40 protein-coding genes (2 of these 40 cut by a window edge) are annotated in these 57,671 nt (G+C 38.6%); 20 read left to right on the top strand and 20 right to left on the bottom strand.

The features are described from left to right. The 4 genes from AC4MRQ_RS00680 to AC4MRQ_RS00665 form a co-directional block, all read right to left on the bottom strand. On the bottom strand, positions 1 to 8,508 hold part of the coding region annotated (locus tag AC4MRQ_RS00680; protein ID WP_491195703.1) for a hypothetical protein (this coding region is incomplete at its 3' end). The annotated region extends 1,534 nt beyond the left edge of the window; 8,508 of 10,042 annotated nt are visible. A gap of 135 nt (positions 8,509 to 8,643) precedes the next feature. Beyond that, positions 8,644 to 9,753 (bottom strand): DNA-processing protein DprA, encoded by a 1,110-nt coding sequence (gene dprA / locus AC4MRQ_RS00675; protein ID WP_491195702.1) that lies wholly within the window; start codon positions 9,751 to 9,753, stop codon positions 8,644 to 8,646. Between the two features lie 264 nt (positions 9,754 to 10,017). Further along, positions 10,018 to 10,623, bottom strand: coding sequence for an outer membrane beta-barrel protein (locus AC4MRQ_RS00670; protein ID WP_491195701.1), 606 nt, complete (start codon positions 10,621 to 10,623; stop codon positions 10,018 to 10,020). Further along, entirely contained in the window at positions 10,623 to 11,099 is a 477-nt protein-coding gene (locus AC4MRQ_RS00665) for a hypothetical protein (protein ID WP_491195700.1), read from the bottom strand. Before AC4MRQ_RS00665 ends, AC4MRQ_RS00670 begins: the two co-directional genes overlap by 1 nt. A gap of 224 nt (positions 11,100 to 11,323) precedes the next feature. On the opposite strand from AC4MRQ_RS00665, the gene aroB reads away from it, so the two are divergent. Together aroB and aroA are read left to right on the top strand one after the other, a co-directional pair. Continuing rightward, positions 11,324 to 12,394: a 3-dehydroquinate synthase gene (gene aroB / locus AC4MRQ_RS00660; RefSeq protein WP_491195699.1), complete on the top strand. Its 1,071-nt coding sequence runs from the start codon at positions 11,324 to 11,326 to the stop codon at positions 12,392 to 12,394. A gap of 114 nt (positions 12,395 to 12,508) precedes the next feature. Further along, positions 12,509 to 13,744, top strand: a complete 1,236-nt coding sequence (gene aroA / locus AC4MRQ_RS00655; protein ID WP_491195698.1) for a 3-phosphoshikimate 1-carboxyvinyltransferase — start codon at positions 12,509 to 12,511, stop codon at positions 13,742 to 13,744. Positions 13,745 to 13,954: 210 nt separating this feature from the next. On the opposite strand, the gene AC4MRQ_RS00650 is transcribed toward aroA, so the two are convergent. After that, the gene (locus AC4MRQ_RS00650) at positions 13,955 to 15,859 is read right to left on the bottom strand and encodes a vWA domain-containing protein (protein WP_491195697.1); all 1,905 of its coding nucleotides are present in this window, start codon (positions 15,857 to 15,859) and stop codon (positions 13,955 to 13,957) included. A 105-nt stretch (positions 15,860 to 15,964) separates the two neighbouring features. On the opposite strand from AC4MRQ_RS00650, the gene AC4MRQ_RS00645 reads away from it, so the two are divergent. The 3 genes from AC4MRQ_RS00645 (at position 15,965) to AC4MRQ_RS00635 (ending at position 18,517) form a co-directional block, all read left to right on the top strand. Continuing rightward, entirely contained in the window at positions 15,965 to 16,552 is a 588-nt protein-coding gene (locus tag AC4MRQ_RS00645; RefSeq protein ID WP_491195696.1) for an RNA polymerase sigma factor, read from the top strand. Next, positions 16,545 to 17,834: an energy transducer TonB gene (locus AC4MRQ_RS00640; protein ID WP_491195695.1), complete on the top strand. Its 1,290-nt coding sequence runs from the start codon at positions 16,545 to 16,547 to the stop codon at positions 17,832 to 17,834. Before AC4MRQ_RS00645 ends, AC4MRQ_RS00640 begins: the two co-directional genes overlap by 8 nt. 233 nt (positions 17,835 to 18,067) lie before the next feature. Continuing rightward, positions 18,068 to 18,517 carry an META domain-containing protein gene (locus AC4MRQ_RS00635; RefSeq protein WP_491195694.1) on the top strand — a complete coding sequence of 150 codons (450 nt, stop codon included), beginning with the start codon at positions 18,068 to 18,070 and terminating at the stop codon, positions 18,515 to 18,517. Between the two features lie 95 nt (positions 18,518 to 18,612). Here AC4MRQ_RS00635 and AC4MRQ_RS00630 read toward each other — a convergent pair whose 3' ends face one another. After that, positions 18,613 to 19,191, bottom strand: a complete 579-nt coding sequence (locus AC4MRQ_RS00630) for a peroxiredoxin-like family protein (protein ID WP_491195693.1) — start codon at positions 19,189 to 19,191, stop codon at positions 18,613 to 18,615. Positions 19,192 to 19,429: 238 nt separating this feature from the next. Here AC4MRQ_RS00630 and AC4MRQ_RS00625 point away from each other — a divergent pair, with 238 nt between their 5' ends. After that, positions 19,430 to 20,020 carry a porin family protein gene (locus tag AC4MRQ_RS00625; RefSeq protein WP_491195692.1) on the top strand — a complete coding sequence of 197 codons (591 nt, stop codon included), beginning with the start codon at positions 19,430 to 19,432 and terminating at the stop codon, positions 20,018 to 20,020. A gap of 139 nt (positions 20,021 to 20,159) precedes the next feature. Here the strand turns inward: AC4MRQ_RS00625 and gdhA (AC4MRQ_RS00620) are convergent, their stop codons facing one another. Further along, complete coding sequence (gene gdhA, locus AC4MRQ_RS00620; protein ID WP_491195691.1) at positions 20,160 to 21,512, bottom strand: NADP-specific glutamate dehydrogenase; 1,353 nt, start codon at positions 21,510 to 21,512, stop codon at positions 20,160 to 20,162. 358 nt (positions 21,513 to 21,870) lie between these two features. Between gdhA (AC4MRQ_RS00620) and AC4MRQ_RS00615 the strand changes: the two genes are divergently transcribed. The 4 genes from AC4MRQ_RS00615 (at position 21,871) to gdhA (AC4MRQ_RS00600) (ending at position 31,123) form a co-directional block, all read left to right on the top strand. Further along, positions 21,871 to 26,088: a PEP/pyruvate-binding domain-containing protein gene (locus tag AC4MRQ_RS00615; RefSeq protein WP_491195690.1), complete on the top strand. Its 4,218-nt coding sequence runs from the start codon at positions 21,871 to 21,873 to the stop codon at positions 26,086 to 26,088. A gap of 37 nt (positions 26,089 to 26,125) precedes the next feature. Beyond that, positions 26,126 to 26,692: a transposase gene (locus AC4MRQ_RS00610; protein ID WP_491195689.1), complete on the top strand. Its 567-nt coding sequence runs from the start codon at positions 26,126 to 26,128 to the stop codon at positions 26,690 to 26,692. Between the two features lie 65 nt (positions 26,693 to 26,757). Beyond that, positions 26,758 to 29,769: a PEP/pyruvate-binding domain-containing protein gene (locus AC4MRQ_RS00605; RefSeq protein WP_491195688.1), complete on the top strand. Its 3,012-nt coding sequence runs from the start codon at positions 26,758 to 26,760 to the stop codon at positions 29,767 to 29,769. Positions 29,770 to 29,788: 19 nt separating this feature from the next. Beyond that, positions 29,789 to 31,123 carry an NADP-specific glutamate dehydrogenase gene (gene gdhA, locus AC4MRQ_RS00600; RefSeq protein WP_491195687.1) on the top strand — a complete coding sequence of 445 codons (1,335 nt, stop codon included), beginning with the start codon at positions 29,789 to 29,791 and terminating at the stop codon, positions 31,121 to 31,123. Between the two features lie 580 nt (positions 31,124 to 31,703). Here gdhA (AC4MRQ_RS00600) and AC4MRQ_RS00595 read toward each other — a convergent pair. Further along, positions 31,704 to 32,174 carry a hypothetical protein gene (locus AC4MRQ_RS00595; RefSeq protein ID WP_491195686.1) on the bottom strand — a complete coding sequence of 157 codons (471 nt, stop codon included), beginning with the start codon at positions 32,172 to 32,174 and terminating at the stop codon, positions 31,704 to 31,706. Between the two features lie 182 nt (positions 32,175 to 32,356). On the opposite strand from AC4MRQ_RS00595, the gene AC4MRQ_RS00590 reads away from it, so the two are divergent. The 3 genes from AC4MRQ_RS00590 (at position 32,357) to AC4MRQ_RS00580 (ending at position 34,464) form a co-directional block, all read left to right on the top strand. After that, complete coding sequence (locus AC4MRQ_RS00590) at positions 32,357 to 32,977, top strand: DUF4136 domain-containing protein (protein ID WP_491195685.1); 621 nt, start codon at positions 32,357 to 32,359, stop codon at positions 32,975 to 32,977. A 34-nt stretch (positions 32,978 to 33,011) separates the two neighbouring features. Beyond that, positions 33,012 to 33,605 carry an outer membrane beta-barrel protein gene (locus AC4MRQ_RS00585; protein WP_491195684.1) on the top strand — a complete coding sequence of 198 codons (594 nt, stop codon included), beginning with the start codon at positions 33,012 to 33,014 and terminating at the stop codon, positions 33,603 to 33,605. A gap of 418 nt (positions 33,606 to 34,023) precedes the next feature. Beyond that, entirely contained in the window at positions 34,024 to 34,464 is a 441-nt protein-coding gene (locus AC4MRQ_RS00580) for an Hsp20/alpha crystallin family protein (protein WP_491195683.1), read from the top strand. A 213-nt stretch (positions 34,465 to 34,677) separates the two neighbouring features. On the opposite strand, the gene AC4MRQ_RS00575 is transcribed toward AC4MRQ_RS00580, so the two are convergent. Beyond that, the gene (locus tag AC4MRQ_RS00575) at positions 34,678 to 35,733 is read right to left on the bottom strand and encodes a PorP/SprF family type IX secretion system membrane protein (protein ID WP_491195682.1); all 1,056 of its coding nucleotides are present in this window, start codon (positions 35,731 to 35,733) and stop codon (positions 34,678 to 34,680) included. Beyond that, positions 35,733 to 40,121 (bottom strand): PKD domain-containing protein, encoded by a 4,389-nt coding sequence (locus AC4MRQ_RS00570; RefSeq protein WP_491195681.1) that lies wholly within the window; start codon positions 40,119 to 40,121, stop codon positions 35,733 to 35,735. The genes AC4MRQ_RS00575 and AC4MRQ_RS00570 overlap by 1 nt, the downstream gene beginning before the upstream one ends. Positions 40,122 to 40,425: 304 nt before the next feature. Between AC4MRQ_RS00570 and AC4MRQ_RS00565 the strand changes: the two genes are divergently transcribed. Beyond that, entirely contained in the window at positions 40,426 to 41,337 is a 912-nt protein-coding gene (locus AC4MRQ_RS00565; protein WP_491195680.1) for a proline dehydrogenase family protein, read from the top strand. Positions 41,338 to 41,410: 73 nt separating this feature from the next. On the opposite strand, the gene AC4MRQ_RS00560 is transcribed toward AC4MRQ_RS00565, so the two are convergent. Then, on the bottom strand, positions 41,411 to 42,706 hold the full coding sequence (locus AC4MRQ_RS00560) for an MATE family efflux transporter (protein ID WP_491195679.1): 1,296 nt from the start codon (positions 42,704 to 42,706) through the stop codon (positions 41,411 to 41,413). Between the two features lie 206 nt (positions 42,707 to 42,912). Here AC4MRQ_RS00560 and AC4MRQ_RS00555 point away from each other — a divergent pair, with 206 nt between their 5' ends. The 5 genes from AC4MRQ_RS00555 (at position 42,913) to folE (ending at position 46,459) form a co-directional block, all read left to right on the top strand. Further along, positions 42,913 to 43,515, top strand: a complete 603-nt coding sequence (locus tag AC4MRQ_RS00555) for a superoxide dismutase (RefSeq protein ID WP_491195678.1) — start codon at positions 42,913 to 42,915, stop codon at positions 43,513 to 43,515. 128 nt (positions 43,516 to 43,643) lie between these two features. Next, complete coding sequence (locus tag AC4MRQ_RS00550) at positions 43,644 to 44,216, top strand: superoxide dismutase (protein ID WP_491195677.1); 573 nt, start codon at positions 43,644 to 43,646, stop codon at positions 44,214 to 44,216. Positions 44,217 to 44,315: 99 nt separating this feature from the next. Further along, entirely contained in the window at positions 44,316 to 44,879 is a 564-nt protein-coding gene (locus AC4MRQ_RS00545; protein WP_491195676.1) for a nitroreductase family protein, read from the top strand. A 131-nt stretch (positions 44,880 to 45,010) separates the two neighbouring features. Next, positions 45,011 to 45,730, top strand: coding sequence for a hypothetical protein (locus AC4MRQ_RS00540; protein ID WP_491195675.1), 720 nt, complete (start codon positions 45,011 to 45,013; stop codon positions 45,728 to 45,730). A 105-nt stretch (positions 45,731 to 45,835) separates the two neighbouring features. Beyond that, positions 45,836 to 46,459: a GTP cyclohydrolase I FolE gene (gene folE / locus AC4MRQ_RS00535; protein ID WP_491195674.1), complete on the top strand. Its 624-nt coding sequence runs from the start codon at positions 45,836 to 45,838 to the stop codon at positions 46,457 to 46,459. 72 nt (positions 46,460 to 46,531) lie between these two features. Here folE and AC4MRQ_RS00530 read toward each other — a convergent pair whose 3' ends face one another. Further along, positions 46,532 to 47,086, bottom strand: coding sequence for an outer membrane beta-barrel protein (locus AC4MRQ_RS00530; protein ID WP_491195673.1), 555 nt, complete (start codon positions 47,084 to 47,086; stop codon positions 46,532 to 46,534). A 146-nt stretch (positions 47,087 to 47,232) separates the two neighbouring features. Here AC4MRQ_RS00530 and AC4MRQ_RS00525 point away from each other — a divergent pair, with 146 nt between their 5' ends. Further along, positions 47,233 to 47,763, top strand: coding sequence for a hypothetical protein (locus tag AC4MRQ_RS00525; protein WP_491195672.1), 531 nt, complete (start codon positions 47,233 to 47,235; stop codon positions 47,761 to 47,763). A 90-nt stretch (positions 47,764 to 47,853) separates the two neighbouring features. On the opposite strand, the gene AC4MRQ_RS00520 is transcribed toward AC4MRQ_RS00525, so the two are convergent. The 8 genes from AC4MRQ_RS00520 to AC4MRQ_RS00485 all read right to left on the bottom strand — a co-directional run. Then, complete coding sequence (locus AC4MRQ_RS00520; RefSeq protein ID WP_491195671.1) at positions 47,854 to 49,209, bottom strand: TlpA family protein disulfide reductase; 1,356 nt, start codon at positions 49,207 to 49,209, stop codon at positions 47,854 to 47,856. 65 nt (positions 49,210 to 49,274) lie between these two features. Next, positions 49,275 to 50,180, bottom strand: coding sequence for a S1 family peptidase (locus AC4MRQ_RS00515; RefSeq protein WP_491195670.1), 906 nt, complete (start codon positions 50,178 to 50,180; stop codon positions 49,275 to 49,277). A gap of 130 nt (positions 50,181 to 50,310) precedes the next feature. Continuing rightward, complete coding sequence (locus tag AC4MRQ_RS00510; RefSeq protein WP_491195669.1) at positions 50,311 to 51,711, bottom strand: TlpA family protein disulfide reductase; 1,401 nt, start codon at positions 51,709 to 51,711, stop codon at positions 50,311 to 50,313. A gap of 146 nt (positions 51,712 to 51,857) precedes the next feature. Then, positions 51,858 to 53,249, bottom strand: a complete 1,392-nt coding sequence (locus tag AC4MRQ_RS00505; protein ID WP_491195668.1) for a TlpA family protein disulfide reductase — start codon at positions 53,247 to 53,249, stop codon at positions 51,858 to 51,860. Positions 53,250 to 53,335: 86 nt separating this feature from the next. Beyond that, positions 53,336 to 54,766, bottom strand: a complete 1,431-nt coding sequence (locus AC4MRQ_RS00500) for a PKD-like family lipoprotein (RefSeq protein WP_491195667.1) — start codon at positions 54,764 to 54,766, stop codon at positions 53,336 to 53,338. An 11-nt stretch (positions 54,767 to 54,777) separates the two neighbouring features. Beyond that, positions 54,778 to 55,536 carry a DUF4843 domain-containing protein gene (locus tag AC4MRQ_RS00495; RefSeq protein WP_491195666.1) on the bottom strand — a complete coding sequence of 253 codons (759 nt, stop codon included), beginning with the start codon at positions 55,534 to 55,536 and terminating at the stop codon, positions 54,778 to 54,780. A 7-nt stretch (positions 55,537 to 55,543) separates the two neighbouring features. Then, on the bottom strand, positions 55,544 to 57,001 hold the full coding sequence (locus tag AC4MRQ_RS00490) for a RagB/SusD family nutrient uptake outer membrane protein (RefSeq protein WP_491195665.1): 1,458 nt from the start codon (positions 56,999 to 57,001) through the stop codon (positions 55,544 to 55,546). 12 nt (positions 57,002 to 57,013) lie between these two features. Next, a protein-coding gene (locus tag AC4MRQ_RS00485) for a SusC/RagA family TonB-linked outer membrane protein (RefSeq protein ID WP_491195664.1) crosses the window boundary here: on the bottom strand, positions 57,014 to 57,671 show its 3' portion. It continues 2,609 nt past the right edge of the window; only the last 658 of its 3,267 coding nucleotides appear in the window; its start codon lies off the right edge, out of view; its stop codon occupies positions 57,014 to 57,016.

Genomic DNA, 57,671 nt, shown 5'->3' with positions numbered 1-57,671 from the left:
ATTAGTTGGTTCTGAAACAGTAATGTAGTCAGCTTGATAAGCTGCGCAACTCGTACCCTTACGACGTACCCATAGGTGATAAGTACCTGAAGATAAACCACTAAATATCGGACTATCCTGATAAATTGGCTGTCCTGAACCATTTAATTCAATGGCGTATTCAAACAAGGTTCCACCAACACCATCGCTGGCGGCTGCCTGGTAAACAGCATTACTTTCCCCAATACAGGTAATGTCACTTATCTTTGTTGGCCCTCCAATTATAATTTCTGGAGATTGATTAATCACAATGTTTTCAACTGCCGAAATACAACCATAATTGAGGTCACGTACCAAGGCTTGGTAAGTTTTGGAATCCGTTCCAACCGGATCGTCAGATGATAAACCTTCGAACACATTGGATGATTGCCAGTTAGTACCATTATCAATCGAATACACATAGTTACCACCTGCTGGTGAAGCAGTTAATTCAATACGTCCATCGCTTCCTCCGTAACAACTTACATCAGATTTTGAAAATGATGAAATCGTTAAAGTATGGCCATCGTTAACTGTAAATACTTTGATAACATCACACGGTCTGTCAGCATCCGTGAAAGTTAAGGTATAAACTCCGGCTGGTATATTGGTCTGGTTTAAAGCAGCATAGTCAAAACCAGGAACTGCTTTAGGCATCCAGTCAAAAGAGGTATTGGCCGAGGCACCTGTGATAGTTACATTTGAAATGGCCCCATCATTATTACCACCACTACATGTAACAGGTGTTACATCACCACTAATATAAATGTGACCTAAAGTTGTACTTTGTTCAAAAACCGGAATCGGGCAAGTCACATTTGTTCCTGCATTAGCGTTGGCATCCCACAGCTTAACAGTATAAGTAGCCGGTGCCAGCCCTGTTCCATTATTAAATGAGTATGGATAAGGATTTGCTTCTGTATCCCAGTCTACATCGATCACATCGCTATAACTAAAGCCATTATCACCCTCAATAATAAGGGCATAACTACTAATATTTCCTGGAGACTGAACGCCGCCCGTAATATTAAAAGAGATAATACCATCATTATTAGGATTACAATCAATGGCGCCGGTAAAGTTGTTAACAACAATTGGGTCAGGTGCATTAATGGTTTCATTTTCTGAAGGCAAACCACAGTTGTTCGCATCCTGCGCTGTAATGGTATAATTACCAGGTAATAAACCTGTAAATATAAAAGTAGAACTACTTAAAGTTTGTGATACAGGTGTTGTTCCATCAGTGACAGTTACTGTATATGGCATGGTGCCACCTTCGAGTTCAACTAACAATGAGCCAACATTATCGTTGGCACATGAGTTGACATGGTTGGGAGTCACCGACGTAATATCAAAAACATTTGGTTGAGTTACTTCTTGTAACGGAATGATAACAATACATGTTCCATCAAATGTTTCAACAGTTACCTCCCACTCACCGGTGTCAACATTTTCGGCATCACCCAAAGTATTTCGGTTACCAGTATTAATTGGAGCGGCTGCTGTTGTTGTATTTTGCCAAACATAATTAAAGACATGACCAGGCTCTCTTCCGGTTACATTGACTGCCAGGTAAGCATCAAGGCCTCCATTGCAGCTTATGTTTTTATGCCTGCTTAAATCTTCTGTAACAGAGATAGTTGGATCTTCAACCGTAAGTGTGTAGGTTTCGAAACAACTCTTTGTATCATGCTTAACTGTAAGGATGTAATCTCCTGGTATTGAGACATCCTCGGTAATAGCAAACGCATTATCTGCAGCTGTTCGAGCCACATCTGGTAAAGCAGGTGCGCCCGCCGGAACTGTCCACGAAGCTGTGTAATTCTCACCAAGGCCTGCCGGAACAACTGGGGTTACACTTAATTGGGTTTGACAATTAGCTATAAACGAAGCACTTCCTGTTATGGAAATACCTGCTTGTGGATTGATAGTAAAGTTTTCTTCGATGCTTCCACCATTGCTGTCTTCAACAATAACTATGTATGAACCGGATGCTCCAAAAATTTCTGTAAATGTATTGGCCGTTGTTATTGTAATTTGTGGATCGGCATTGCGTTTATACTTGATGGTGTAATTTGGAACACCACCCAAAACAGACACTTCAAATCGACCATCATCACCAGAACATTCCGGATGGAAGAAATCAATGTTCACGTTTAATGGTACGGTTGTATCACCAATTGTGAAATTACGGGTTTCAGTACAACCATCCGTAAGATCAGTAATAGTTACTGAATAATCTCCCGGATCTAAATTATTAATAGAAGTAGCATCTTCGGTTCCCGGAATTTCAGTTCCGGTTGAGTCGTACCACTTATAACCATAATTTTCAGAATTACTTCCGCCACTAACTGCTGCCAGGTTGGCGGTACCATCTCCCTGAATCACATTTGGCGTATCGTCCGCATTGGTGATTGTGTTTGGAGTAGTGTTAAGGGTAATATTCCAAGGTAGTGGTTCAGTAATAATTTGTTCAAAAGTTGTTGAACAACTATTATTATCTGTGACTGTTAAAATATAAGTTGCTCCTGGAATATCTTTATTGGCCGAGGCACCAGTATTATTCAAATCTTGAGCAGTTCCAAAATCTTCGTTGGTATCTTTGTTACGCCATTGGTAAGAATAATTTCCCCAACCACCAGTTACATCTACATTAATCTCACCATCACCATCGCCGATACATTCCAAATCTGATTTATCAACAAGAGTAACATTCAATACTCCATCAGTAGGTTCTGAAATTTGGATGGCTGTTGGGTGACTAACTTCACATGCATTGAATAAATCTTTAATCAGAATGTTATAAAAACCAGAACTCAATCCGGTAATTGGTGAAGTTTGCCATGTAACGCCAGCATCAATTGAATATTCGAAAGCACCTATAACCGTTGGATCTTCCACATAAGTAGTTACCAAAGTTATTTCACCATCGGCATCCCCCGAACATGTAACATGTTTTGGTGTTGCTACCGTTGTGAAACTTTGTGGTTGTGTAATATCAATATCTATCTCGGCTGATAAACATCCGCTTACATTGTCCTTCACTTGGAAAGTATAAGTTTTTGATAGATCAGCTTCCGAATCTAAAGTCAAGAATTCATTGGATGCTTGCCAAACCGGGCCTTGTGGAGCACCATTAACTCCAGTTATACTGTAAACATAATTAACATTGGCAGGATTAGCTGTAAGCACAACCTTACCATCTGCTCCTCCATTACAAGATACAGATGTAGCCACACCTGACAGTGTAATTGGTGTTGTTGGATCAATACCAAAGGATTTGGTTATTTCACAATTGTTGGCATCATACACAATAACTGTGTGAGCACCAGTTGCTAAACCTGTTAATTCGGGAAGTGGAGAAGGGACCGCTGCTCGAGCACTACCATCAAGGCGATACTCATATGGTCCAACACCACCTGATATTTGTAACTCAACTTTACCGTCATCAGCTCCTGCACATGTTTCAGCAGTTGTTACCAGGTTGAGATCCAATGCTGTAGCCGGTCCGCTAATGTTCACATTAACAGATGTTTTGCAATTTGGATGATTGGCATCACGAACCCAAATGGTGTGTGCTCCTGTTGATAAAACAGGTGTTGTATATGTGGCCGCGCCAGTCAACCAGTTTTCATCAGCATCTAATGAATATTCGTAAGTAGCTGAACCACCACTGGCAATCACCACAGCTTCAGCAATGTTATCGCCAAAACATAAATTAGCAGTTGGGTTAACAGCTGGTACAGCAGATAACACCAAATTTAGTGGTGCTTCGTTATTGATGATTACATCTATATTATCTGAGCAACCTAAAGCATCTGTTACCACAACATTGTAAGTGCCTGCTGGTAAATCAGATGCAACCAACTTATCAGCACTTAAGTTAGTAACCGATGCCGGCCAAACAATGTCGTAACCACTTGGATAAGTTGCTAAATCGGTAAATTTAGTTCCGCCAGAAATACTAATGGCACCAATTCCATCACATTGCGCCGGATCTGCTGCACAGTTACATCCAACTTTCTGAACTTCAGTTGGTGTAATGACTAATCCATTACCAGGTTCAAGAATTGTCACCTGAACATATCGAGCCGCATCTAATACACAAGGTGCATCAACATCCATATCAATTATACGGAAGTGGTAAGTTCCCGCTGTCAAATCAACAAACTCATTAGGAACAGTGTTGGTATTTAATGTCCAGGTTGCACCAGCATTATCCGATATGTAATATTCATATGCACCACTACCACCAGTACCTCTTAAATTAACAACACCATCATTACCTCCATTACAGGTAACATTCGTTACATTGTTGATTCCCAAATTTAAATCATAAGTATGAACATAAGCCGAACCAAGCATGATACGTTCACAAGTTCCTTGTTGAGCAACAATTGTATATGTACCCAAATCGGTAACAGTATTAAAGTCAATCTGACCACCACCAGCAGGACCGGTAATTGTTCTTGCAGGTGTCATTGGATTACCATCCAGATATAATTCATAAACCACACCTGCAGTTGAACCATCTAAACTAACAGTTACACCGGCCGGATCACCTAAGCAATAAGGACCACCACCTGTAACTGAGTATGTACCAACCGGTCCGTCAATAATGTCAAAGGATCGATCACGAGTATTCGTACAGTTTTTCAATAAGTTAACTCGCTCATAAGAATAGGTAATGGTATGGTTTCCAACAGAAAGCACTGCCGGATTCACCTCAGCCTTACCTCCTCCCAGGTCGGTTAAACCTGTTCCCCATAGTACACCATCAATATAAAATTCACCACCTGTTTCTGAGCCTTCAATTTCGAAGATCGCATCACTTTGGCAATATGTTGATTGTAACACACCACTAAAATCAACGGCTTCATTGCGATAAATGGTAACTGGTTTAGTTATCTCGCTTCGACAACCAGCTCCAAGACCTGAAGGAGTAAATGTATATGTAACGTAGTAAGTCCATGATAACAAAGATGGATCAACAGCCGGGTTAAAATTGGCAGTGGCATCATCTCCATCCCCATTAGGATATCTCAATGGATTTGGATTACCAGTAGACGGACTTGCTGTCGAGGTAAAACTATAAGTTCCTGCATCCCCAGCATTAGATGCAGAAATTAAAACAGAATCATCATCCGAACAATAGGCATCTGCCAAATCTATAATATCAATATTGGGTGTACCTACGACAGTAACATCCTGCGTATGAACAGAAGTACAACTACCTGATACTTCCACAGAACATGTAATCGTATGTGTGCCAATACCAGCTGCTTGTGGAGAGAATATTCCAATATTAGATACTATTCCATTACCTGTAAAAATAACTGTTGTATCGGCACCACCATAATAGCCATTAGGCTTAAGTGTCATGGCCGGTTCATTCAGACAAACATTTAATGGTAAGCCATCAAATGTTGCATCCACTGCACCGTCCACTCGGGTAGTCCAAGTTTGCTTTGTAACACAACCTGTTCCATCAACGATAGTATAACTCACTTCATAATCACCTGTTTGACCTGCATTAGCAAGAGCCGTTGGGTCAAAGGTAAATTGCTCTGTTCCTGCAGGGGCACCACCTAGTGTTGGTGGGCTGGTAACATTACCGCCAGGTTCTTTCACACTAAAGGTTCCTCCATCCGGCGTGGCCGTAATTGTTTGAGGTGGAACACCAGCACAATATGAAGAAGCCAGATCCAGGGTCATATTAATACCCACATCAATAGTCATTGTTGTGGAACTTGAACATCCATTATTGGTATAAGTAAATGTAACTGTATGTTGACCGGCCCCAGCAGTAACAGCATTAAATACAGCAGTTCCATCACCATTATCGGTTACTCCGGTTCCTGTAATTGTTGCTACACCTCCAACTGCTAATACTGTTGCACCTCCTACTAAACCTGTTAAATCATAATCGGTATTATCATCCGGACAAATCGGTCCGGTTATATTGGGATTAGAGGTCAAGGTTAATACACCAACACTAAAGTCAATTATTTCAGTAGTTTGTGACACCGTTACACTACATCCAAATCCATCCGTATATTCATATTCAACAGTGTAAGGGAAGCCTGAAGCACTTGTAGAAGGATCAATAATAATGTGATCACCATTATCTACATATGTTAATCCTGCGCCAATAATATTAAAACTTCCATTAGCTCCACCAGGTACTCCAAAAACTGTCTGAGGCCCTGCATCTGAGCAAATAGTTAATGGAAGGTTATTAATCTGGGGGGTTGGTAGCGGTTTTACATCCACATCTGGAATGTTGGCTGTATTTGTACAGCCATTAATGTCAGTTACCTCATAGTAAATGGTGTTATTATCTTGTAAAAATGCAGGATTGCCAGGATCGAATGATGTAACACCTAATCCGAGGGGATTACCATTTACATAATATGTACCTCCTGTCGGAGTAGCATCCATTGCAACAGGAGCATGATCTTCACAATAAAATGGATCCAATGCAGAAAATGTAATAACAGGCAATGCATTAACCGTTACATTATGAGTTGCTGTTGTTTGACATCCATTATTGGCAGTTGCTGTTACAGTATATATCTGGTCAGTACTTGGACTAACCGTTATTGCATTTGTCGTTGCTCCATTCCCCCATAATACACCAGTGATAGCTAAACCAGCTCCGGTAATATTTGGATTGGACGTTAATAAAAGGTTCTGACCTGCACAAACATCTGAGTTTCCAGTTATAGTTACTGTAGGAGATTCTTTAACGGTTATAGTTGCGGCGCCGGCACCTGTTCCAACACAGCCATTACCACCTATAACCTGTGTTACTGTATAGGTTGTTGTACTGTTCGGATCAATAAAGAAGCCAGTATATTTATCACTATTGGAAACTAAAGTCCAGGTGTTAGCAGGAGTTTTATCGTCAGATATAGTAAATGTAAATGGCGCAACTCCAGTAAAATCAATTACGGGGTTAAAGTTCCGGTTAGTACCATCACACTTTGAGTTGTCTGCAAGATCAATGGAAATCGTAGCTGTAGGTAAGGGTGTTTCAGTTATCACCACTAAACCCATTGTTTCAGGACAACCTTCAGGTGTTGTTACCAAAACTTCATAGGTTCCATGTGGCACATTTGTCCATTGCAATACTGCCCCAGTACCACTACCTTGAGCCGTTCCATAATCAGCAAAACCAGCGCCGATATCACGACGCAACTGATAAGAATTACCAGGCTCTGAGCCATCAAGCTCTAATGTTATTCCAGAGTTAGCTAATCCCTGACAATATGTAGTGACACCTCCCAGAGCTGTTAAGTTAAAATTGTCAGGATTGATAATTGTTAAAGAAGGTGTCAGAAATATCGAGCAATTACCCGATGAGGATTCCGCCTCAATCGTATAAATACCATCCGCTACTTGCGCTGGAAAGGTAATGGTTCCTCCATCACCAATTCGGGAAATACCAGTATAAGTGACTGTGCCCGAAACTCTATCTTCACGATATAAGTTGTAACGAACATTGTTTTCCGAATTATTAAAACTAACAACTCCGCTTAAACATTGAACACCAGAACTAATAAAAGTCTTATCTGCAGGTGTTTGCTCTAAAGAAAATGAACCATTCATTTTCATGTCTGCTCCACCACATGGGTTGACAGCATACACTTCATAGGTTCCAATTACATTATCGGTCCAATTGAGAGTACCTCCTCCTGCTTGGGTTCCTGTAACTTGCATTCCATCGCGTGCCAAGTAATAATCCACCCCAAACTCGGAGCCATTAAGAGTAATAAAAATATCGTCAGGAGTACACTCATTACTACCAGTAATATTCTTTGTAGTTGGAATTACTGCCGAAGTAAATGTGAAATCTCGACTTATTGGCAAGCCAGGAGCAGGGCAACCATTAGCATCTTCAATAAGAGTAAGCGTAAACGTTTTATCTATATTCGTATTCCCTAAACTAATGGTCGTATTAGATATAGGGTTCGTTAATGTTGCGTTGTAAGCAATATTGCCTAGTTCATCTTCGATAGTGACATTGTAATCACCAGTTCCTCCTGACACATCAAGCAACACCTGTGGAGTATAGGAAGCACCACAAGGGTTTGGATTTATAGCTGAGAATGTATGTACTGTAGGAGCATCGGATACAATAATGGATACATCATAAGTAGCACCGCTTGTATGCTCCCATTGCACATTATAGGTATTGCCAGCAACAAAACCAGAAATAATATCATCATCTGCTCTATTATTACCTCCGGGATCAATAATTGTTAATCCAGAGGTAATGGACCAACTACCATTATTTATATGACCATTGGCATTAGGGTCAGGAATTGCATTCTGAAGGACTTCTAAACCAGTTAGGCTTCCATTACCACAAGTACTAATACTTTGTCCTTTAACATTAACTCCTACCAACAAGCTAAGGATAAACATCAATGATGCAATCCTCCCACTTAATCTAAAACTGATTAACGTTCGGGTATTTACGCCCATGTCCCCTAACTTTAGTTTTTTACTCTACTATCCTAATGTCTTAAAAAAACTTTACGCAAAATAGCCAATTTTGTTTGCCTGATCACCGACTTTTTGCTTTTAATATTTAAAAATTCAGTATTTATTTCACTTGTTTTACCTAATTAGCTTAAACCCATTACCTGGCAAAGGTTTTACCAACCCTGCAAATTCCAACGATAACATGGAAGCACTTACTTTACTAACTGGCAAGCCACTTTTTAAGCAAAGTTCATTAGCTGTTAGTTCTCTATTTTCCTGCATTAAATTAAATAGCACTTCTTCCTCTTTACTGTTAAATGACTGAAAAAGACTTGACTGTACAGCCTTGGATTTCCCTTTGCTTTCCCATCCTAATGCATACTCCAGATCTTCCACATCTTCTATTAATGCCGCTATGTTTTTCTTTATTAAATAATTCCCGCCTTTAGCTAAATCTTTTGACGGATTGCCTGGAAATGCCAATACATCACGATTATATGACTCTGCAATACGTGAAGTGATAATGGCTCCTCCTTTAATGCTGGATTCAACCATAATCACTGCATCAACCAATCCCGCCACAATACGGTTACGGCGAACAAAGTTGGGTTTATCCGGCTTGGTTTCGGAGATAAACTCAGTCACCAAACCACCATAGTCAAGCATCTCTTTAGCAATATTGCGGTGTAAAGACGGATAAATTCGATCCAGTCCGTGCGCCATTACACCAAATGTTGGTAAATTATTTTTCAATGCCGATTTATGAGCACATACATCTATTCCATAGGCTAATCCACTCACAATGCCAGTTCCCGGATACCGCTCTGCAATTCCTTGAATCAGTTTTTCGCAGTTTACTTTTGCGTCATCTGACGCTTTACGCGTACCTACAACGGCAAGCATCTTCTTCCCTTCCAACTGTATATTTCCTTTGGTATAAAGAATAATTGGAGCATCCTCACAATAACTTAAACGTCTTGGATAATTATCACTAGTAAAGTATAAGATTTGGATATTGTGCTTTTGAATAAATTCCAACTCTTGTTCGGCTCGTGGCAACACTTCAGCAGATTTAATTGCAGTTGCAAGGTTATGACCGATACCCGGAATTTTTGATAATGACCTTACACTTTGAGAGAAAACAGCCTGTTCATCACCAACGTAAGCGATGAGATTGCGAGCTAACTTAGGCCCAATGCCTTTAATCAGGCTAATGGCAATTTGATATATTAGTCTATCAGACAAGTGAGGTTTGATTAATGACTATTAAAAGTAGAAAATAATTTGAATTTAGCACTAATTCATTGGTAAAAATTGACAAAACAATGATTAACCACTTACATTTTCTATATCGAAAAACAACTTATATTGCTCGTTGTGCAAACAGTTTACAAACAAAAGATTAACATCGTTTTAGAAGAATATTTTCGCACAATGTAAAGCGTCTTGATACTTCAGACTCGTACTTAGTATTTAATAAATAGTTCAAATTCTAACGATCTATGCACATCAATAGTCATGAGGAATTCTAAATGTTATACCAGTGGTCACCAATCCCAGATTACCATGTCCCACTTCAACCAGCATGGATATATTATCATTTAAGAAATAACGCACACCAACCAACGGTCTGAGTTTAACAGCAAATGATGATTCGCTTGAATCCTGAAACTCTTCTTGCTCTTCAATCCAAACATCGGTTTCTTCTGAATTACTCCATTTAAACAACAAGCCTGTACCGGCATATATATCCCAATCGCCCAGGAAAATCGAATAATTGCTCCACTTCTCAATCCAACCTGCAAAATGAATATTTGCTACTCCACCAATGGCAAAATCAGAATATTTATGAACATTGGTCGCTAAAGTATCATTAACGTACTTATCATTGTTAAACCCCATTAAAGCACCTACACTTAAATAATCGGTCACTCCCTTTTCAACAGATAAGGAAATTGGTGGTACTTTTCGAATGCTATAACCATTCCAATCATTTCGGTTACTATAATCGGCAAATGATATTTTTGGATTGATGTACCAGTCTTTATTATGAAACTGCCCCAATGCGACTTGATAAATACTAACTACAAACAAAAACAATATTAATCTTCGCATCACGACTTTTTATTAGTTGATATTTGATTGGCATATGATTTTAATAATTCAATGTCTTTTTTATTGCAAGCACTTAAACCAACGGTTGGAAACATAGCAATTCGCCCTTTGACTCTTCCGCATATAATTAAACCCGAACCTAAAACACCAATGCCTCTTCGTACTTTTACATATTTAATGCGCTCATGTGGTAGCACAATTCGTTTGTATTCGCGCCAAAATGGAAACAAATTATAATACTTCACATCCAGTAAACGCTCATTTCCTTCAACTTCAACATAACAGAAACCTCCCAAATAATAAAGCACGATAACCAGTATCAGAAACAGCCAGATCAACATTTCAATCATTTTATCAGAAGTCTCTAACCACAAATAATTGATCCCTATTGGTACGATTGCCAGTAATACCAAAATACGCAACACAGTACTGAGACGTTTAGCTTTTTCTTTATTATCAAATTTCAGTTTCATCATCGAAAAGTTATTACTTCAAAAACACAGTAATTGTAACAACATGACATTTATCATCAAGTTTTACTTACAAATTGTTGCTTTTTCTTAAAGACAAGTAAAAACATATTTTCAATCGCTAAAAATAACTATTTTTGCAAGCATCAAACAATCCGTATGGCGAGAATTGTTATTACCAACTCAATTTATAGAGTATAATTCGCTTGTTTTATCATTAATTATTAGTAATGTTTCCATTATTATCGAAAGAATCAAATGTTTTTATCGCTGAAAATTTAAAGAAAGATATTGAGCATTTTATCAGTAATTTTCCTCACGATAAAGTCTTTTTATTATCTGATGAAACAGCCTATCAGCTATGTTATCCAAAGATCAAGGATGTTGTTGGTATATCAAAAGAGCGTACGGTTATTATTGAGCCCGGTGATAACAATAAAGGCATTGAGGCTTTAGCTAAGGTGTGGCATCTTTTAAGTCATGGTGGAGCCGATCGAAAATCTTTATTAATTACTCTTGGTGGCGGTATGCCTTGCGATTTGGGTGGCTTTGCTGCTTCTACTTTTAAGCGAGGTATCCAGTTTATTAATATTCCAACAACTTTATTGGCACAGGTAGATGCATCAATAGGCGGAAAAACTGGTATTAATTTCGAAGGGTTTAAAAATGAAGTAGGTGTCTTCAATCAGGCAACAGCTGTGTTGATTGAAACCAGCTTTTTAGATACACTGGACAATGAAAATATTATCTCGGGCTTTGCCGAAATGATTAAGCATGCCTTTATCTATTCGGCTGAACGATGGGAACAACTAAAAGCTTTTGACATTCTGAATCCTGATTATGAAGCTCTAAAAGACCTGGTTGCAGATTCAATACGGATCAAAGATTATTTCGTACAAAACGATCCACTTGAAAATCATATTCGCAAAGCACTAAATTTTGGTCACACCTTTGGTCATGCTTTCGAGAGTTTGGCGATGCATGAAGGCAGAGGAATGCTGCATGGTTATGCCGTTGCTTATGGTATAATTTGCGAACTGTATCTGTCACATATCCGATTAGGCTTCCCAATGCCATTGGTAATGGAAATTGCCAATCAGTTAGAAGAAATATTTGGTCATTTTGATTTTACGCAGGATCATTTTGAGGAATTATACAGATTAATGACTCACGACAAAAAGAATGACTCTAACCGGATTAACTTCACCTTACTGGAAGAGATTGGTAAGATTCAGATTAACTGTCAGGCAAGTAAAGAAGAGGTTTTTGATGCCTTGCATTTTTACTGTAATATCAAGTAGGTTTAAGATTTTAGACATAAGACTCAAGACAAATTACAAGATGCTTAATAATCCTGACAAAATATAGGTTTAGCATAAACTCAATCCTTTTATCGATTCCAGAAGAATATGATGATGCAATATAAATTACAATACCAATCAACCAACGATAAAGTTCAGATACAACTTCCTTCATCAAAAAGCATTAGCAATCGATTGCTGTTATTAAATGCTTTGAGCTATAGTCCATATGAGATTAAGAATTTGTCGGACAGTGATGATACGCAGGCCATGCTGAAGGTATTACGGTCAAACAGCACCACTTTTGATATTGGTGCAGCTGGCACAACCATGCGTTTCTTAACTGCTTTTTTATCAAAGATTGTTGGTGAATGGGTGATCACCGGATCGAGCCGCATGAAGGAGCGCCCCATTAAAACATTGGTGGATGCACTTAACCAGCTTGGAGCCAAAATTGAATATGTGGAGAAAGAAGGTTATCCGCCTTTACGCATTTTTGGCAGTAACCTTGAAGGAGGTGAACTGGAGCTTCCGGGTAACGTTAGCAGCCAGTATATATCGGCCTTGCTGATGATTGCACCAACCATTGAAAATGGTTTACGATTAACGTTGACAGGCGATATTATTTCACGCCCTTATCTGGAAATGACCTTGGCCCTGATGAAAGATTTTGGTGTGGCCAGTCACTGGAAAGGAAATGTGATAACCGTTCCTGAAGGACAATACCAACCCAAAGTGGTAACAGCTGAATCGGACTGGAGTGCTGCCAGTTATTGGTACGAAATAGCAGCTCTGAATCCGCAAATGGAAGTGAACCTGAAAGGACTTAAAAAGATTAGTCTACAAGGTGATTCCAACGTGAAGCTGATGTTTGAAAAACTGGGGGTTAAAACAAAATTCTCTCAAAAAGGAACCACCCTTACCAACACAGAGACGAAACCTTCCAAGTTCAACTATAATTTTATTAATGAACCTGATTTAGCGCAAACATTGGCAGTCACTTGTTGTTTATTGAATGTGCCGTTTCGCTTTACCGGCTTACAAACATTAAAAATCAAAGAAACAGATCGCATAACTGCCCTGATTAATGAATTAAAGAAATTGGGCTATATACTTAACAGCAATAACATTGATGATTTATCGTGGGATGGTGAAACAACTGCTGTTGACAATAATGAACCAATTATTATCAACACCTATAAAGATCACCGCATGGCAATGGCCTTTGCTCCGGCCGCTATACAATTCCCTAATATTGTGGTTGATGATCCGAAGGTAATAACGAAGTCTTATCCAAAGTATTGGGAGGATATTGCTTTGGCAGGGATTGAGAATAAAACTGTTGGATAGGGGTATTTTTGTTAATTTGTTGAATCGTCGATTTGTCTATTTGTGTTGCATAAGGATCGCATCTTTAATACCCATAATGTAAATAAAGATACGATCCCTAGCTTAATTCTGCTTCAATTAGTTCAATTGTTATTGTAATCCCGACTATACTTCATCCAAAAACCTTTTCCAAAGTTTCAGAACTTTGGAAAAGATCAGATAATAATTAAGCTATTCATTCGTCGCATACTGCTGACTAAGACTCTCAGCAGTTTTTATCAGGCGAATCATCTCGGCTTTAAAACCTTGTTCATCAGCTCCCCTGGCTTGTTTTGCCATTCTTTTCAATACTTCAAATTCCACATCGCCTTTATAAGGTGAGTCTCTCAATACCATTCCAAATCCGGCTACCGATGCTGCAAACCGGAAGTCAGCACTGGCCTTTTCAAAACTTCTCACATTACCAGTCATCACCTCCTGAAGCAGGATACTTTTGTCTTTATCCGGTTGTTTGTAACGAAGTTTTAAGGTCAACCATTCATCCGAATGCTCCTTAGTTACCGCATATTTTTTTTCCTGGTACTTCAACTGATCTACGGACTTAATCCATTCTTTACTATCCTTAGCTCCCACTGGAATAATCTCGTATAAAGCAGTAACGGTGTGCCCCGCCCCTATTTCACCAGCATCTTTGGTGTCATCGTTAAAATCTTCGTCATTCAACAATCGATTTTCGTAGCCGATTAAACGATATGCCAACACTTTTGAAGGATTAAATTCAATCTGAAACTTCACATCTTTGGCAATGGTAAATAAAGTCCCTCCAAACTCACTGACTAAAGTCTTCTGTGCTTCCTGAAGGTTGTCAATATAGGCATAATTCCCATTTCCCTTGTCTGCTATTATCTCCATGCGGTCATCTTTATAGTTACCCATTCCAAAGCCTAATACTGTCATAAAAATGCCATTGTCTCGCTCTGCTTCCACCAACTCTTCCATGCCGGCATTGGAACTGACTCCTACGTTGAAATCGCCATCAGTTGCCAGAATAATCCGGTTATTGGCATGCTTCTGATAATTTTCTTTGGCCAGCTGATAAGCCAGTTTCAGACCTGCACCACCGGCTGTTGAGCCACCTGCTTCCAATCGATCCAAGGCATCGAGTATTTCTTTTTTATTCTTGCCCGATGTAGGTTTAAGTACCACGCCGGCAGCACCGGCATAAACCACAATCGACACATGATCTTCCGGTCTTAATTCATTCACTAATAACCGGAATGATGATTTTAATAATGGTAATTTATTGGAACTGTTCATCGAACCGCTTACATCCAATAAGAAAACCAGGTTAGAGGGCGGCAGATTCTCCTTTTCTATTTCTTTACCTTTCAGACCAACCTTTAGCAGGTAATGTTCTTCATTCCAGGGACACATGGCCATTTCGGAGTTAACCGAGAAAGGATGTTCTCCATCTGGCTGCTTATAATCGTAATCGAAATAGTTAATCATCTCTTCAATCCGTACTGCATCCTTTGGAGGCAATTGTCCGTTATTTAAAAAGCGACGGATATTGGTGTATGATGCGCGATCAACATCAACGGAAAAGGTTGACAGTGGTTGTTTGGTCACTTCTTTATAGCCATTTTCATTGATCGAGGCATAGTTTTCGGTATTAAATTCCTGTCGGAAAGTGGTAGGTGCAAAATAGGCAGCCTGGCCCATTAATGGTTTATTCCTATTTATTTTTCCAACACCTCTAACCATCGTCACACTACTCATAACAGATTGTTTCTTCTGGACACCATAACCAGCAACTATCACTTCATCCAACTCACAAGCATCCGGTTTTAATGTCACATTGATAGTCGTCTGATTTCCTACTTTAACTTCTTTGGTTTCATAACCAATAAATGCGAAACTAAGAATATCATTTTCGCTGTGTACTTTAATCTGGTAATAACCCTTTGCATCAGTGATGGTGCCATCTTTGGTTTGAAGGTTAACAATATTCACACCCGGCAACGCTGCACCGGTTCCGTCTGTCACATGACCGCTCACTGTTCTTAGTTGAGCCTGAGCACTGCCCATTAATATCATCATAGATGTCATCAGGAATAAAGCTATCTTTTTCATCATCATAAGGTTTTTAAATTAAACGTTTACCCTAGGATGCAGCTTCAAATCAAATTCCATAAAAGTTTTTGATATTTTTTCTACTTTTAAAAATTCCCAAAAGAAGGTATGGTGTTTAATTGGTTAAAAAACAAAGAGAAAAGCGACGATCAGCTTCTGAGCGAATTTAGAAAGAGCGGCGATATAGATCTGTTGGGATTATTATTCGAACGCTACATGCACCTTGTATATGGTGTATGCTTAAAATATTTAAAGAATAAAGAAAACGCACAGGATGCTGTAACCGATATATTTGAAAAGCTGGGTAAAGAATTACTAACCAAGTCGGTTGATAATTTTAAGCCTTGGTTATATGTGGTGACAAAAAACCATTGCCTGATGTTTCTGCGAAGTCAGCAAACTCAGCTTCGAAAAGAAAAAGAATTTGAGAAAAATGAAGCTGGTTTTATGGAATCCGATTTTGTTTTGCATCCTGATAATGACGAATGGGAACCCGAAGAGATGGATAAGCGACTGCAGGATTGCTTAAATCGCTTGCGTGAACATCAGCGGGCCTGCATTGAGCTATTCTTTTTTAAAGAATTGTGCTATCGCGAAATAAGTGATAATTTAAAGCTCGATATCAAGAAAGTAAAGAGCTATATTCAGAACGGAAAGCGTAATTTGAAAATTTGTATCGAATCGTATAGTGAGTAGCAAAAAGAGACATATCAAAACAAACGATGCAGATGCTTTTCAAAGGTATCTGAACAATGAAATGCCGCCCTCAGAAGCGCATCAATTTGAGCGTCAGCTTCTCAACGACGCCTTTGAACAGGATGCGCTGGAAGGACTCGCATCAATTGATTCCGGTTCGATTAACCATGACCTTGAGCATATCAAAGCTAAACTTGGCACCAAAACAAAACCATTATGGCGACGCCCGGCAATGTATGCAGCTGCATCTCTTGCATTAACCATTGGAATTGTGAGTACCTTATGGTGGATTGTACCTGATGAACCCGCCACTGTTTCTGAAAGTAGAATGGAACCGTCTGTTTCCGAACAGATTCCTAAACAAACTGAGTATAAACAGTCTGCCATTCCCGAAGTGGCAAAAGAAAAGAAATCCTTGGATGAGCTACCTCAACAAAAAAAGTTGGCACAAGCTCCAAGTCCATCGGTTAGTAAGGCAGAGGCAAATAAAGAAACCCCGATTCAGCAGGAGGCTAAACAAATACAAACAATTAATGATTTCACTCTGGCTGACGCTGAAAACGTTGAAGTGGAAACTCCCAAAAGAATGGGAAGAGAAGAGAAGGTGGAGAATGAAGCTTTTTCTGTGGATTTTGGTACTATTGAAGGCACCAAAATTGAAGGCTACACTAGTTCTTCAAAGGATAGCAACCTCAAAATTGTGAGAGGCAGAGTGATGGATCGAAATAATAAACCTTTGCCGGGTGCCAATATTCATATTAAAGGTACACAACTAGGTACCGTTGCTGATATGGATGGACACTATGAAATGACCATCCCGGCACAGGATTCATCAAAACCATTATTAGCCAACTTTATTGGCTTTGTACCCCAAGAATCAACCGGTAATGCTGACGATTCGATTAATTTCATGCTCGAAGAAGAATTAATTGCTTTAAGCGAAGTGGTTACAACTGGTTATTCTGAGGAGGAAAAGCGACGAATTACAGAGTTTATCGATGCTGAGCCGCAAGGCGGAATGGAGAAATATATTACAGATATTGAAAAGTCATTGCGCTATCCTAAGAGCGGCTCAGGTAAAAAAGAACAGGTAGTGGTTCTGGTAACCATCGACCTTAAAGGTGATATCAGCAATATTGATATTAAACGCAGCCCGGGCGAAGATTACTCAATCGAAGTGATTCGCGCCATTCGAAAAGGTGCCGACTGGATTCCGGCAAGCAATAAAGGATTTCCGGTTGACGACACTATTAAGCTTAAACTTCGTTTTATCCCAGACTAAAAAATTCTCATTATTGATGCAACCTTTAAACTGATCTATTGTCTATACCTACAAAACCTGATATAAAACGAACCTGTAAATTTTAATTGGAAAATTGTACACAGGTAGAAGTGTATGATCTAAAACTTAACCATATGAAACGAACATGAATTTTGCATTCTAATTTTCACACAAGAGAATGATTAAAATTCATCGAGAGTTCCATCTGACCGTTAAAGAATAAATTTAACCATATGAAAACCCAAATTACCCTTTTAAGCGTTGTTATAGTTTTGCTAACAGCATGCGATCCTGCCACATACGTCAGTAACAAACACTATTTCAAGGAAGATTATTCCATCTCATCGGTAAATGCTCCTTCCTACCCTTTTTCGGATGAGCCAAATGAAACACCAATTAATATTTCATTTCCCAAGCAGGGAGAATTTAGCTTACAACTATCTGCCAATACTTGTGGTGGTCAATACACCGCCTCAAAAGATGGTACCATTTCGTTCACTAACACCAATTGCACATTAAGCTGCTGCGAATCTGACTGGGACCATTATATTCTTACATTGTTGAGAAAATCTACAAGATACGAAGGTGGCGAAGATGGTCCACTCTATCTTTATATCGACAATAAAAATTACCTGACACTTGATATCAGGTTAGATGAAGGCTTCATTCCATCCGACAATTAAACAATTGGACAAGTTAAATTACATCTTTCTACCTGGTCTTTGACCTAGTTGATAATCTCTTTTAATTGTGCACTGTACACAGTTTATTCAACTACTTAAAGCGCTTCCAGAATTTCCTTAACCGTCATGCGATTCTTATAATCTTTATTAAAATGGCGAGTTGTAACAATACCATCCTTTGATACGATAAAAGTAGCCGGCACCGGTAACGCCCGGTCGTCATTTCCGCTTGCTTCATTAATATTGATACCATATGCTTTATAAGCCAGGTGTTTGCTCTTACTCATTGTAAAAGTAACATCATAGGCATCCATTATCTGATGGTTTTCATCATAAACGATTGAAAACTTAGCGTTCGATTTTTCTACAGTTTTTTTAATCTCCTCACTCTTTTCAGGTGTAATGGCAATCACTTTAGCACCTTTTTCATTAATCAGATGTAAAGAATCCTGCAAAGCCGACATATGGCGGTTACAGAATGGACACCATTGACCTCTGTAAAACACAATCACAACAGGGCTTTTTTTAAGCTCCATGGCCAAGTCAATTACATCCCCGTTTTGGTCATTGGCAACAAATAATGGTGCCTCCTCATTGACCTGAATTCCTTCCTGCGCATTTAACTTCAGCCCTGAGAAGACTGTTATGGCTAATAAAATGATTATTTTTTGCATTGTATAAGTATTTGATATTTTAAACTTTACCTGCTTAGTCGTTAATAATTGTAATTCCTTACTAAAAAAAGTAAGTGTATTTCAATATACATGTGTCTTACCAATGTGATATTCGGAAAACTATATAAACCTATTAATGTGCAATGGACAACGGATTTCATTGTGAAGTTGAGAAAATCTTCATAACAGAATCCAACTATTAATTTCAAATTGTCCATTGATAGTAAAACTTAACAACATGAAAAAAACTTTATTAGTACTATCTCTAGTAATCGCTGTAATAAGTACATCCGCACAAGATCGTGTAGCAATTGGATTGAAAACAGGTTTTAACTCAACTAAAATTAAATTAAGTGATATTCCTGATGAAACAGACATTAAAAATGAAGCTAGCAGTGGATTTTTAATTGGTGCCTATGGTAAAGTTCGACTGCTTGGCTCATTATCATTACAACCTGAAATTTACTATGCCAAGAAATCAACCGAAATGACAGTTGAAGATATAAGTAAGAATACTTTTCACACTTGGGATATTCCTATTTTGGCTAATTTACAGTTATTAGACCTAAAAGCCTTAAAGGTATATGGTGTAGCCGGACCTGTAGCCTCGTTCATTGCCAAAACAAAAACAGATATTCCAGAGTGGGATGAATTTAAAAGTACAAACTGGACTTTTCAAGCTGGTGGAGGTGTTGAAATTTGGAAATTAACTGCTGATGTGCGCTATGAGTGGGGTTTGTCTGATATTTCAGATCTTAAAACATTTAACATTGGTCAGAAAACCAATGTTGTAACATTCTCTATTGGTTATAAAATCTTCGGTATTTAATAAAAATATTACCCAAATCTAAATAAAGTCGGTTCCGCAATGGGCCGGCTTTTTTATTTCATTTACTCGCCGCCCGATTAATAGACATCTAATCGAACGACGAGTATTATATTGAAGTTTCTAACAGCAACACAAAGCATTATACCGCTCCTTGCGACATCATGGCATCGGCTACTTTAACAAAACCGCCAATATTTGCTCCATCTACATAATTAATAAAACCGTTGCCTTTGTTTCCGTATTCACAACAAGTTTGATGAATACTTTGCATAATGGTCTGAAGCCGTTGATCCACCTCTTCGCGTGTCCAGTTAAGCCGCATACTGTTTTGGGTCATTTCCAGTCCTGAAACAGCAACACCTCCAGCATTGGCTGCTTTGCCTGGTCCAAACAAGATGCCTTTGTCAATAAACACCTGTATAGCTTCAGGTGTCGATGGCATATTAGCACCTTCTGAAACGCAGAAACAACCATTACTGATCAAGGTGATCGCTTCCGTCTCGTTAATTTCATTTTGAGTAGCACTTGGCAATGCAATATCCGCCTTTTCACTCCACGGACGCTCTCCTTCTACATACTTAGCACCGTATTTGTCGGCATATTCTTTAATACGGCCACGCTTATTGTTTTTGAGATACATCACGTATTTCAATTTTTCAGAGTCAATGCCATCCGAATCGTAAATATATCCGCTCGAATCAGATAAAGTGACAACTTTACCACCAAGATCATTGACTTTCTCAACTGTAAACTGAGCGACATTACCCGATCCTGAAACCAAAACTGTTTTGCCACTAAAACTTTCTCCTCTTGTCTTAAGCATTTCCTGCGCAAAGTAAACATTACCATATCCGGTTGCTTCGGGTCGGATAAGACTTCCACCCCATTTAAGACCTTTACCAGTCAGTACACCGGTAAACTCGTTCACAATGCGCTTATACTGCCCATATAAAAAACCTATTTCACGACCACCAACACCTATATCACCAGCCGGAATATCTGTATTAGGGCCGATGTGCCGGTATAGCTCGGTCATAAAACTTTGGCAAAAACGCATCACCTCGTTATCCGATTTACCTTTCGGATCAAAATCACTACCTCCTTTTCCGCCGCCCATTGGCAGAGTCGTTAAACTGTTTTTAAATACTTGTTCAAAGGCCAGGAACTTCAGAATACCCAGGTTAACTGTCGGGTGAAATCGTAAGCCACCTTTGTAAGGTCCAATAGCGCTGTTCATCTCAATGCGATATCCACGATTAACGCACATCTCGCCCTTATCGTTCACCCAGGGAACCCGAAACATGATTATGCGCTCTGGTTCAACAATCCGTTCAAGGATACGAGCATGTTTGTACTTAGGATTTTCATCAAGAAAATGGTCGAGTGATTCAACCACTTCGTGTACCGCCTGGTGAAATTCAGGTTCGGCAGGATTCTTCGCCATCAACTCAGCCATAAAAGCCGAGGTGCTTAATGATGAAGTGTGTGACATAATAGTAGCATTTAAGGGGTTATTAATAGAATGATTAGATACATAATTTGAACATTTGCTCTCTGTTACTCCCTCCTACCCTTATTATGCATTTTGAAGTATTAATTGTGCATCCTTCGGGTTTAACCTACTTTCAGCCTAAATTCGGGTCTTGGTTTATCGTTTCTTTTCAATAGAAAAAAGTTAAGGAATTAATTTTCGAATTGCGATAGCTATTTGATTTAAAGTGAAATAATATTCAGAAAACATCATTCGCAAGTTTTTCCTTTTCTACAGATAGCAAGGTATCTTAAAGATTAATTATCCATCAGGCACTTGTTATCCTTTTTACGTAACTTATAGCTTTATCATTTTGATCATGACCAAGCTATCACATCAAATTTCTTTATCGGATAAGAGTTCACAGCGAGTGCTGCAAACCATGAATCTCTTACTTGATATTATTGAGTTGGAAAATCCCATTGACGAAACCATTGAAGAGATTGTTTATTCATTGGGGAAAGGATTTACTTACCAGGATATCAGTATTCGAATCCGATACAAATCAATAGAGTATCAAACCAATACCATGCCGGAGACCAGCGCTGTTTTGACCGAACGCTTTTCTACCATTGATGGAGGTAAAGGAGTTATTGATGCTTTTTATACAGAGGCACATCCCAACATGGATGAGGGGCCTTTTTCCAGAGATGAACGCTCATTACTTAATCAACTGGCACGATTGTTAACTGGTTTTATCAACCGGATTGTGGCCGAGCGAAATCATTCAGAATCGGTAGAGCGCCTGAAAGAATTATCGACCATTAATCGCACTACTCGTATTATTAATGAAGGAAAGTCAATTGATGATGTGCTTCAGCAGATCGTCTTTGTATTGCCTTTAGGCTGGCAATATGCCGAATACACTGTTGCACGCATCACCTTTGGGGATAAAACTTACCAAAGTGAGTACTTCAGCGAGACCGAATGGGTACAAACCCAACGTTTTCAGACTATTGACGGACAGCTTGGTTCCATTGATGTATTCTACACAAAGCGCTTCCCTTCACTGAATAATGATCCTTTTCTGGCAGAAGAACGGGATCTGCTCATTAATTTATCAAGACTCATAACTGATTTTTTAAACAGTCATTTGGCCGCTCTGGAAAAGCAGGAACGACAGGAACGGGTAAAAGAACTTCAAACAATTAATGAAACATCAAAGATTATTGCCTTAAAAATGCCGATTGACTATACTCTAAGCCATATTGTTGAGAAGATACCGGCAGGTATGCAACATCCTGAATATTCTGTGGCCCGAATAACCTTTGAAGGTCAGGAGTACCTTAGCCCCAGCTTTATAGAAAGTCCTTGGTTGTTACGTCATTCTTTTGAAACAATTGAGGGTAAGAAGGGAGCCATAGAAATATTTTACCAAACTGAGTTGGCAAAAACACAGGAAGAGCTGTTTCTAAATGAAGAAAATGACCTGATAAAAAACCTGTCACATTTGGTAGTCGGCTACCTCAATGGTGTTGAGGCACGCAGCTTGATGGAGCAGGTAAGAAGACCTATGTCTCCTCCTCCTGATCATCGTTTAACATCAGAGAAAACTGAACCTCAACAGACCAGTAAGCATCTATTGCAAAATTTTATGCACCGCAATAATGCTGCCCGTGATATTTACCACGATCTGATGCCCTTCAAAGTCAAAGAAATTCTTTTGGTTGCAACTCTTTACGATGCCTACGCTATTGAAAACGAAGGCCGCTTTACCGAACAGGTGATGGGTGGTTTTTATCATCTGCATCTAACCCAGGTGCCCAGGGTAACAGGTGTTACCACCTACAACGAAGCAATGGCGAAGCTGAATGAAAAACACTTCGACCTGATAATTGTAATGGTTGGCGTTGAAAAGAAGTCGCCAATGGCACTTAGCCAAATGGTAAAAAAAGAGTTTCCTTACATTCCGATTTTCATGCTATTAAATAACGATGGCGATATACCTTATTACCAGGCACGACAGCGCGAATTGGGAGTGCTGGATGAGATATTCGTCTGGAATGGTGATCCCAAGGTCTTCTCATCAATGGTTTTTCATTTAGAAGATAAAGTGAATGTAGAAAATGATACAGAAATTGGACTGGCAAGAGTGATTCTGTTAGTTGAAGACTCAGTGCGTTACTACTCCAAGTATTTACCCTTGTTATATGCCAGTGTGCTGGAACAAACCAAACGTTTGATTGATGATGTAAAAGAGGATGAGCTTTATGCTGTTCTTCGCTTAAAGGCACGTCCGAAGATTTTACTGGCTCGTACCTATGAAGAAGCCCTTGAAATATTTGAAAAATACCGAGACTATCTCTTGTGTTTGATTTCAGATGTTGAATTTTCCAGAAACGGACGATTGGATGCCAATGCCGGATTCGAACTGGTGAATTACGTTAAAACACAAATTAAAGACTTACCGGTTATATTGCAATCATCTAAAATAGAATACTCGCAGGATGCCTATGAACTAAAAACAGTCTTTATCAATAAATACTCCGAAAGCCTTATTCAGGATATCAAGACATTTATCAGCCACTACCTTGGCTTCGGTAATTTTGTCTACAAAGATGCACACGGACGAACCATTGCAGTTGCCCGTAATCTGAAGGAGTTTGAACGCACCATGCGTAAGGTTCCTGCCGAATCCATTGTTTATCATGCCCGAAAAAATCACTTCTCATTATGGTTGATGGCCAGGGGTGAGATTAAAATTGCCCGCAAAATTGCGCCTTACAGGATATCTGATTTTGATGATGCCGAACATATCAGAAGCTACCTGCAGGAAGTTATCACCAGGCATCGTGAAGAAAAAAACCAAGGCAAGGTGATTGATTTCGACGAAATTGATACCATTGATGACACCAATATTGTGCGCCTGTCTGGTGGTTCCCTAGGAGGAAAAGGTCGTGGTTTATCATTTATCAATACTCTTCTTTTTAATTTTGATTTTGGAACCTATGTTAAAGGCATCAACATTCGTACACCTAAAACCACAGTGATTGGAACCGATGAGTTTGAGATGTTCATGGATCGGAACAACTTTCGCGAACTCATCTTCCGTAACCTGAGTTATCATCAGATAAAAAAAATATTTCTTGACGGAGAATTGTCTTTAAGCCTGATTCAGCGCTTAAAACGCTTATTAACTATCTTTACCGAACCAATTGCGGTACGCTCATCAGGTCTATTGGAAGATAGTCAGAAGCAACCTTTTGCCGGTGTATTCGAAACTTATTTATTACCCAACAATGCTGAAAGTATTGAGGAACGACTGACCGAATTGTGTAATGCGGTCAGATTGGTATTTGCCTCTGTGTTCAGTGACAACGCCCGTGCATTCACCGAAGCTGTTGATTTTAAAATTGAGGAGGAAAAAATGGCTGTCGTCATCCAGGAAGCTGTAGGAAAAAAATATGATGATGTGTTTTATCCACATATCAGTGGTGTTGCTCAATCCTACAATTATTATTCCTTTGGTCATATGAATCCCGAAGATGGATTTGCCGTAATGGCACTGGGTTTCGGTAAATATGTGGTTGATGGAGAAAAGGCTCTGCGTTTCTGCCCAGTTTATCCTGATTTGGATAATAATTCGGCCAAGGATATGTTCAAGAATTCGCAAACTGAGTTTTATGCCATCGATCTCAAAAAGAAAAATCTGAACTTGCTGGAAGGCGAAACTGCCGGATTAACCCGATTGGATCTTTATGAAGCCGAGAAGCACAGAACCTTAAAGCATCTGGCATCTGTTTATAACCCGGATAACAATACCATTGAGACAGGACTGGCAAGTGATGGGCCACGTATCATTAATTTTGCCGATATTCTTAAATACAATTACATCCCATTACCCAAAGCCCTAGAAGTGATATTAGATGTGGTGAAGGAGGCTATGGGGGCACCTGTTGAAATCGAGTTTGCAGTTGATCTGACAAAAGATAAAGATGGCAATGCCAGTTTTTATTTATTGCAGATCAAACCATTATTAGGCGGGGCGCAAAACTATAGTATCAATATGGAGAGCGTCAATCAGGAAAAGGTGATTCTGCAATCAAGTCAAAGCATGGGTAATGGTAAAAACAAGACTATATTTGATCTGATATATGTAGATACAGCTACCTTCGATAAATCTAAAACCAGAGGTATGGTGGCAGAGATTGAAAGCCTGAACGCCAAAATGAAACAGACCAACCGTCAATACATTCTCATTGGTCCCGGGCGATGGGGAACGCGTGATCCCTGGATCGGCATTCCTGTTACCTGGACACAGATTTCACAGGCTAAAATGATTGTGGAAACTGATTTGGAGAATTTCCCGCTGGAAGCTTCAGGAGGATCACACTTCTTCCACAATGTAACTACCATGCAGGTTGGCTACTGCTCTGTTGTTGGTGGTGACGAGCAATCATTTATCAAATGGGATGAGTTAAGTAAGGCTGAATTGATTGAACAAACTAACTATTTCAGACATATTCGTTTTAAACAGCCTCTGATTTTACGGATGGATGGCAAAAAACGAAAAGCAATTGTTACCTTGGGTAGGTAGATTTTAGATGCTGATACATCATTATAGAATTACCTAAATGAATACGAATATAAACATACAGCCTGACCGCTATTATCATATTTTCAATAAAGCCCGGAATGGAGAAAATCTTTTTCGGGAGCCTGATAATTATCGTTACTTTCTGGCACTGTACAGTAAATATATTGATTCAATTGCCGACACCTATTCCTGGGTGCTAATGCCTAATCATTTTCACTTTTTAGTAAAAATTAATAGAGAAGTTGCATCCAAAAAGCCATTTCAATATTGGTCAAATTTGTTTAATGCATATACCAAAGCATTCAATAAAAAATATAATAGAATAGGGCCCTTGTTTGTAAGTCCATATAAGCGAATTGAAATAAGTTGCTTGAATCAGTTTAAGAATGTCATACACTATATTCATCGTAATCCAGTTCATCATGGATTTTGCGATCATATAATCGAGTATCCCTGGAGTTCATATCAAACAATTATCAGTGTTAAAGAAACAAAGCTAAAAAGAGATAATGTTGTTGGGTGTTTTGATGGAATTGATGGATTTATTTCGTATCATGACGACAATGTAGATTACCGAAGTATTGAAGATTTAATAAAAATATAGATCCTTAGACCTTAAGGTTTTAAAAACCTTAAGGTCTGCAATGGAGATCTGAAAGAAATAAAAGAATGACTAATTCTATAAATACACAACAAACATCTTATTTCTCCGATACGGCTTTTGGCCACCTGATGCAAAAAAGAATCCATAAAGTGCTGTTGATCTGCAGTGGATACGACGCCTTTATGCTTGATGAAGATGGCCGTATTGACGAGCAGATATTTAATGAATATGTGTCGCTTAACCTGCGTTATCCGCCGCAGTTTATCCATGTTGAAACCTCTGAGGAAGCATTAGCCATACTAGAAATCGAACAAATTGATTTGGTTATCACCATGTTGAGTATTGGTGGAATGGATCCGTTCTCGATGGCTAAAAAAGTAAAAGAAAGTTACGAGAGCATTCCCATTGTAGTTTTAACTCCATTCTCGCGCGAGGTGTCTGTGCGGATGAGTCGTGAAGATACAAGTGCCATCGACTATATTTTCTGCTGGCTGGGCAATGCAGATATTATGCTTGCCATTATAAAGCTGATTGAGGATGAGATGAATGTGGAGCATGATGTACAGGAAGTAGGTGTGCAAACCATCTTATTAGTCGAAGATTCTGTCCGGTTTTATTCAAGCTACCTGCCACTTATATACCGAATCATCTTAAAACAAGCCAAAAAATTTATGGATGAAGGCTTGAACGAACACCAAAAGATGATGCGGATGCGTGGACGCCCAAAAATCCTTTTGGCTCGTTCCTATGAAGAAGCTATTGAACTTTACGAAAAGTACGAAGAAAATATGCTGGGCATCATCTCCGATGTGTCATATAACAAAGGTGGCGTTAAAGATACAGAGGCGGGACTCAAGCTAGCCAAACACGTAAAGCAACGTAATAAATACATGCCATTTCTTTTGCAGTCATCCAACCGTAGTTTGGAGCAAAATGCCAAGGATTTAAAAGTTGCTTTCTTATTCAAACACTCTTCCTCTTTATTAAGGCGTCTGAAGCACTTTATTAATAAGTACCTGGCTTTTGGTGATTTTGTATTCGTCGATCCAAAAACCAGTGACGAAGTAGGTCGGGTAAGCAATTTGAAAGAATTGCAGGAACAATTGTTTCAAATTCCGGATGACTCGCTATTATATCATTTTCAACGCGACCATATTTCTAAATGGCTCAATGCAAGGGCTCTTTTTGCTGTTGCCGAGGTTATCAAATACCTTAAAGTTGAAGATTTCGCCAATCTGGAAGCGACGAAAAAGTTCCTGTTCGACACGATAGCCAACTTCCGTTACAGCAAGGCCCGCGGCATCATCGCTAAGTTTTACCGTGAAAAGTTCGACGAATATTTAACATTTACCCGAATTGGCGAAGGAACCATTGGCGGAAAAGCTCGTGGGCTGGCATTCCTCAACCTCCTGATAAAAAAATACAATGCTTTTCATGCCATTGACAATGTCATTGTCACAATACCAAGAACAGTCGTGCTTAGTACCGACGTGTTTGACGAGTTTATGGAAATCAATGAATTGTATCCGATTGCTCTTTCTGAAGTAAGCGATGAAGAAATACTGGATGCTTTTGTAAAAGCTAAACTGCCCGAACGAATACATGGTGATTTGCTAAAGTTTATTTCCATTGCACAGGGGCCGATAGCCGTCCGATCGTCAAGTGTATTGGAGGATAGCCATTATCAACCATTTGCCGGCATTTACTCCACGTATATGATTGCTAATCACGATAATGAAAATACAGTACTCGATCAGCTTTGCGATTCCATCAAATGTGTATATGCTTCAGCCTTCTATAATTCGAGCAAGCGGTATATGGAAGCCACTATGAATGTGATTGATGAGGAACGTATGGGTATCGTTTTACAGGAAGTGGTAGGTCAAAAACACGGTGATCTGTTTTATCCTACTATTTCCGGTGTTGGACGATCTGTTAACTTCTATCCGATAGAACCCGAAAAAGCTGAAGATGGAACTGTTAATGTGGCAATGGGACTTGGCAAACATATTGTTGAAGGAAGCGCCTCGTTGAGATTTTCTCCAAAGTATCCACAGAAGATACTACAACTGTCAAGCACCGATATGGCGGTAAGGGAAACACAAAAGAACTTTTTTGCCCTCGATTTAAAATCATCTAGCTTCCATCCCTCGGTAGATGATTCAATCAACATTGTAAAACTGGATTTGAAAACCGCCGAATCACATGGTACTTTAAGATGGCTAGGATCGGTATATGACTATAACAACCATATGATTCGTGATGGTTTAACAGCCAAAGGACTGCGTATTGTTACTTTTGCCAATGTACTTAAATACGATGCATTTCCATTGGCACCAATAATCAAAAATGTATTGGAGATCGGTCAAAAAGAGATGAATCAACCCGTTGAAGTCGAGTTTGCTGTCGACCTGCAAGGGGCTCCAGGTCATCCTCTGATATTCTATCTTTTACAAATACGACCAATCGTCGATTCCAAAGAGTCGATTTCCGAAAAGCTGGAAGAGGTGAAACCCGAAGATACGCTGATCTATTCAAAGTCTGCCCTGGGCAATGGAGTGATCGATGATATTAAGGACATTATTTATATAAAAACAGAAACTTTTAATCCGGCCAATAACACCAAACTGGTACCGATTATCGAAAAATTGAATGCTCCATTTCATGCCGGACAAAAATCTTATGTGCTGATGGGGCCGGGCCGTTGGGGTTCTCAGGATTCGTGGTTGGGAGTTCCGGTAAAGTGGACGCAGATATCAGCAGCTCGTGTCATAATCGAAACCGGATTAGAAAATTACCGGGTTGATCCCAGCCAGGGAACTCATTTCTTCCAGAATTTAACGAGTTTAAGAGTTGGGTATTTTACAGTAACGCCATCCATTGGTGATGGCTATGTCAATACCGAATTTCTGGATGCTTTGCCGGCTGTATATGAGGATGAATATATTCGACATGTTCAGTTACCAAATACCTGCAGCGTGAAAATCGACGGGCAAAAAGGAATTGGCGTTGTTCTTCCACCTGCAGACAAAGAACAAGATGACGATGATCCGTCATCAGATTATAATTTGCATTAATCACTTTATACGAAAGGCTATGAATTTAGATAAGTTCCTTCATCAGCTCCAACTTAACAACCCCAATGAACCAGAATTTATTCAGGGTGTAAGGTTGTTTTTTTCATCGGTTGCAGAGCGTATTCAAGACGATTTCAGGTTAAGCAATGCTGCTGTTTTGGAGCGATTAACAGAGCCTGACCGTGTGCTGATTTTTAAAGTACCCTGGCTCAATGATGAAGGAAAGGTAATTGTTAACAGAGGCTATCGTGTTCAGTATAATAATGCCCTGGGACCATATAAAGGTGGTGTGCGTTTTCATCCGGCACTGACTTTGGGTACAGTTAAAATGCTGGCATTTGAACAGGTTTTTAAGAACAGTTTAACAGCAATTCCGTTAGGTGGCGCCATGGGAGGTGCTAATTTCGATCCAAAGGGTAAGTCTGATGCTGAGATTATGCGTTTTTGTCAAAGTTATATCCTGCAACTATGGGATGTTCTTGGTCCTGATATTGATATCCTGGGCGGTGATATTGGTGTTGGCAGTCGTGAGATCGGGTACTTATTTGGGATGTATCGTAAACTCAGTCATCAGCATAGCGGAACATTCACCGGTAAATCACCAGATTGGGGAGGAACAAGATTAAAAGCTGAATCCAACGGATTTGGTGTAGTCTATTTCCTGAAATCCATGCTTGAGCATTATAACGATACATTGTCTGGTAAAACAATTACTGTATCAGGCTTTGGCAATATGGCACACGGAGTAATTAAAAAAGCCATTGCTCTTGGTGCTAAAGTCGTAACAATCTCCGGCCCCGATGGCTATATTTATGACCCCAACGGTATCGATAACGAGAAACTTGAGTACCTGATCGAGTTGCGAGCTACATCGCAAGATCTGGTTCGCCCCTACTCCATCGAATTTCCCGGAACAATGTATTACGAAGGCAAAAAGCCCTGGGAGGTCAAATGTGATATCGCCATACCTTGTGCCATCCAAAATGAGATTGGCGAAGGTGAAGCCCAAATGCTGATCGATAATAAATGCCAGTATGTTATTGAAGGAGCTGATCAATCGTGTACCGAAGAAGCCATTCAAACATTGACAGATAATAACCTACGCTATGTGCCAAGTAAAGCAACCAATGTAGGTGGAGTAGCTATCTCGGCACTGGAATTGGCTCAGAATAATATGAAAGTCAACTGGACGGATACCGAAATTGAACAGCGCTTGCAGGATATGGTGCAAAGAACCCACGAATTATGCCAGGTTCACGGACAGGAACCTAATAGTATTAATTACTTAAAAGGAGCCAATATTGCAGCATTCCATAGAGTTGCCGAAGCAATTATTGATCAGGGGGCAGTATAAAGATTTAAAAAACGAAAAAGTTAGTCTATTATTAACACCTTACCACTCGTCGTCCGACTAATAGATATTAATTCAATTTAGTCGGGCGACGAGTATTGCAATGAAGTTTACCGAACTTATCCGATGAATATTACTATATCGTTTATATTCATCGGATAAGTACTATAAGACCTTGTCAAATGACATTTTTGGGATAGATTTAGCCCAACAAGCCATACGAAATATTAAGCGACGTATAAAGTATATAGCGCGGCTTGTACAGAAAGTTCATCGACGTATATAGAAAATCTGTCGGAGTGTACGGAATATTTGTCAACCTGTACCGCATATCGTGCGAACTGCAGAGAATATTCAACGGTGTGTAAAGAATATGATACGGCGAGTACCGAAAGTCTGTCGGAGTGTATGGAAATTCGTGCGGAGTGTGCCGAAATTTCCAAGGCGAGTATCGAATATTAAGCGGAGTGTATAGAAAGTTAAAAATTACGGATGCGATCTTTATTCGTTTCGATGTAAATAAAGATCGCATCCGTATTAATTCCTGCCGCTATGCAGCATTAGTTAGTCATACTAAAACCATCTAATCTTTTGGCTTAATTAAAGGCATGCCTTCATTAAGAGTAGCAGCGATATGCGTATTGATGTAACTATCAATCTGGTAAAATTGTGATGCTACCTTTACACCCAGCTTTTTCTTATAAATTTTATAATACTTAAAGCGAACCTTCATGCGCTTATTATTACTTTTATTTAAAGCGATAATTTTTTTATCAAGCTCCTCCTTTGTTAACTCGCCACCTCTTTCTATCACTTGTTCAAGTAGTTTAAATCTCTGAACACTAATCGGCTTAACTTCCTCTTCATATTGGTCATAAATTTGCCAGAAGAGTTCATTTTGTGAAGTCTTTAATTCAATGTTCTGAGCAAAAAAAACTTTTATCTCTGATTTTAAGATTGAGCCAATTAAGCCAATTTCCTGATTCGTATTTTGTGCAGACGAGATGTTAATGGTTAATAACCCGATCGCCAATGAAAGTATTAATTTTCTCATAGTTTAAATTTCTTAAAGTTTAATTAGATCAAAAGTAAACCAAATTGGGGATATATTTGTTTCCTGTTTTAACTAATAATCTGAACAAAATTTGATTTTATCACATTAATTATGTGGAATAATTTAAAGCAAAGCAGCTAACCTTAAGTTATTTCATCTAACCTTAAAGTAATAAAAGTAACATGAAGACAAGATTTAATTTATTTGTAGCATTAGCACTTGTTTTTACAGTGTATGCCTGTTACCCCGGTGGGGCCGAGTTTGTAGATGAGCTGGACACGTCTATCTCTAAGTATGATCCTAAGTACAACTTTGATGATTTAGATGGTAAAACCTATTCTTTACCTGAAGAAATTTTACACATTGAGGATGGTGAAGAAGTGGAAGACCCGAAGCGTATTTACGATGAAGACATTTTGGATCAGATGAGAAGCGAACTTGGGAAATTAGGCATGGTCGAAGCTACTGCCGACACCAGTCTGGCTATTGCAATTGTTATAATTGAGCAAAATAACACTGGTGCTGCTTGGATTCCCGGCGGAGGCTGGTGGGGTGGTTGGTATCCCTGGTATCCCGGTTGGGGATGGGGCGGATATTACCCATGGTACCCTGTATACTACAGCTATAAAACAGGTTCTATTCTAATTGAGATGGGAGATTATGAGAGTCGTAGTTTTGATGATGAAACCATTCCATTAGTTTATTCAGGAGCTCTCGATGGATTATTACAGGGTGACAAAGAATACATAGGCGACCGCATTGAAAGAGGCATTGATGAATTATTCGATCAGGCGCCGTTTTAACTAACATTTACCTCAACTTATTAAATAGAAAGAAATGAAATTAGTAAAGTTTTTATTAATAGTTGCACTTGCAGTTGTTAGCTTAGAGGTAAGTGCTCAGTCGAAAACAAACGTATATTATAGTATGGCCTTACCAATGGGTGATACAAAAGATTATATTGATCCTGCCAGTTTCAGGGGAATGAACTTTGAGTTTGAAAGGTTTGTAAACCCAAGTATCGGCGTTGGTTTCCTTGTTGGATGGAATACATTTTATGAAGCTAAACCAAGGGATACTTATCCTCTAAGTAATGGAGCAATAACCAGTAATCAATACCGTTACTTAAATGCAATTCCGATCCAGGCGACAGGTAAATATTACTTTGCCGGCGATGATGCTGTTGTTCGTCCGTTCGTGGGATTAGCTGCAGGTACTTATTACATGGAACAGAGGGTCGATAATGGCTTGTTCTCGAGTAGTAACAAAGGGTGGACTTGGTCGTTGGCACCAAAAGCCGGTGTATTGGTACCGATTAATTACAAAGCGAGTCTGGCTATCAGCGTTGATTACAGTACCTCTTTTAAGTCATCTGACCTGAATAAACAAAACTGGTTAGGTATTAATATAGGTTTCAGCTGGGATTACTAGATTGAAAAATATTATTAACAAAAAAGCGAGAAGCTGTTCAGCTTCTCGCTTTTTTGTTTTCCACCCTATTTTAGAATTACCTAAAATATGTTTCCAGTAAAAAGAGGTTGCACAAGGCAACCTCTATACACACAGGAATTGTTGGGAGGAAAATAACTCTCATAACGCCCCAAAGGTCTTCTTTTAGTCAAAGCTTGCAGTTACCTCTTCGTTATTTCTAGTTTAAATTAAGATTACCTCTTGCAAAAATGGGATGATGTCAAAATGACCTTTATTTCATTAATAAAATGCCACATTGTCACTGTAACTGCGTATATAGCTGACTATCTGACACATATTTACAAATGGCATCATCATTGAACTATTGCAGTCAGAACAGAAAACAATTAAAAACTTAAAAATAATAGGAGATTTAATTATGAGACTAGTAAAATTTAACAACAGGTATCCACAAAGCGGTAGTTTATTAAACCATTTCTTTGGACACGAATTTTTGAATGATTCAGACCTTCTTAAAGGTGGTCAGTACTTCAATACACCCAAAGTGAACATTCAGGAAACTGACGATGCATTCAATATTGAAGTAGCAGCACCCGGGTTCAACAAAAAAGATTTCAATGTGGAGCTGGAAAACGGTCTATTAACCATTGAAGTATCGAAAGAGGAAAAGAAGGAAGCCAAAAATTATTCTCATTTCGAGTTTAACTACGGATCTTTTAAACGATCATTTACTTTACCAAAAGATAAAGTGAAAGAATCAAAAATATCGGCTAAGTACGAAAACGGAATCTTGAACATTCAGCTTCCTAAAAAAGAAGAAGCCAAAGCTAAACCAAAACGTTTAATTGATATTTTCTAATTAGTGGTAGTTTTTTCATAATGATGCTAAAAAGGCCTCCTGTTTGGAGGTCTTTTTTTATTGAATATTACGGATGTGATCTTTATTTAATTCACCATTCATTTCAAAATATTTGCCTGTATTAGAGCTATGAATAAGCTCACTTTTAAGATGATATAATAGGGATTCGATCTTTATAAGCATGGTGCAAATAAAGATCGAATCCGTAATGAATTAATACAACCTTCTTTTTTTCCTTGTATACTTACCTCCAATACTGTTTAGTGGATTAGCACTTTCGCTACATGGCACTGCAGGTCGTCGGCCACCGGTTCTGAAACGTGCTCGCTGATTAAACTCAAAAATTAGCGATAGCTCATGTGCCCCTGCAGTGGACCATCCTAGGCTTCCAATTGTGATGTCATAGCTGTAACCTACTCGTACAGGCCCCAAGTCATAAGCCAATAAAGCTATAATAGCATCCTGATTAACGGCGGAGCTTTCTTCTGCATTATTAAAAATAGGTAAGCCACGATACCAAACACCTATCTCAAGTGGCGAATTGTGCCAGTAAACTCCCAAATCAAATTGGTTAAATCTATCTTGTCGCTGGTATCTGAAACTGGCAGAAAAAGCTTTCTCCGATGTATTTCGTCTTCTCTCACGCCAAATATTCATTCCACCAAAAAGCACATATTTAAGCTCGGCTTTGGCATCTTCATTCATAAAAGTGTAATTGGGTTTGGCCAGATGATCTACCGTTAATCCAATCCAATATTTGGGGCTGTATAAAAATACCGAACTTGCTAAGTCAATATAATGCACCTGTTCATTCGAGAGCCGGCCAAATGATCCGCTACCTCCCCCTGATAAAGGCGGTTGATCGGGGAAAATTGCTTTAGAAAAATCTACCGCTTTGTTACCATATGCAAACTGAACGGCCGGGATAATTTGCCAATGATCAGATATGATTAAATTATAAGAATATTGAAAAGCGGCATTAGTAGTAGTTAATCCGGCACTCCCTGCCCGGTCTTGTATCAAATAAAATCCAATACCACTATTGAACTTTGAAAAGAAATTATCAAAGGAAACCGAATAGGTTGAAAAGGCCTTTGATACCTCAGGCCATTGATTCCTGTAATTAACAATCAGACGCCCGCCATCAGTTGCACCAGCCAGCGAAGGGCTTAAATACAATGGATTGGCATAGAACTGCGAAAAATGCGGATCTTGCGCCCGAACCACAACGCTGACGAATAACAATGCTATGTAGATTATCCTTTTCATTACCTGAATAGTGTTACATCACCTGTTTTAATTTCAATATTACCATTTGAATATTTGCAAGTAACCTTCCATATATAAACCCCTGCAGCACAAATTTTATCCATGTGGTAACCGTCCCATCCGATTTTGATGTCCTGACTTTCAAAGATTAACTCGCCCCATCGCGTATAAATTCGTAACTGATAATCTACGATGCCCTCGTGAACAAATGGATAGAATACAAAGTTATCCGGTGAACCAGGAATATATTGTCCCCCTGAAGAACCAGCCGGATTAGGGGTAAACGCATTTGGAAAATCAATGCTCCCGGCTTCCTCGGCAATAACAGCCTCCCGAATGACATGCTCGTCAGAACACCCCAGCTCATTTGTTACAGTTAAACGAACATCGTAGATACCTGTATTTTGGTAGGCATATTGAACAGAGTGCTCCGTAGAAGTATTACCATCACCAAAATTCCACAAATAGCTGGTTGCTCCTTCTGATTTATTAATAAACGAGACTGTTTCAGGTATTTTAATCTTAGGCGGCCGCACTTCAAAATCGGCCATGGGCGTATCGTATACATTGATCTCAACATGATCTGCCTCCACCAAACCACCCGGTCCTTCAGCCATAAGTTTTACCTTGTATTTGCCCGATGTGTGATAAGTATGAACAGGTTCTTTCTCCGAGGACACATTACCATCGCCAAAATCCCAGAAGAAGGTATGCGCATCCACCGTATTATTATAAAAATTCACTTCCAGTGGCGGACAACCTTCAACATCCGGACCATAATCGATTGCCGGAAGTGTAGGATAAATGGTCACGATTTGCCTTAATGAATCGCTGCAATTTTCTCCGTCAACTCTCAACCAGATTTCATATTCACCAGAGGCTGCATAAGTGTGTGAACTCGGATCTTTTAATACAGAAGAGGTTTCGTCACCAAATAACCATCGGTAATTCCACTTGTCTCCGTGGGTTGTGTTGGCTAATTGAACTGTGGATTTAGGCATTTGAAGTTCCTTGGGACTAACAGTAAATTCAGGAACCGGCCGCCTGTAAACTGTAACAGCCGTATAAGTGGTATCGCTGCAACCGTAAACTGATTCGGCAATCATCTCCACTTCATAATCCTGATCTACAAGTGTATTGTTGATATATTCGTTATGACCATTAAAGCTATTGGAAGTGTTACCATCGCCAAAGTTCCAGGTAAATTGACTAGCTCCAATGGAATTGTTTAACAAGCTTTCCATATAAGGCGTACATCCCTCTCCACCATCGGATATTGCGGCAGTTACCTTAGGAAATACATTAAGAAATTTAGATATTGAATCTTTACAACCATAATCGTTGGCAACAACTAACAAAGGTTGGAACGAGACAGTTGCTAATTCATGATTAACGTAAGTGTGTTTGATATCTTCACTATCATTGGTTGTAGTTTCTTCATCATCATCAAATATCCATTTGCTACTGGTCGCCCCGTCAGACATATTATTGAACTCAGCAATAAACGGAGAGCAACCTTCACTATTGGTCAAGGTAAAATTACTGACTGGTGAAGGAAATACTGTCACATTCATCTCGGAAGTATCGCGGCACCCAAAAACAGAACTCGTATATAACTTAATCGTGTAATCTTCTGGAGTGGATTCCTCATTTTCAAATACATGCGATGTAATATTGGCACCTTCAGCCGATTGACCATCACCAAAATTCCAGGTGTATGAGTATGCGCCAGGATCAGAAACCATTTCTACCAGTAGTGGATGGCATCCTTCTGACGGTGTTAACTCAAAATCGTAATTAATGAGGGGATACACAGTCACATAATTATCCAGGATATCACGACACCCATAATCATTGTGAGCTATTAATGTGGCCTTATATGATTGAACGTACTGTTCTTCATTTGTATAAATATGTTTTGCATCTTCTAAAGCACTTGCATCTCCATCACCAAATTGCCATTCGTAAATGGTGGCTCCTTCAGACTGATTTGTAAATTCAATTTCCAATGGACTACATCCCGGTTCGTCATTATATTCAAATTGTGCCAATGGGGCCGGTAATACTCTTAATTCTGAGTTCAAGGTATCAACACAACCAAAAGAATTGGAAGCAACCAGTTTAATTGTATAGTCTATTGGATCAAAGGTGTTATTGACGAATGTATGTTCAGGATCACTTTGATTGGATATATAGCCATCATCAAAATCCCAGAAATACGTATCGGCATCGGAGGATGTATTGTTAAAAGTAACTTCTATTGGACTACAAGATTCACCATCGAATGGACCTATAGAAGCAACTGGAATTGGGTAAAAGGTAATTTTGACAGTATCACCTGCCTGGCAACCGTTGTTATCTTCAACCCAGGCAAAACCATAAACTCCAGCCGTGTTAACTGATACTTCAGAAATACTTAAATCAGGATTGGCAAAAGAAGCTGCTCCCGGACCAAAAACTTGCTCCCAACGTCCAACTCCTATATCAGGAAAAGCCTGCAGAATATAAACGTAACCACACGTATCGGCATCATTTATAACTGATGGATCAGGCACCTGATTAAAGGCTATGTTTACATCATCACTATCAACACAACCGTTATTATCTTCAGTCCAGGTAAAAGTATAGCTGCCATAGGTATCCACAGTAACCTCAGTTAGTGGATCACTCGCGTCTGCAAAGTTCACAGCTCCCGGACCTGCATTGAGAGTCCACTGCCCACTACCAACCGACGGTATCGCATTAAGATCGTATATCAATCCACAAGCAATGGCATCATTCCCTGCATTACTAACAGGTTGTTCAGATACTGTAACGTATATACTATCTACATCTTCACAGCCATACGAGTCCCTAACTGTATACTGATAACCATAAACACCCGGCGTTGTGCTTGTAAAAATTGGATTCTCAGTATCTGTCGAAGATAATAAGTCGGTTCTGTCGCCACTCCATTGATGAAATACAAAAACACCAGAACCACCAACAGGGTTTGGTTCTAATGATTGCGAAATATCGGTACATAACTCCAGATTCTTATTAAGGAACCGGATACTTACCGAATCCACTTCAACAACTAAAGTGTCTTCATCGTAGCAACCATTATTATCTGTCACCCTGTATACTAACTCGTAAGTTCCTTCATTAACTGTTTCAAAGGAAGGATTAACAATCGCGGTGTTATTCAGTGGGCTGGTATCACCACTCCACAAGTGTGTATAAGGTATTAATCCCTGGCTGGGGTTACCATCTAAATCAAGCTGTGTTCCAGGACATAAATATGTTTCGGGTCCTGGAATAATATTAGCGAGAGGAGATTCTATCACCGTGATATCTATAAATCCAGTTGCACTACAGCTATTACCATCCTCTACATAATAGTCAATCCGGTGTGTTCCCGGTCCGGCAATGGAGGGGTCAAACTCGCCTGACCATTCATCTACAATACCCGTACCTGACCATTGCCCACCATCCGTAACAGGAGTTAATATAATTGGAGCATCGTTTTCACAAAAAGGACCCACAGGAGTAATACTACCATCCGGATCGTCAACAATCAGAACAATTGCAGTGGTAGTTACAGGAGGATATCCCTGATCGTAAGGATTACAATAATTCCAGTTGTTTAAGGTTACTTCAAATTCATCACCAACTGATCGGTTGTCAGGAACAAATATTGGTAAAGCTTCATTCCATGGAGCTGTTGGTGCAAGGATCGGTTCGGACGTAACATCTATTGATCCAACGTAAGGATAGGTTCTGACGACACCATTAACTCTTGCATTATCAATAAAGTTAGGTGCTCCATTATTGGTTCCGTAAATCCACTGTATCCATCTTTTATGGTTGTTTGGCAAGTCATCTTCATCAGGCGGGACACAATTCCATTGGCTATTGTCCATAAAGGTTACGCTGCCACTATTGCCGATACAAATTGGAAAAACGCGAGGATCAATAGCAATTTCGCCTCCATTCCTATCATCTCTATCCCAAACTATTACGGTTTCAGACCTTAACGAATTCTCGCAAACCACACCATTAACCACAATATACAACTCAGGATTATAGTGGCACTGATCACTATCATAGTCATGTGTTATGGTTGGGATTGACCATTTTTTGGCTGCAGCATCTACTAATTGTGCCTCAACATATTCAACATTGCCATCGTTCCAATCAAAAAGAAACTCTACGGTACTGCCACTAATATCTTCAGCAACAGTATAAAATGGTTCCCACTCAACAGTTACTGGCGCACATAAATTATAGGGTGTAAAAGGCCCTCCCCTGGTCAATACGTTAACATTGCACTCTTGCGATGCAACATTAATGAGAAGAGGATACAATAAACCCAGTGTTATTAAAATTGCTTTTATTTTACCGTCCATAAGCATTTTTAATATTCATTATCCTGTATGGTTAACAGGCACTAGTGATAATATCGTTTGTCTGCGTGTCTTATTGTTTATTGATATATGATTTATGTCATGATTAAACAGGATTAAATTAAAAGGTGAGTTTAGTCATTTTTTATATTCGAAAGTGTTTCAAAATTTACGATTCTGAATTCATAAACACTCCCTGGGAAATTAAAATATTGCTATCGACTTTTGTCGGTACTACGCATCGATTTGCCATTTGGTTCCGATAAATAGCAACTTTTTTAAAAAACTAACTAAAAGGAAATCTACAATGATGAATAAAATAATTGCAAGAACACTACCATATTTCCCGAAGAAATTTGTGTGGATTTTTTCGAAGAAATACATTGCAGGTGAGACAATTGACGAAGCAATTATAGCTTCGCAGCAACTGAATAATAATGGTATGCGTGTTACTGTCGATCTGCTTGGTGAGTTTATCACTAATATGGAGCAGGCAAAAAGTAATAAGGATGAATATCTGAATATAATCGAGCGCTTTGAGAAGGATAATATAAATGGTAACTACTCATTAAAACCCACCAGTTTTGGCTTATTAATCGATAAGGATACTTGTTATCAATATATAAGAGAGATAGTAGCGAAAGCAGCTTCGTACAATAACTTTGTGCGAGTTGACATGGAGGACTCAAAATGTGTGGATCTTGAAATTGAATTGTTCCGAAAGCTAAAAGCTGAGTTTCCAAAAAATGTTGGATTGGTTTTCCAGGCCTACCTCAAACGTACTATGTCTGATCTGGAATCTTTAATGGATATTCATACAGAAGAAACTCCTATTAATTACCGCTTGTGTAAAGGTATTTATGTAGAGCCAAAGGAGATTGCCTACAAAGAATATGGCGAGATTAATGATCATTACCTCAAAGATTTGGAATACTTACTAAAGAACAAGGTTTATGTTGGTATTGCCACTCATGACAGAAAGCTTGTTGAAGGGGCCATCAAGATGATTAAGAAGAATGATATCCCCGACAATCAATTTGAATTTCAGATGTTATATGGGGTAACGCCAGAATTACGTAAGGAAATTTTAAGTCAGGGCTATAAAATGCGTGTGTATGTACCTTACGGAAAGGATTGGTTTGGATATAGCACCAGACGCTTAAAGGAAAATCCTAAAATGGCCAACCATATTATCAAATCTATTTTTGTAAAAGGATAAACAACGAACCTTTAATACAAATTCCTTTGGCATCCTTATTCAGTAAGGGTGCCATTTTTTTGTAAGATGATGCTTATTGCCTGAAAATCTTTAGCTGCTTGTAAAAGAACGTTTGAAAAACACCTCGTCCCAGCATAAAACAATTCATTGCCAGCCAAAGTGAATGATTGCCCAATCCTTCTTTTAATGTAAAGAAGAGAGCAAAGAAAATCATTGTTGCCATTAACATAGTGTTCCGCATCAATCGTGAAGCTGTGGCGCCAATATATATACCATCCCATATAAAGGAAGAAAAGCCAGTTAACGGTAAAATCATTAACCATGGCAAGTATTCCAGAGCTACTTCAATTACATCTTCCTGGTTGGTAAATAATAATAAAAGATACCGACCTAAACCCGCGTACACAACAACAAATATTAAAGCGAAAGATAGTCCCCATGCAAATAAATAGCGAGTGGCTCTTTTAACTTCAGGAATGTTTCTTCCACCGGTGAATTTACCCACCAGTGCTTCGGCAGCATAGGCAAAACCATCTAAAAAGTAAGAGAATAAAAACAAAAACTGAAGAAGTGCACTATTAGCTGCCAGTATTAAGTTTCCAGTTCCTGCTGACTTAGAAGTAAAGAATGTAAATACAACAATAATGCAAAGAGTACGAAGAAAGATATCACCACTAACATCTAAAAAACGTAATAGGCCAGTTTTGTCAAGTACTTCCTTTATTTGAAATTCTTTTAGTATATAATGATACCTTTTAAGGAATAGCACTATTGATAACAAAAAGCCAACCACATTCGCCACCACAGATCCCAGTGCCACGCCTTCAACCTTCATTCCCAAAACTTTGACAAAAATGAAGGAGGAAACAATATTGACTGCATTTATTATGATTGAAATAATCATTGGATAAATGGCATTTTGCATACCCAAAAACCAACCATTAATTACCATTAGGGATATTGCCAAAGGAGCAGCCCATATCCGCACATAAAAATAGTCGCTTGCCAAAGCTTTTACTTCAGGAGTTCCTTCAAGAATTTTCAAACTTAAACTGACTATACCTTCTTGTAATAAAAGCAAAAGTATGCCTGCGGTGACTGATAAAAATAAACCACGAAATAGCATCATTGCCATTTCATTGGTATTCTTACTTCCATATGCCTGAGCAGCCATTCCACTAATACTCATCCGAAGAAAAGCAAAACCCCAGTACACAAAGTTGAAAATGACGCCACCTAAAGCCACTGCTCCCATAAAAACAGAAGAATCCTGATAACCCATCAGGTGCATATCCACCATACCCAGTAATGGTATGGTTAGGTTGGTAAGTATATTGGGTATAGCGAGTTTAAGTATACTTTTATTCATATGGTGCGAATGATAGCACGAAGATAACTTTATTTGTCAAATCTCATAATGAAAATTAAGTACCTATTAATTAAGCTTTTCGACGATTAATTTTATTTATTTAGAAATAAAAGATGAAATTATCTTCATTTTATTTGGACTAATTCCAAATAGTTTTTAGTTTTGAATCGTCATTCTAATTTTAAACTTTTGAAAGAATTATAAATATGGCATTTGAATTACCAAAGCTAGAATATGCATACGACGCATTAGAACCACACATCGATGCACGTACAATGGAAATACACCACACCAAACACCACGCAGCCTATACTAATAATCTTAATGCGGCTGTTGAAGGATCTGAATTAGCAGGACAAAGTATTGAAGAAATATTAGCTAATATTTCTAAACAATCAGTTGCCGTTCGTAATAATGGTGGTGGTTTTTACAATCATAACCTTTTTTGGACTGTGATGTCACCAAACGGAGGTGGAGAACCTACTGGTGAATTGGCTGATGCCATTAACAAAGCTTTTGGTTCTTTTGACGCGTTTAAAGAATCTTTTAATAAAGCTGCAGCAACACGTTTTGGATCAGGATGGGCCTGGTTAGTAAAACAAAACGATGGTTCACTTGTTGTTACATCAACAGCTAATCAGGATAATCCTTTAATGGATATTGCTGATGTAAAAGGAACTCCAATTTTAGGATTGGATGTTTGGGAGCATGCTTATTACTTACACTATCAAAATAGACGTCCCGATTATATTGGCGCGTTCTGGAATGTTGTCAATTGGGACGAAGTAACAAGACGTTTTAAAGTTTAGTTTGTTCATTTTGTCTGGGAAAAAAGGGAATTCAAACGTGAGTTCCCTTTTTGTTTTTTTAAAGTTTCTGAAAACATAAAATTGCTAAGTTTGTTTAATCCCCAGACAATAATTTAAAACAGACAAATATGAGCTTTGAATTACCACAATTACCGTATGCATTAGATGCATTAGAGCCTGTTATCTCAAAACGTACAATGGAGTTTCACTATGGAAAACATCATCAGGCTTACGTTAACAATCTTAATAATCTGGTAAAAGGAACTGAATTTGAGAATGCTGATCTTGAAACTATTGTTAAAAAATCAGAAGGAGGTATTTTCAATAATGGTGCACAGGTATGGAATCATACATTCTACTTTATGTCATTCAAACCAAATGGTGGAGGTGAGCCTAAAGGCGCTTTAGCTGAAGCTATCAATGCATCGTTTGGTTCATTTGAGAAGTTTAAAGAAGAATTTTCAGCTGCTGCTGCTACCTTATTTGGTTCTGGTTGGGCCTGGTTGGTTAAGAAAGAAAACGGTTTAGCCATCGTTAAAGAAAGTAACGCGGGCAATCCTCTTCGCAATGGTTTAACCCCAATTCTGACATGCGATGTATGGGAGCATGCCTACTATCTTGATAAACAAAACCTTCGTCCAAAATACATCGAAGAGTTCTTTAGTATCCTTGACTGGGATGTGGTTTCGGCCAGATATTAGTAAGTAAAATATAGAGGATTAGAGCGAGACTTTATACATTTTTTGTATCTTAAGTCTCGCTTTTTTATACCCTATAAACAATAACTAAAAATAGATTTTATGCTTAAAGATTTGATTCTTAAGAACCGGAGTTACAGGCGCTTTCATCAGGATGAAAAAATTGAGGTTGAGACTTTACATGAGTTAGTCGATTTAGCGCGTTTATCTCCTTCTGCACGTAATGCCCAACCCCTGAAATACTTTTTATCCAATACTCCTGAGCTTAATGATAAGATATTTCCACACTTATCATGGGCAGGTTATCTTAAAGATTGGAAAGGTCCTGAAAAAGGTGAGCAGCCCGCAGCTTACGTAATTGTTTTAAATGATACTGATATATCAGCCAATTATTTTTGTGATGATGGTATTGCTTCACAAAGTATTTTGTTGGGTGCAGTAGAAAAAGGATTAGGTGGATGCATTATCGGGTCTCTTAATCGCTTACAATTACAACGTGAGTTGCGATTATCTGATAACTTGAAGATCGTTCACATTATTGCCTTGGGTAAACCTAAAGAAGAAGTGACAATTGAGGAAATGAAAGAAGACGACATCAAGTACTGGCGCGATGTGCAGCAGATTCACCACGTGCCAAAAAGAAATTTAAAAGACATTATTGTATAAACTTTGAATGTTGAACATAGGCCCGGTGTTATCATTAGCACCGGGCTTTTATTTGGCTTGAATCCAACCAAATGCTTCTTTTGTTTGTTAGTAAATGGTAAACGTGATTACTAACCTGAAAGTAAAACACTATGAAAAGTCAGATCATTATCGCCTTATTGTTTGTCTTCATATCTGTGAGTATGTTTTCACAGAACCAAAGAAATGATTCCATACGTATAACCGGCGTTGTATTTGAGATGGACAGCCTGAGCGAATTACCTTACTCGAAATTTAATGTTGAGAAAAAAGATTTCTTGTCTGACGATAAAGGGCGTTTTTCCTTTTGGGCGCGTCAGGGTGAAGTAGTACGTTTTACACACCTGGGATTTAAAGATACTTACATTCAAATAAACGACTCATTACGCCACAGAAACTACATGGTAGGTGTCTTTTTGGCAAGAGACACATTCTTAATTAGTGAGGTTATTGTTATGCCACGATACGAGAACCTATCATTGCAAGCACGAACAATGCCGTTAGTCATAAGGCCGGAAATGGCCTATGCGACCAATAATGTTCGATCATCTACTCGTCAGGCACTCACGCAAACACCTCTAAAAATGGATGCAGAAATGAATCATCGTATGGTGTTACAAGAACATACCTGGAGTACAATCTATAAAACACAAATACCTCCGAGCAGTACATTTGGAGTGACATCGGAAAATATGGCTCAAATGCGTCTTTTCTTACCTAAAGACAAACAAAAGGTAATGGAAATAACTCAACAACCATTGAACCGAAACGAATTGGACTTAATACTCAGGCTCTATGAAGAGCGAGCCCAAAAGAACGCTCCAATTCCATAAGACTGAGAAATTCGAAGGATAAAATCAGATAAATATCAGTTAATATTAAAAAGAAATTAGGCACTTTTGCACTTTGTAAAGGCTTGTTCTATCAAAAACAAAACAATGGAATTTACTTTAAACGGAAAGGAAGGATATTCTAAGGTAGAATCGTACGACGATGAAACAACCAGCAACCTTTCTGATCACTATCATAAAATATTAGGGGAATTGGGCGAAGATCCTTCTCGTGAAGGTTTGGAAAAAACACCTCTGCGAGTGGCAAAGGCCATGCAGTTTCTAACGCAGGGCTACCATATGGATCCTGAGGAGATTATCAAATCGGCAATGTTTCAGGAGGATTATCAGCAAATGGTTGTTGTGAAAGATATTGAGCTTTATTCAATGTGTGAGCATCATATGTTACCTTTCTTTGGTAAAGCACATGTAGCTTATATACCCCGACATCACATTACAGGATTAAGCAAGCTGGCCCGCGTTGTAGAAGCATTTGCCCGCCGTTTACAAGTTCAGGAGCGCTTAACAACACAAATTAAAGAGTGTATCCAGAATACGCTTAACCCATTGGGAGTTGCTGTGGTTATTGAGGCTCAGCACATGTGTATGCAGATGCGCGGTGTGCAAAAACAACATTCGGTAACGACAACATCTGATTTTACAGGAGCATTCCAAAAGAATCAGGCGACACGTGAAGAATTCATGAATATAATCAGCGCAAGGCTGCATTAAAAAATAAATCTATAGAAATAAGAAACCCGTCCTGCTAGTTCAAGACGGGTTTTTGTTTTGATTCAAGTTGGTTTAGAAAAATAAAACGGCACCAACCTGAAGGTATTCTGATTTGAGGTTATTATCCGTTTGTTCCACTAGCCCCCAATTATATTTAGCTTCAACACCTAACATCAGGAATTTGAATCCAATACCCAAATGAGCACCTGCATCGATGGTTGAAAAGTCACCTACGTCGGCACCCGCTTCAGCGAAATCAGATGAACCCCCTAACTTAATTGCTCCATTTAACCCACCAAGTGCATAAACCGGTCCCAATTTAAGTCGCAAAGAAAGTGGAATACTTAAGTAATGCAACTTAAGTTCGGCATCGCTGTTTTTACCACCTACCTGGAAATATTCAATTCCTGAATTCCACTTTAATAAAGGAACAATGTTATTGCTTTTAAAAAATCCGATATAAAAGTTATTGTAAGGATCATCAAAAGCTTTATCACCATCAATACGAAAGAAACTGTTTTGATACCCGGCTCTTATACCTCTCCCATCGGGTCCCTCATCGGCCTTCAGTTGGGGCGAAACATGTAGCATAGCAACTGCCACAAAAATAAAAAGTGCTTTTTTCATAGTTACTGTATTAAGTTGATTATTAGTATAGGCTAAAATAACTAAACGCATTTGAAAAGTAAAGCAGGTCTCTATATCAACGAAAATTCTATTCAATAAACAATCTTAGTAACTTAGTGTTATTATTTTTATCTAAAACTTAGATTATGAGGTATATATTAATAGCTTTTGTCTTAATAGTTTACGCATGTCAGAGTCCTGAGTCAAATGAGCATATTGATCGTGACTCTTTTTCTTTTACTATTGAAACCACGTTACCGGGTAAATCTGTCAATGTGTACGATCACTTAACGGGAGATATCAGTTCGTGGTGGGATCATACCTTTTCGGGTAATCCACATCAATTATATATTGAAGCAAAACCGGGTGGTGGCTTTTTCGAAATATTTGATGAATCGGGCGATGGAGTACGCCATGCTGTAATAACCGGTGCCCAAAGGGGAAAACTCTTGCGAATGGAAGGCCCATTAGGATTAGCTGGTCATGCACTTACTTTGGTGACCACTTATAACCTTACGGAAGCTAATGATTCAACGACATTGAAGGTAGCAGTACATGGTGCAGGGGAGTTTAAGGAAGATTGGCCAAATGTGATCGAAAATGTATGGAATCATTTTATTATTGAGCAGTTTAAACCCTATTGGGAAGAGAAGTATGATTCTGCGTCTTCAGACTAAAATCTGAATTATCGAATCTAAATCAAAAAACGCCCGAATAGCCTAATTACTTTTCGGGCATTTTATCCACAGACTCAATTCCTTTTTAACCTAAAGCAGTTCCTCCAGCATTTTCTTCAATTTAGGATCGGAAGGCCGGCGGGCAAAGGCATCGTAAATTTTCCCTTCCTTATCGATAACAATATAACGGGGTACACCACGCAGCATATAGTCTTTTGCTACTGATGCTTTAAAGCCATTTGGTTCATTCAACTGGAGACCGGTCAACCGATGCTCGGTAATATAATCCTTCCATTTCTCAATATCCTGTTTACGATCAAGCGACAGTGTGATACATTGCGAGTTGTCGCTATGCAACTCGTTCTCCAGCTTTTTGAGGTAAGGCATTTCTGTTTTGCATGGTGCACAGCCCAAAAACCACATATCCAACAATACAACCTTTCCTCTAAAATTACTTAATCGGTACATATCGCCATAAGGATCAACAGCTTCGAAATCAGGTGCCATTTGCCCTTTAGCAAGGCTGGCATACTTTTCCTTTAAGGGGTTAAACTGGTCCATAATATGGTGATACCTTCTCGTTGCATCTTCAGATTTTATTACCTGAAAAGCATTGCTGGCTATCTGATCAATATTATCCCGGTAATCGTGCTGAAGCAAAAAATCCAATCCGGCCAGGACATACTCTTCTTTTAATTTTTGATTATTTATTCGATTGGTATGGACCAGTAAGAAATTATCAACATTCGCATCAATCAATCCCTCTTTCTCCATTTGAAGGAAAATATCAAACATCGGTTTGTACCATCCTGGAATATCAACTACAGCCTCTGAATCAAATGACATCTCTTCCAAAAAACTGTAATAATTATCACATAAATCAAACTGCTCCGATCCAAACATGGCCATCATGGCTGGTGAATTAACCAAAGAATAATAATGGGTCAGTTTTAACCGTTGTTCCTCTCTTGATTTAAATAGTTTGGACACATCAGCCTTATCAAGCAAGCAAAGCCGTTCCTGTAATCTTTCTTTTTTAATATCTAATGATTCTCTCGAATAAGGCACCACATTTCTTGCTGATTTCTGTATTGATTGATTCAGATATTCAACCTCATTTGCTAAATCACCTTCAAATGTTAGCTGGTCATCCTGATAACGAACTTTTAATTGCTTCCCTTCTTCAATGTAAATTGCTGTATAAGTCTTTTGGTCAGTACTGATATACATGTACCTGGACGCATGTTTCTGAAAATCCATTGTAACATTCTCAGATGTACATACTTCATTTTGAGGTTTCATACGACCAATCGTATTAGTAAAAAGCAGTAACTTTTCCTTGGCCGGTTGTTCAAAAATAAATTGGATGGATGCGCTGTTCGTACCATGTATGTAATATGGCATTGCCAACGTGATAATTATAAGAAATAATAGAGTTCTGATCATTATATCGGTTTATTATGAGTGAAACTGCTCGGTGTTAAGCAATATTTAGAAATACAGTTATGGCGCTATTCAATCAAGGCTTTCAATCGACTCACTGGAATGATCTCCTTAATCGTACTTTGATAAATCGTTCCTTCCTGGTCGTAGTAGATATTTTGTGTACCGGCAACTATACCTACTACATTACCACAATTATCCATAACAGGAGCCCCACTTGAGCCTTTAGCAAACTCTGCAGAAATTGACTGACGAATTTTAGCTGTCCCCGGCTTCATATATTTCCGATCGATATAACCTTGTGTATAAGTATAAAACCGATGGTCAGGATGACTAATTAAATGAACTGACTCTCCTGTTCCCTGTTCATGACCAATACTTAACGCCGCCATCTGTGTACCTTTGGTATCAATTTTAAAAATGGCCAAATCATCGTGTTTACTGGCAGCTAAGACCTCAAGCACCGGGTATATATTCTTATCACTGTCCATTACAAAAAAAGTAATGTAATCATTGGGTTTTGATGGATCGTAAGATTTAAATACATGGTAGTTGGTCGCACAAATACCATCTTCAGATATAATGAATGCAGATGCTGCACTAATATGATCTTCGGGACAATGACCACATTTATACATCTTGCCCATCATCAGTACACCTTTTCTAAATTGCTTGTAAAATTCTATGCCTTTATAGGGAGTATCTGTGACTGGTAGAATTTGAGCCTCACACTTTTTGCCTGTTAATTGCGTTTTATAGGTGTCAGCGTCAATACCACCATGCTTTTTATAATAAGCAGAGGCTTTTTGCTCAAATTCTTTTAATAGCTCAGCATCATTGATTGGCTCTTCAACTTCTGTATTCATTTTAATAACAGAATTCAAAGCTGGCTTCTGCCCGTTTTTTTGACAACTTATAAATACAGACAATAGTCCAATGGCAATTATTTTAGTTAATCGTTTATTGTATTTCATTTGCGCTCTTATTGGGGGCTTTTAATTGTGCTCGAAAATTCTTTATGAATAGCTACTGATTGTCGATGGAGCAAGCATATTACTCCATTTTATACCGAAGCAATATGCTTGTTGCATAGTTAATCTGAGCCTACAACATCTTTTTCAACCAGGCTTCAGTTTCTTTATCCGATGGTCGGGGCGCATCAATAGTAACGATCTTACCTTCTTTATCAAACAGCATAAAACGCGGAATAGCATTGATACCATAAGCTTTAGCAACATCTGAATCAAAAGCTTTATCTGCCATTAGTTGCACACCCTCCAAATGCTCTGTTTTTACAAAATCAATCCATTTCTGCTGATCCTTCATTTTATCAACTGAGATACTTAAGAAGGTAACTGGTTGACCGTGAAATTTCTTTTCCAACTCTTTTAGTGCAGGAATTTGTGCCTTACAAGGTCCGCACCAGGTGGCCCAAACATCAACATATACCAGATTACCCTTATAGTCTGACAGTTTGTGTTCATTACCATTTATATCTTTGCCGGCAAAGTCAAAAGCCTCGGCTCCCTTTTCAAATTTACGGATGGTCATTTCAAACTCATTCACCTTATTTTTAAGATAATCGTTGGATAAATATGGCACAATCATTTCCTTATAAGCCAGGTAAGAATCGTCGTAAGATTTAAACTTATCGATGTTATTCAGTCCATAATAGCCTTTTAAAGTTGGTTCAGGTATTAGTTCAATAGCAGCCCTATCCCACTCCGAACGTTTTGGTTTATCAGGAGATGAAAGCAGAGCAAACATTGTATACAGGCGTGTATAACTATACCCCATCGGTAACTCCAACAAGCGCACTGAAGCGGGTGCACCTTCGCTTTGAATATAGTCGTAATATTCAGGGTAGTCTTTACGCTCAGGATGTTTGCCACGAGGTGTATAAATAAAGTTTAATGCTGCCAGGTTTAAATCTGTCTCTACCAGCAAGTTTATTAACTCATCAAAGTTTTTATCATCTGTGTTAATTTTCGACTTAAAGGTTTGAGTTTTCTCAACAAAATCAGGTAGTAATGGAAAGAAATTGGTATAGTCCAAAATATTATAACTAAAGCCATGTGAATAGGTGAACACTGTATCTATTTGCATGTTCCATTCCGATAACAGATCATTCTTAGCACTATTACTTGTTAATAACTCGTAGGTCCCATCACTGATTTTAATATCCAATTCGGCCCCATTTTCAAGGTACATGCGCTTTAAGTTATGGTCTTTCTTTACAACACGCAGGGCCTTATCCCAAACTACGTTGATAACATACAAACCAGGTTCATCAACAGAATAAACAAATCCAAAACGCCCGTCGTTACCTAATTGTGTAACGGCAACTTTATTGGTTTCCCCATGCTCCACCTTACACAAATGGATTTCTTTTCCTTGATTATCGCCAATATATTGACCTTTTATAATTGCAAATTGTGTATTGGTTTTCGTGGCACACGATGTTAAAATTAAGGCTAACAAAGCCACAGCTGTTATGAGTTTCATACAGTTAGTTTTAAGAAATTTAGTAATTAGAATTGTTCCAGTAATTGACACTCATGAAAGGACGTCAGGTATAATTGACATAAAATAAATACTCAATAGAGTCATTAACCTGTGTTCAATTTATTCGTTACGATTAAGGTCGTTAATCAGAAGTTATGATTTAATAATGTTTCAAGATTATTATCTGAAGGACGCGGAGCATCTGTCGTAATAATATTGCCATCGGTATCAAATAACATAAAACGAGGAATCCCCGTTATTTTATAAGCTCTAGCTACTTTTGAGTTAAAAGCATCATCAGCAATTAACTGCACCCCTTTTAATTCCTTGTCCTCAACAAATGCTTGCCACTTTGAGCGATCTTTAGATTTATCTACAGATATACTTAAGAATATGATTGGCTTGTCATGGTACTTCTCCTCCAAGGCTTTTAGTGCAGGAATTTCAGCTTTACAGGGGCCACACCAAGTCGCCCAAACATCAACATAAACCAATTTTCCTTTATAATCGGATAACTTGTGTACTTTACCATTAACATCTATTCCTGTAAAGTCAATTGCTGGTGTTCCTTTTTCAAATTCCCGAATTGTTTTTTCAAAAGCAGCTACTTTCTCCTTTAAATAGTTATTGAGAAGATAAGGCGCTATCTCTTTTTTATACACCATATAACTATCATCATAAGATCGATACCTGTGTAGACCTTCTATCAGGTAATATCCTTTTAATAAATCACTTTCGATCTTAGATAATGCTAATTCCTTAAGTTCATCAGCATCAGCTTTTCGATCGCCAATTTCTGTTAATGCAGCATGTAAAGTATATAATCTTATATATTCAGAGCCCATTGGCAATTCTAATAAACGTTCACTTTTAGGTGCCTGCTCGTTAACAATGTATTGATAATAATCTGGATACAAATCACGAGTTGGATGTATACTGTGCATCGAATAAATAAAGTACAAAGCAGACACGTTCAAATCCGTATCAACCAATAAATTCATCAACTCGTTAAAGTCTGCATCATTTGTCCGTATTTCTTTCTTAAATTTATTTACAGTTTCGACAAACTCTGGTAACAAAGGAAAATAGGTTTTGTAGTCTATATGGGTATTGTAACCAGCAGAATAAATAGTATCAACAACATTATTCCATTTACTTAGTACGTTATTTCTCTCATCAACAGGTTTTAAAAGTTCGTACGCATCATCTTCTAATTTAATGCTTATTTCATCACCTTTTTCAAGGTAGAAACGTTTTAAGCCACGCTCACCACGAACTTCATTTTTATGTTTATCACTTAACACCTTAACAACAAATAGTTCTGGTCTTTCAATAGCCACTTTAAACTCAAATTGTCCTTTATCGTCAAGCCTAACAACTTCTACTTGTTGTGGCTTGCCATGTTCGACACGACACAATTGAATTATTTTGCCTTTTATATCACCTTCATAAATTCCACCTATTTGGGTATTTATATCCTTTGCCCCAACAGAAACTAAAATAAAGGCAGTGCAAATTACTACTAATATGGTTTTCATACTATTACGCAGTTTATTAATAAAAATCGTTGATTAGAAAATAAAGAATCAGAAAAGCTCTCCTGATTCTTTATTTAAATTTGTATTTAGTAATTCTCAAAGAAGTCAACCACCTTTCCAAACTTATTATCATAAGCTTCGTGCACATCCAGCACTTCTCCATCCAGGTCAATATTCATGATGTAAACACTACCTGAATCAGCATCATCTGAACCATCACCAAAGCCTACAAATAACTTTTTGTCGTCAGCAGAAACCTCTATGTGATTAATAATTGCCTCGCCATCTAATTCATAGGTGTAAAGCACCTTATTGGCAACAACATCATAGGTATAGATCTTATTGGCATATGCATACAATAATACCTGCTTGCTATTAAGGAAATCAAAAATGGTGGCATTCTCCAAATCTGCACCATCCATCTCTTTCTTGAAAGCAGCTTCCTTGTTCAGTAAGCCTAATAAGTACTTCTGATTGCTTGACTCATCTTCAAATACGCCCATGGCATAATCAGTTACCCGCTTTCCATAAACAGCACTCAGACCTGTGTTAGTACGGTCAAAAGGCAGTTCTTCATCGTCAACTGGCGGATACTGCGTTACTCTGGAACCCCAACTATCTATTTCACAAAAACCAGTTGTAGTAGGGTTAAATAATACAAACCCACCATAAGGAATAACAGAATTAAAAGCCGGACTAACATTCTCAAAAGAATAAATAAACGAGCATTCATCACCAAACAAACCAGGTTGAAAGGTGGTAAAGAGTTTGTTATCGTCAGCAAAAACACCTGTTGCAAATGATTCCGGATGTCCTAAAACACCTTTTATATTTGCAGGTGCTTCAATTTGTTGAAATGCATCAGTCACATCAATGGTCTTCTCCAGCTTTGCTCCTGTTGCATAACTACCAAGGGTTTCATCATTACAATATAAGGCTATACGAAACGGCTTGCCTCTGCGCATAAACTCATTAATACCAATGATATTAACGGGATTAGCCCCAGCTACCTGGTTATCATTTTGAAGTTTAAAGGCCTCTAAATCACTCAAGCCTTCTTCTGTACCTCTCAAAATAGATATTTGCGCATTACCATCCCTGCTGCTCAATACCTGTAAGCCATCTGGAAATCCTTTAACATTCAAAACTGAACGGTAATCATAATAGATACCCGTTGAAGTGTCAGTAGCTCTAAATACCAACTCGTAATCTTTTGGATCCAGTTTTAAAGAATCCAGATCCAGATCTTTTGAAAAGCTAAGTGTATCAGCACTGTAAAGCTGCGAACCTTTGTTGTAGGCGTACCATAAATAGGCCAGTACGCTTTCATCCTCAACCAGTGTCTGCTCCACTGTTGGTGATATTGTAAAAGGAGCTTCACTTAATACGGTATACTCATCATTAATTCCACTTATTTGAACCTCATTTAAAGGCGTATAGTCATAGGTTCCTTTATCTTCTGTACAAGCATAAGCCACCAGAAGTAATACTGCTATATATTGAAATAGTTTTTTCATCTTGCTTAATTTTACCATGGTTCAACACGATCTCCATTTTCATCGTAAACTTCATTGGCTTCAAGGTACTCGTTCATCGGTGCTCGCCAGGTTCTGACTTCATAATAGCCCCCAACAGCATAGTATTCGCTAACCGTATTAGGTACTGTTTTACCACCATTGGTCATGAGTACAACGCGGTGTTTAGCTTTAGAATAAGGTCCTAGATGCGTATATAAGTACCTATCCCATATTTCAGGCTTTGTTACATCGTTATAAATTTGGATGCGCACATGCGTTCTACCTTCGAGTCCCAGAATAAAATCATCATTTTCAGCCAGATCGAGATACAAGGTAAGCGGATCAGCACCTAATGTTTCATGATTGTATAATATAACCGGGAAAGAGGTAGACACTGTATCAGCCTCCAAGGGGTATTGAGCATCAAGTGTCTCGTAATGAACAGATTCTTCAACTGTTGATCCGCCCTGATTAACTGCCAGATCAAAATACCGTTCTTGTGCTGACATCTGCCCCAGAATATTAACCTGCAACCAAACTGTATCCTTTTCTAAATAATCCGGATGTCCAACCGGTATACCACCAAATGAATACACCAAACTATCTCCCTCATAATTTAACCAATCATCCCAGGTCGTGTATGAACGACTAAAATCCGTTTCCCGCAGCTGAAAATAAACAGCATCCGGCTCATTAAAGTTCGTTAATTCTGATTCCTCACAACCAGTGAAAATCAGTATTCCTATTAAAAGATATATGTAATTTCTCATATCAGATCTAATTAATTAATCCACGTTCTATTTCAGTATCCGGAATCGGAAGAACAAACTGTTCCTGATCCTCCATATCGACATTCACCAATTGATTTAGGCGTTTGAAGTAATAAAACATCTGACCTTCACCCAGTAGCTCTTTACGATATTCGGCTTCAATCTCAGCCTGAAGGGTAGCTCCTGGTGCCATCGTCTTCAAACCTCTCATGCGTCTTAAGCTCATTAAATGCTCCCAACTATTCATACATTCAGCGATGATCAGATACATTTCAGAAACCTTTAAAAGTGGCACTCTTTTAACATTGTAGATGCCAAAATCGTATTTCGCCAGATAGTAGCTTAAGCCATCCGTATTGATCGTAAAAAGCTTGTTTAAGCGTACATCGGCAACACCTCCATACTTCTCTGTTTCGTAATATTCGTTTCTACGAGATTCATCTATTTCCAACTCATTATAACTACTTGAAGTTTCAGCGAATTTGAAGTATGTCTCATTAACCGATTCAGTCATATCCCGTTTATAAAGTGAAAACAAATATTCCTGTGCCAAATAAGTCATGGCAATCTGACTATTGGACTGTTCCGAGATTGTTTGTGAATCGTTAAGAGCAAATTTCTCGCAGTTAATAACATCATTGGCATATTTATAGGCTTCTGTTTTATCTTCCTCACCTCCACGATAAAGATAAACCCTTGCTAATGTACCAAGCACGGCATAATAATTCATTCGCTCCTTACGAAACATTAAAAAGCTGGATTCACTAATACTTTCATCAATAGAAGTATATCCGGTCCTCGATTCCTCATACGTTTCAAAAGCGGGACCAATCGGATCGTAATCTTTTAAGTAAGTTTCTGCATTCAATAAGTCTTCAATGACCCGATCCAACACTTCACCAACATTTAACTGTGGAAACGGAGAAGTTGAAACAGCATCCACATACGGAATGGCTAGTGCTTCAAGGCCATTGATTGGGGCAGCTGCAAAATTACGCAGTAAGTCAAAGTGAATATAGGCACGTAATGCTAATGCTTCACCTTTAATTATTTCATAGATACCCTCATTAAAAATAGCCTGTTGCTCATCAATATGCTCCAGCAGGTTATTAATATTGGCAATGGTTGAATAATTAACCGACCATAAACTATTGATTCTTGATACGTTGGTTGAGCTTTCATAATTATACCAGGAAGCCTCGTAATAGTTATGATTATTTTCTCTGACGCTTGTATAAGCTCCACTCAGGACTTCAATAAATGCCAATGTTCCTTCAGCTCCATAAGTACTATTGCCTCCCATTTGGGTATAAATCCCTATTAAAGCGCGTTTAAAACCACCTTCACTATCGAATAAATCATCTGTCTTAACCTGCGTCTTTGGTTGAACATCAAACCAGTCTTCACAAGATGTAAGACCAGCAGTGAAGACCAAAACGATTATATAAATTATATATTTCTTCATTTTTTCTTTCTTTTAGAATCGTGCCTGTATACCAAGTGAAAAACTTCGGGCAAATGGATAATTAATACCTCGCTCTGCTTTAACCGTAGAAGCCCTGAAAATATCATTCATATAAAACAACATTTTTAAGCGTTTCATACCAACCTTTTCTGCCACCGTCTTATTGAATTCATAAGATGCATTGATCGTTGCAAACTCCAGGAAACTATAATCCTGAATAAAACGTGAGGTTGGTTTCGTATAACTATCATCCTTTATATCCTTATAAAAGGTCATATCGCCTGGCTTCTCCCATCGGGCTTCCAATACCCTTCGGTCTGTATTATATGCCGGATCAGCATTTTCTACCCGATCAACAAGGGTCTGGTTGTAGTGCTGACCACCCACACGGTATCTGAAAACGACGTTTACTAAAAGACCTTTATAACTGACATTCGTACCAAAATTACCGAACAGATCAGGGCTGCTGTCTCCGCAAACCATCATATTATCGGCATCCCAAACAAGGGTTGTCCCACCATCTTTGGTAACAAAGATTTCTTTGCCTGTTGCCGGATCGATACCCAGGGATTTATTCGCCCAGATGGCATTCATTGATTGTCCTTCAACATAACGAACCCTGGGTCGTGTACCTGCTTCACTTTCTTCATCCTGTCGGGCATTAAACTCT

This window comes from Carboxylicivirga sp. (genome assembly GCF_982718395.1).
This window is presented reverse-complemented; position numbering and strand designations above follow the sequence as displayed.

Bases quoted from the DNA above. Each gene is read 5' to 3' on its own strand.
- AC4MRQ_RS00670 (WP_491195701.1), bottom strand. From the start codon at position 10,623: ATGCGAAGATTAATATTGTTTTTGTTTGTAGTTAGTATTTATCAAGTC.
- AC4MRQ_RS00665 (WP_491195700.1), bottom strand. From the start codon at position 11,099: ATGATGAAACTGAAATTTGATAATAAAGAAAAAGCTAAACGTCTCAGT.
- aroB (WP_491195699.1), top strand. From the start codon at position 11,324: ATGTTTCCATTATTATCGAAAGAATCAAATGTTTTTATCGCTGAAAAT.
- aroA (WP_491195698.1), top strand. From the start codon at position 12,509: ATGCAATATAAATTACAATACCAATCAACCAACGATAAAGTTCAGATA.
- AC4MRQ_RS00650 (WP_491195697.1), bottom strand. From the start codon at position 15,859: ATGATGAAAAAGATAGCTTTATTCCTGATGACATCTATGATGATATTA.
- AC4MRQ_RS00645 (WP_491195696.1), top strand. From the start codon at position 15,965: ATGGTGTTTAATTGGTTAAAAAACAAAGAGAAAAGCGACGATCAGCTT.
- AC4MRQ_RS00635 (WP_491195694.1), top strand. From the start codon at position 18,068: ATGAAAACCCAAATTACCCTTTTAAGCGTTGTTATAGTTTTGCTAACA.
- AC4MRQ_RS00630 (WP_491195693.1), bottom strand. From the start codon at position 19,191: ATGCAAAAAATAATCATTTTATTAGCCATAACAGTCTTCTCAGGGCTG.
- AC4MRQ_RS00625 (WP_491195692.1), top strand. From the start codon at position 19,430: ATGAAAAAAACTTTATTAGTACTATCTCTAGTAATCGCTGTAATAAGT.
- gdhA (WP_491195691.1), bottom strand. From the start codon at position 21,512: ATGTCACACACTTCATCATTAAGCACCTCGGCTTTTATGGCTGAGTTG.
- AC4MRQ_RS00615 (WP_491195690.1), top strand. From the start codon at position 21,871: ATGACCAAGCTATCACATCAAATTTCTTTATCGGATAAGAGTTCACAG.
- AC4MRQ_RS00610 (WP_491195689.1), top strand. From the start codon at position 26,126: ATGAATACGAATATAAACATACAGCCTGACCGCTATTATCATATTTTC.
- AC4MRQ_RS00605 (WP_491195688.1), top strand. From the start codon at position 26,758: ATGACTAATTCTATAAATACACAACAAACATCTTATTTCTCCGATACG.
- gdhA (WP_491195687.1), top strand. From the start codon at position 29,789: ATGAATTTAGATAAGTTCCTTCATCAGCTCCAACTTAACAACCCCAAT.
- AC4MRQ_RS00595 (WP_491195686.1), bottom strand. From the start codon at position 32,174: ATGAGAAAATTAATACTTTCATTGGCGATCGGGTTATTAACCATTAAC.
- AC4MRQ_RS00590 (WP_491195685.1), top strand. From the start codon at position 32,357: ATGAAGACAAGATTTAATTTATTTGTAGCATTAGCACTTGTTTTTACA.
- AC4MRQ_RS00585 (WP_491195684.1), top strand. From the start codon at position 33,012: ATGAAATTAGTAAAGTTTTTATTAATAGTTGCACTTGCAGTTGTTAGC.
- AC4MRQ_RS00580 (WP_491195683.1), top strand. From the start codon at position 34,024: ATGAGACTAGTAAAATTTAACAACAGGTATCCACAAAGCGGTAGTTTA.
- AC4MRQ_RS00575 (WP_491195682.1), bottom strand. From the start codon at position 35,733: ATGAAAAGGATAATCTACATAGCATTGTTATTCGTCAGCGTTGTGGTT.
- AC4MRQ_RS00570 (WP_491195681.1), bottom strand. From the start codon at position 40,121: ATGGACGGTAAAATAAAAGCAATTTTAATAACACTGGGTTTATTGTAT.
- AC4MRQ_RS00565 (WP_491195680.1), top strand. From the start codon at position 40,426: ATGATGAATAAAATAATTGCAAGAACACTACCATATTTCCCGAAGAAA.
- AC4MRQ_RS00560 (WP_491195679.1), bottom strand. From the start codon at position 42,706: ATGAATAAAAGTATACTTAAACTCGCTATACCCAATATACTTACCAAC.
- AC4MRQ_RS00555 (WP_491195678.1), top strand. From the start codon at position 42,913: ATGGCATTTGAATTACCAAAGCTAGAATATGCATACGACGCATTAGAA.
- AC4MRQ_RS00550 (WP_491195677.1), top strand. From the start codon at position 43,644: ATGAGCTTTGAATTACCACAATTACCGTATGCATTAGATGCATTAGAG.
- AC4MRQ_RS00545 (WP_491195676.1), top strand. From the start codon at position 44,316: ATGCTTAAAGATTTGATTCTTAAGAACCGGAGTTACAGGCGCTTTCAT.
- AC4MRQ_RS00540 (WP_491195675.1), top strand. From the start codon at position 45,011: ATGAAAAGTCAGATCATTATCGCCTTATTGTTTGTCTTCATATCTGTG.
- folE (WP_491195674.1), top strand. From the start codon at position 45,836: ATGGAATTTACTTTAAACGGAAAGGAAGGATATTCTAAGGTAGAATCG.
- AC4MRQ_RS00530 (WP_491195673.1), bottom strand. From the start codon at position 47,086: ATGAAAAAAGCACTTTTTATTTTTGTGGCAGTTGCTATGCTACATGTT.
- AC4MRQ_RS00525 (WP_491195672.1), top strand. From the start codon at position 47,233: ATGAGGTATATATTAATAGCTTTTGTCTTAATAGTTTACGCATGTCAG.
- AC4MRQ_RS00520 (WP_491195671.1), bottom strand. From the start codon at position 49,209: ATGATCAGAACTCTATTATTTCTTATAATTATCACGTTGGCAATGCCA.
- AC4MRQ_RS00515 (WP_491195670.1), bottom strand. From the start codon at position 50,180: ATGAAATACAATAAACGATTAACTAAAATAATTGCCATTGGACTATTG.
- AC4MRQ_RS00510 (WP_491195669.1), bottom strand. From the start codon at position 51,711: ATGAAACTCATAACAGCTGTGGCTTTGTTAGCCTTAATTTTAACATCG.
- AC4MRQ_RS00505 (WP_491195668.1), bottom strand. From the start codon at position 53,249: ATGAAAACCATATTAGTAGTAATTTGCACTGCCTTTATTTTAGTTTCT.
- AC4MRQ_RS00500 (WP_491195667.1), bottom strand. From the start codon at position 54,766: ATGAAAAAACTATTTCAATATATAGCAGTATTACTTCTGGTGGCTTAT.
- AC4MRQ_RS00495 (WP_491195666.1), bottom strand. From the start codon at position 55,536: ATGAGAAATTACATATATCTTTTAATAGGAATACTGATTTTCACTGGT.
- AC4MRQ_RS00490 (WP_491195665.1), bottom strand. From the start codon at position 57,001: ATGAAGAAATATATAATTTATATAATCGTTTTGGTCTTCACTGCTGGT.